Source organism: Saccharopolyspora halophila, assembly GCF_039531955.1.
Classification (GTDB): Bacteria; Actinomycetota; Actinomycetes; order Mycobacteriales; family Pseudonocardiaceae; genus Saccharopolyspora; species Saccharopolyspora halophila.
Window position 1 is genome coordinate 567336 of the sequence record NZ_BAAARA010000001.1, and the last position, 46616, is coordinate 613951.

General features: G+C 71.6%; 20 protein-coding genes and 1 tRNA gene (1 of these 21 only partly in view). 14 read left to right on the forward strand and 7 right to left on the reverse strand.

Translation table 11 applies throughout. The features are described from left to right. Positions 1–648 carry the 5' portion of a sodium:calcium antiporter gene (locus tag ABD289_RS02775; protein ID WP_344126097.1) on the reverse strand. It extends 420 nt beyond the left edge of the window, so the window shows 648 of its 1068 coding nt (coding positions 1–648); it begins with the start codon at positions 646–648; the stop codon falls past the left edge of the window. Between the two features lie 431 nt (positions 649–1079). Between ABD289_RS02775 and ABD289_RS02780 the strand changes: the two genes are divergently transcribed. From ABD289_RS02780 to ABD289_RS02790, 3 genes are all read left to right on the forward strand, one after another. Next, positions 1080–1520 carry a YkvA family protein gene (locus ABD289_RS02780; RefSeq protein ID WP_344126099.1) on the forward strand — a complete coding sequence of 147 codons (441 nt, stop codon included), beginning with the start codon at positions 1080–1082 and terminating at the stop codon, positions 1518–1520. Positions 1521–1724: 204 nt separating this feature from the next. Continuing rightward, entirely contained in the window at positions 1725–3812 is a 2088-nt protein-coding gene (locus ABD289_RS02785) for an AfsR/SARP family transcriptional regulator (protein ID WP_344126101.1), read from the forward strand. Between the two features lie 481 nt (positions 3813–4293). Further along, a complete protein-coding gene (locus ABD289_RS02790; protein ID WP_344126104.1) occupies positions 4294–5832 on the forward strand; it encodes a substrate-binding domain-containing protein in 1539 nt (512 codons plus the stop codon). Between the two features lie 83 nt (positions 5833–5915). Here ABD289_RS02790 and ABD289_RS02795 read toward each other — a convergent pair whose 3' ends face one another. Both ABD289_RS02795 and ABD289_RS02800 read right to left on the reverse strand, forming a co-directional pair. Further along, on the reverse strand, positions 5916–7862 hold the full coding sequence (locus ABD289_RS02795; protein ID WP_344126106.1) for a UvrD-helicase domain-containing protein: 1947 nt from the start codon (positions 7860–7862) through the stop codon (positions 5916–5918). Positions 7863–7948: 86 nt separating this feature from the next. After that, a complete protein-coding gene (locus tag ABD289_RS02800) occupies positions 7949–9604 on the reverse strand; it encodes a DUF885 domain-containing protein (RefSeq protein WP_344126108.1) in 1656 nt (551 codons plus the stop codon). Between the two features lie 249 nt (positions 9605–9853). On the opposite strand from ABD289_RS02800, the gene ABD289_RS02805 reads away from it, so the two are divergent. The 10 genes from ABD289_RS02805 (at position 9854) to htpG (ending at position 25402) form a co-directional block, all read left to right on the forward strand. Continuing rightward, the gene (locus ABD289_RS02805) at positions 9854–10684 is read left to right on the forward strand and encodes a GNAT family N-acetyltransferase (protein ID WP_344126110.1); all 831 of its coding nucleotides are present in this window, start codon (positions 9854–9856) and stop codon (positions 10682–10684) included. A gap of 228 nt (positions 10685–10912) precedes the next feature. Continuing rightward, complete coding sequence (locus ABD289_RS02810; RefSeq protein ID WP_344126112.1) at positions 10913–12142, forward strand: MFS transporter; 1230 nt, start codon at positions 10913–10915, stop codon at positions 12140–12142. Positions 12143–12228: 86 nt separating this feature from the next. After that, positions 12229–12465, forward strand: coding sequence for a DUF6158 family protein (locus tag ABD289_RS02815; protein WP_344126114.1), 237 nt, complete (start codon positions 12229–12231; stop codon positions 12463–12465). Further along, the gene (locus ABD289_RS02820; RefSeq protein ID WP_344126116.1) at positions 12458–13801 is read left to right on the forward strand and encodes an NAD(P)/FAD-dependent oxidoreductase; all 1344 of its coding nucleotides are present in this window, start codon (positions 12458–12460) and stop codon (positions 13799–13801) included. Before ABD289_RS02815 ends, ABD289_RS02820 begins: the two co-directional genes overlap by 8 nt. Positions 13802–13921: 120 nt before the next feature. Next, positions 13922–13994 (forward strand) — tRNA-Ala (locus ABD289_RS02825). Positions 13995–14261: 267 nt separating this feature from the next. Beyond that, positions 14262–15206, forward strand: coding sequence for a family 43 glycosylhydrolase (locus ABD289_RS02830; RefSeq protein WP_344126118.1), 945 nt, complete (start codon positions 14262–14264; stop codon positions 15204–15206). A 977-nt stretch (positions 15207–16183) separates the two neighbouring features. Beyond that, complete coding sequence (locus tag ABD289_RS02835) at positions 16184–16798, forward strand: LuxR C-terminal-related transcriptional regulator (protein WP_344126120.1); 615 nt, start codon at positions 16184–16186, stop codon at positions 16796–16798. A gap of 431 nt (positions 16799–17229) precedes the next feature. Next, complete coding sequence (locus ABD289_RS02840; protein WP_344126122.1) at positions 17230–20046, forward strand: AAA family ATPase; 2817 nt, start codon at positions 17230–17232, stop codon at positions 20044–20046. Between the two features lie 216 nt (positions 20047–20262). Further along, positions 20263–23040: an ATP-binding protein gene (locus ABD289_RS02845; RefSeq protein ID WP_344126125.1), complete on the forward strand. Its 2778-nt coding sequence runs from the start codon at positions 20263–20265 to the stop codon at positions 23038–23040. Between the two features lie 454 nt (positions 23041–23494). Further along, on the forward strand, positions 23495–25402 hold the full coding sequence (htpG, locus tag ABD289_RS02850; protein WP_344126127.1) for a molecular chaperone HtpG: 1908 nt from the start codon (positions 23495–23497) through the stop codon (positions 25400–25402). A gap of 48 nt (positions 25403–25450) precedes the next feature. Here htpG and ABD289_RS02855 read toward each other — a convergent pair whose 3' ends face one another. The 4 genes from ABD289_RS02855 to ABD289_RS02870 all read right to left on the reverse strand — a co-directional run bounded on the left by ABD289_RS02855 (position 25451) and on the right by ABD289_RS02870 (position 30708). Beyond that, the gene (locus ABD289_RS02855) at positions 25451–25864 is read right to left on the reverse strand and encodes a DoxX family protein (RefSeq protein ID WP_344126129.1); all 414 of its coding nucleotides are present in this window, start codon (positions 25862–25864) and stop codon (positions 25451–25453) included. Between the two features lie 128 nt (positions 25865–25992). After that, on the reverse strand, positions 25993–26775 hold the full coding sequence (locus tag ABD289_RS02860; RefSeq protein WP_344126131.1) for a thioesterase II family protein: 783 nt from the start codon (positions 26773–26775) through the stop codon (positions 25993–25995). A gap of 311 nt (positions 26776–27086) precedes the next feature. Further along, positions 27087–28943: an ABC transporter ATP-binding protein gene (locus tag ABD289_RS02865; protein WP_344126133.1), complete on the reverse strand. Its 1857-nt coding sequence runs from the start codon at positions 28941–28943 to the stop codon at positions 27087–27089. Then, a complete protein-coding gene (locus ABD289_RS02870; RefSeq protein WP_344126135.1) occupies positions 28927–30708 on the reverse strand; it encodes an ABC transporter ATP-binding protein in 1782 nt (593 codons plus the stop codon). The genes ABD289_RS02865 and ABD289_RS02870 overlap by 17 nt, the downstream gene beginning before the upstream one ends. A gap of 243 nt (positions 30709–30951) precedes the next feature. Between ABD289_RS02870 and ABD289_RS02875 the strand changes: the two genes are divergently transcribed. Next, the coding region (locus ABD289_RS02875; protein ID WP_344126137.1) for a type I polyketide synthase at positions 30952–46616 on the forward strand (15665 nt) is incomplete at its 3' end.

The window sequence follows — 46616 nt, forward strand, 5'->3', positions numbered from 1 at the left end:
GATGAGCCCGGTCAGGGCGAGCACGGCGAGTCCCAGCCCGGTCCAGCCGGAGAGGTTGCGGGCTTCGGCGAAGGGCATCCGCTCGGCGAACCCCGGCTCGTCCTGCGGGTCCTGCTGCATCGGGGGAGTCACCACGGTCGTCCCGCCGCCACCGGGCTCGCGTGCGGCCGCGAACGACTCGTAGAGCTCCGCGTCCCGGAAGACCGGCCGCTCGCCGCGGGATTCGCGCACCACCACGTAGGTCAGGAACGCCCCGAAGAGCGCGAGCAGCAGCACCCCGGAGGCCGCGTTCAGCGGTGCCAGCGCGGTGAACGCGACCATCACCAGCGGCGAGCACGCGAACAGCACCAGGTAGTCGCGCGGGATGTTCACCTTGGTCGGCACCAGCAGCGCGGCCAGCGCCAGCACCACGCCCGGCAGCGACAGCGCGGTGCCGAAGACGATGCCCAGCGCCACCCCGTCGAGGTCCTCGATGTTGAGCGCCACGCCCAGGAAGATGTCGTCGAACTCGATGCCGGTGAAGATGATCGCCAGCAGGAACAGCGAGATCCGCAGGCCACTGGCTATCCCGACGAGGTAGCCGACCAGCTTCTCGGCGCTGTAGATCAGCAGCGCCGCTCCGGCGAGAAACACGAAGATGGATTCCATAGCGGCGCCTCGAAACTCGTCGCGGGCGATTCGAACTCGCCGGATGCCGTGATTTTCTCCAGCACGATGCGGGCGCCGCAGCGCGCGGTGCAACGGAAGCGCAACCAGTGGCGGGTGTTGTGCAATGGGCGGGAGTGATCGACCGACGAGTGGTGGCCGGGGCGCGTCCCGCCGGATCGCCGGCACGGGGGCGGTGGGAGGCCGCGTGCGCTCTCGGGTGCGTCCTTCCTGGTCAGCCGCGCCGCAGCGACGTGCTCGAGTCGCGGGCCCCGGAGCCCGGCGGCGTCCGAGGTTCCGCCACCCGCACCGCCGCGCGAATCCCGGACCGAAACATCGACCAATATCATTCGCTCGCCGCAGTGACGAGTGCCGGGAGTGGTGTCGGCCACCGTCGTCCCAGGTGAGGTCGCCGCCTCGCTAGGTTGGAGGCCATGACTGCCGCGCTCGACACCCCGCTCGCGCAGCTGGTCCTGGGCATCGCCGCGGGCGTGCTGGTGGCCTGGCTCGCGCTGGTCGCGGTGCTGTTCGCCGTGCGCCCGCGTGGCGGGCTGCTGCGGGAGGCGCTGCGGCTGCTCCCGGACACGTTGCGCCTGATCAAGCGCCTCGCGGGTGATCCCGAGCTGCCGCGCGGTTCCCGGCTGCTGGTAGGCGGGCTGCTCGCCTATCTCGCGCTGCCGTTCGACCTTGTGCCGGACTTCGTCCCCGTGCTGGGCTACGCGGACGACGCGATCATCGTCGCCGCCGTGCTGCGCTCCGTGGTGCACCGCGCCGGGCACGACGCGGTCCGCAGGAACTGGCCCGGCACCGAGGACGGCTTCGCCGCGCTGCGCGAGCTGACCGGCCTTCCCGAGCCGGAACGCGTCATGGACTGAAGACCGTTTCCGCGATCGCGATGCGCGAGCGCCGGTGTTCCGCCGCAGAATCGATCGCCGGACTTCCGAGATCGCTTCGAACTCCGCGATCCGGGAAGGGCGCGAGTTTCTTGCGCCCACCGGCGCGCCGCGGGAAAAATCAGATCATCCGAATGGTGGTGAATCGGGGGTGGGCGGCAGGTGCGCTTCGAGGTGCTGGGGCCGATGCGGGTATGGCGCGGCACCGAGCGAGTGGAGGTGCCGGTTCCAGGCTTGCTGCGGCAGCGGCTGCTCGCGCTGCTGCTGGCGAACGCCAACACCGGGGTGAGCGCCGAGGTCCTGTCCACGGCGCTGTGGGGCGCCGAGCCGGACAAGCGCAGCGGCGGCAAGCTGCACCTGCTGGTGCACCGGCTGCGCAAGACCCTCGAGGAGCCCGGCCGCCTGATCTCCGACGAGCGCGGCTACTGGATGCACGTCGAGCCCGACGAGCTCGACGTGGAGCGCTTCGAAACCATCCTCGATCTCGCCGAGTCGACGCCCGATCCGCAGCGCCGGGTGGAGCTGCTGCGCCGGGCGCACCGGCTGTGGCGCGGTGCCCCGTACCAGGACCTCGACCTCGGGGAACTGGCCGGTGAGGTGCACCGCATCTCCGAGCGTCGGCTGGTCGCCCTGGAACAGCTGCACGCGGCCGAGCTGGAGTGCGGCAGGCACGCCCTGATCATCGCCGAACTCACCGAGCTGGTGCGCGCGAACCCGTTGCGGGAGCGCTTCCACGCCCTGCTGATGACCGCGCTCTACCGCGCGGGCAGGCAGGCCGACGCGCTCGCGGTCTACCGCGGGGCGCGCAGCACCCTCATCGAGGAGCTCGGCCTGGAACCCGGCCCCGCGCTGCGCGAGCTGGAGGCGCGCATCCTGGCGGGCGAGCACGACGAGGTCGAGTCGCCCGCCGCGCGCGCCACGCCGCGACCCGCGCAGCTGCCGCACGACCCGCCCGGTTTCGTGGGGCGCGAGGCCGAGCTCGCCGAGTTGGATCGCGCCAGCGAGTCGGTGCCCCTCGCGGTGCTCACCGGTACCGCCGGAGTCGGCAAGACCGCGCTGGCAACGCACTGGTCGCACGGCGCGCGAGAGCGCTTCCCCGACGGTCAGCTGCACGTCGACCTGCGCGGCTACGGACCGGATCACCCGCTGCCCACCCGAGACGCGCTGGCCGGGTTCCTGCGCTCGTTGGGGGTGCCGGGGGATGCGATCCCGGCCGAGGAGTTCGAGCGGGCCGCGCGGTTGCGCACCTTGCTGGACCAGCGGCGGATGCTGATCGTGCTGGACAACGCCGCCGCTCCCGAGCAGGTGCGGCCGCTGCTACCCGGCACGCCGAGCTGCTTCGTGCTGGTCACCAGCCGGGACGCGTTGACCGGGCTGAGCGCCCGGGACGGTGCTCACCGCGTGGTGGTGGAGCGGCTGCGGCTCGCCGAGGCGAAGGCGCTGCTGGCCGATCGGCTCCCCGCGGTGCCCGACGACGCGACCCTGGACCGGCTCGCCGAGCGGTGCGCGCGGCTGCCGCTGGCGCTGCGGGTGGCGGCCGAGCGCATCCGGCACGGTCACAGCGGCGAGGTCACCGGGTTGCTCGACGAACTCGCCGGCCGGGCGCGCGGCCTGGACGTGTTCGACACCGGGGACGACCAGACCTCCCCGCGCGCCGTGTTCTCCTGGTCCTACCGGCACCTGCCACCCGACGCGGCCAGGCTCTTCCGGCTCTACGGGTTCACCTGCAGGCACGCCGGACACCGCGTCGGGGTCTTCGCGATCACCGCGCTGCTCGGCGCGGACGACGTGCGGACCACCCGCAGGCTGCTGGACGTCCTGGTCCGGGCGCACCTGATCACCGAGGTCGCGAGCGGGCGCTTCGAGATGCACCCGCTGCTCGGCGAGTACGCGGCCGAGCTGGCCGCTCAGGAGCGGGACCACGCCGCGATCGTCAGCAGATTGCTCGGCTTCTACCTGCACACCGCGAACCTCGCGATGAGCCTGGTCGACCCGGAGCGCACGCGGGACCCGGACGCGCCCGAGCCCGCGGCGATGCCCGCGCTGGTCAATCGCGAAGCCGCGCTCAACTGGCTGGAGACCGAACGGTCGAACCTCATGTGCCTGGCCGAGAGCGCCGCGCAGGCCGGAATGTCCGGCTTCATCAGCGCGCTGTTCGGGCTGATCCACGACTATCTGGTGGGACGAGGACGCTTCCCGGACGAAGCGGAACGGCTGCGCGAGCTGGCCGGGCAGGTCGGAGCGGACCGGGTCTCGGAGCCCGACGGCGTCTGAGGTACGAATCGAAAACTCCTCCTTTGGGAGGTATTTCAGTGTGGGGCTTGCGGGGCGGTGCGGGTGGCCGAACCTGACGCGCCGTGTGGCTGCGGGATCCGCTCCTTGAGTAGCGGCCTACGCGGCGTCGCGGCTGTCCTCGCCACACGACGCGTCAGAACCCGCGGCGGCGCGGGTTGAGTCCCGCACCGCATGCGGCTCCGCCGCATACCGCAAGGACCCGTTGGGGACGTTTCAGGTCGGGGGTTTGCGTGGCGGTGCGGGTGGTGGAACCTCGGACGTCGTCGGAGAACCCGCCGCCGTGCGAGCTGAATCCCGGACCGCATGCGGCTCCGCCGCGTACTGCGAGGACCTGGCCCGTCCGGATGCGGCTTTCGCGAACCGGGGGTGAATTGCCGGGGAACACCGGGTCGAAGCGGTGCCGGTGAGGCGCGCGGCGCCAATACCTTTACCGGACGTACCCGTCAGTTCGGAGGCGGCCGTGTCCGATGTCCCCTGGGAACTGATCCTCGCCATCATCGGTGTGCTGGTGCCCATCGCCGCGTTCCTGTGGGAATTCGTGGTCGTCGGCCGAAAGCGGCTGGGGTACCGGGTGCAGATGGACACCACGCCGACCCGCATCGGGACCAACTACGCGGGCGCGTGGCAGCGGCTCGACCGCGAGGACGGGAAGCGGCTCACCGACCCGTCTTTCGCTCTGCTGCGCGTCGAGAACGTCGGCAGCGCGCCGATCGACGAATCCGACTACGCCTCCCCGGAAGGCGAGAAGGTCGGGCTGTGGGCGCGTTTTCCGGGGCGGAAGGTGGCCGGTGTGGTGGTCACCGAGCTCAGCGATTCCGCGCTGGAACCGTACTTCGTCGGAGCGGACTGCGGGCTCGGCACGCACGACGTCGAGAGCGAAACGGGCACCGTCGGCACGGTGAGCTTGCCGAAGGTCAAGCTCAACCCCCGCGCGCACTACAAGGTGCTGGTGGTGCTGGAGCGCGCGGGCGCGGGCGAGTTCGCCGAGCCGGACGTGGTCGGCACGGTGAGCGGTGGCGGTGACGGCAAGATCCTCCGGACCAAGGGGCAGACCGGTACCCCGCCGACCGGGACTCCGCGATGGGCGGGGGCCCTGATCGCCTTCCTGCTCATGGTCGGCCTCGCCGAACCGCTGATCTTCGAGCTCACCGAGGGCGAAGCGGTACCGCTGGAGTGCGCGGCCGGTGAGCTCACCGTCGTCGGTTCGACGGCGTTCGAGTCGGTGCTCGACGAAGCCGTGGTGACCTACGAGAACTCCTGTCCCGAGGCCGACATCGCGTTGCAGCTGGGGAACAGCCACGACGGCCTGCGCGATCTGAACGACCGGGCGAGCGCGGAACTGCTGGCCTTCTCGGACGGCGAGAAGGGCGAGCAGATGCCCGCTCTGGTGCCGCGCCCGATGGCGCTGCTCCTGTTCACCGTGGTGATCAACCCGAAAGCCGGGGTCCACGAGCTGTCGTCGCCGGACCTGCGACGGGTCTTCGATGGCCAGGTGCGCAACTGGCAGGAGTTGGGCGGACGGGACCTGCCGGTCCGCATCGTCGATCGGGAGGCCGACTCCGGTACCCGCGCGACCTTCGAGGAACGCGTCCTCGGCCGCAGGGAACCGGGCGAGAACACCGGGAACTGCGCCGCGGAGCCGCAGGGCGAGGTCGTCCGCTGTCGCCGGGAGGGCACCTCGGGCCTGCTCGACGCCGTCTCCAAGACACCGGGCGCGATCGGCTACAGCGAGGTGGAAGCCGCCAACGATCACCAGGGCGTGCGACCCGTCCTGATCGACGGTCAGGCCGCGACTCCGGACGCCGTGGAGGAGGGCGTGTACCCGTACTGGCAGACCGAATACGCCTACACCTACGGCGTTCCCGCCTCGGGCTCGCTGCCGATGAGCTTCATGCGCTACCTCACCGACCAGCGCGGCGCCGACATCATCCGCTCCCACGACAAGAGTCCCTGCCAGGACCTCCGGAACCACGTCAGCTGCAGGCCGGATCAGCGCTAGGAGCTGCGCTGCGCCGCGCACCTGATGCGGGCGGTTCCCGGTCGGCTCCCGAGAGCTGTTCCGGGCGCACCCCAGCCGTCGGGTCACCGGCGGTGCGGTGCTCCGATCCAGAGGTAGTCGCGGGCACGCGTCATGGCCACCAGGCGCCGCCGCAGCACCGCCTCGCGGTCCTCCCGGAAAGTCGCGCCGACCTCCACGTCACCGGGCAGGAAGACGTTGCGGAACTCGGTTCCCTTGGCCCGGAACAGCGTTCCGACCAGCACGGGTCCGGTCGTGCGGCCGTCCCAGCGGTCCAGCGGACGAGTCGCGACACCGGCCGCGCGCAGCACGTTCCACCAATGGTCGGCGGCGGCGTTGGTGCTGGTCAGAACGGCAGTGGCGGAATCGTCGTCCAGCCCTCGCAGCGCTTCGAGCAGCGCGTTCTCCTGGTCAGTGCCGTGCCATTCCACGACCCGGCCGCCGGGGAGCTCCGGAAGCACCGCGTCGAGCGGCACCGAGGGTCCGCCGTCGAGGTCGTCGAAGCGGTTGATCGCCTCCAGGCGCCCGGCCCGGTCCAGCACCGCGTTGCGATTGCGGTAGTTGTGGCGGAGGATCTCGCCGCGGCCGGCAAGCTCGATGCCCGCCTCGGACAACCGCCAACCGCCCGCGTAGACCTGCTGCTGCCCGTCGCCGACCAGCAGCAGCTGGTCCGGGCCGTCCCCGCTGATGGCGCGGGTCAGCCGCAAGCCGACCAGGGTCAGGTCCTGGACCTCGTCGACCACGACCGCCGCGTACTGGCGGGGCAGCGGCCTGCGCTCCAGCTCGGCCAGCGCGCGCATCAGCACGTCGTTGTGGTCGAAGACGCCGCGCTGGGAGAGCTCCCGCTCGTACTCGCAGTAGAACTGCCAGACGTGCGAGCGGAAATCCGGTGGCAGCGGCCTGCCGCGCCCTTTGCGGGGAACCGTGCGGTAGGCCTCGAACGACCCGATGGCCCGGCCCTTGATCACGCGGTCGACCTCGTCCTTCCAGTAGCCCCGCGAGTTCCGGAAACCGCGCAGCGGTGCGGAGAGCTCCGCGCGCTGCCACACGGACTCGAAGGCGAGCTCCACCTCGCGGTCGTCCACCTCGGCCAGCCGACCTCGCCCGGCGAGGAAGTCCCGCGCCCAGGCGTGCAGGTGGGTGAACTCGACGCGGTTGCCCAGGTGTGGGGCCAGCTGCCGGAACTGCTCGGCGGAGACCGCCGGGACGTTGGACAGGTGGGATGTGAACAGCAGCTTCCCGGTGGTGCGCCGCGCCAAGTAGGCCAGCCGGTGCAGCGCGATCACCGACTTGCCGGTTCCCGCGGGCCCGGTGATCCGGGCCGGTCCCGAGTAGCGGCGGCGCACCGCGCCCAGCTGACTGCCGTCCAGGAAGATCCGCCAGTCCCGGAACGGCTGCTGCAGGGCGTTGTGCAGCCGTTGCTCGCGAGGGTCGAAGAGCTCGGCGGGCTCGGCGTCGTCACCGCGTGGCACCGGGATGCGCTGCGCGTTCCACATGATCGGGGCGAGGTCGAACGTGCGGCTGTCCAGATGCTTGGCGACCCACCGGGTCTCATCGGCCGAGAGCAGCTGTTCGCCGTGCAGCAGCACGCGATCCAGCTTGTCCTCGGTGACGGCCGTGTGCTCCTCACCGGCCCCGAGCTGTCCGGTGTGCGCCTGCGGGTGGATCACGACCACGCTGACCACGGCTTCGGTGAGCATCGCCGGGCCGACCTCCGCGCCCGCCAGCAGTTCCGAGACCCACACGAACGCCGCCCGGGAATCCGCCCAGTCCGGCTCGTTCTCGCGCAGCAGCACCGCCAGCACGCCCTGCCTGCCGACCAGCACCATGTCCGGCCGCTGCGCGGGGGTGTGCGGGGCGAACCGGTTGAGCAGCGGAAACCAGCCGTTGCCCGCTTCCACCGCTAATCGCTGCAGCACCCGCTTCTGCCACGGTGGCAGCAGTCGGTCCTTCAGCTGCTCTTCGGCCGCACGTCGCAGTCGTTCCTGGCGATGGTGGGAAGTCCCGGTCACGATGCCCCCTGTCGGAAGCCGGAATGGACGCGCTCGGTATCGACATTAATCCGATCTGCGTCGATTTCGAGCGTCACCGGGACGCGTCACCTGGATGTAGCAGGCAGCTGATCACGCACCAGGAATTCCAAAGTGGACAACGGGAGCGCGCCGTGGCCGAGCACGACGTCGTGGAAGCGGCGGATGTCGAAGGCCGGGCCGAGCCGTTGCCGCGCCTCCTCCCGGAATCGCTCGATCTCCAACCGCCCCACCAAGTAGGAGAGGGCCTGACCGGGGAAGGCGATGTAGCGGTCGACCTCGGAGGTGGCCTCGAGATCGCTGAGCACGGTGCTGCTGCGCAGTTGTTCCAGCGCCTGCTGCCTGCTCCAGCCGAACTGGTGCAGCCCGGTGTCGACGACCAGGCGGGTGGCGCGCAGCAGGTCCTGGGCCAGGGCACCCAGCCGGGCGAGGTCGTCGGAGTACAGCCCCATCTCGTCGGCCAGCTTCTCGGTGTAGAGGCCCCAGCCCTCGGAATACGCGGTGATCATGCCCAGCCTGCGCAGCATCGGCAGGCCGGTGAGCCGCTGGGCGATGCCGAGCTGCAGGTGATGACCCGGGGTGACCTCGTGGAAGGCGATCACCTCGGAGGCGAAGCGCGGCCGCTTCTCCGGACTGGCGGTGTTGGCGAAGTACACGCCCGGCCGCGAGCCGTCCATCGCGGGCGGCAGGTAGAAGCCGATCGGGGTGCTCTCCGACGGGCTCGGCACCGCCCGAACCTCGCACGGTTGCTGCGCGAGTTCGCCGAACCAGTCCGGTGCCGCCGCATCCGCCCTGGCGAGCGCTTCGCGAGCCGAGGTCAGCATCTCCTCGGCGTCGTCGAAGAACAGCTCCGGATCCGTGCGCAGCCGGTGCAGCACCCGGTCGGGGTCCCGCTCGCCCCACAGCTCACCGCCCAGCTCGCCCGCCCGCGCACGCAGCTCGGCGATCCGGTCGAGCCCGAGCCGGTGCAGCTCGCGCGGGCTGCGGTCGGTGGTGGTGTGCGCGTGGACCAGGCGGTGGTAGATCTCCGCTCCGTCCGGTAGCCACCGCAGCCCGGGGCGCTGCTCGTCCCGGGCGTGCGGGCTGATCTCGTGGGCCAGCACCTCCCGGTAGTCCGCCAGCGCTGGCCGCACCACCTGCTCGAGGATCCGATCGCGTTCCCGCTGCAGCGCATCCGGCAGCTGCGGGGCCCGCAGCGGATCGGCGTCCGGCTTGGCCAGGTGATCGTCGAGGTGGCTGATCGCGTCCTCGAGAAGCGGCCGCACCGGGACACGTCCGAAGCGCAGCCCCTCCCGGTGGCGCTGCGCGGCGGCCGCGGTGAACTCCGGGATCGCGCTCAGCCGATGCAGGAACGCCTCACCCTGCTCCTGCTCGCCTGCCGGGACCTGGCCCAGGTGGAACAGCAGGCCCGCCACCGGTGCGAACAGGTTGCCCGTCACGGTGTACTCGGGCGACCTGGCATCGATCTTGTCGACCATCGCCTGCGCCTGCTGCACCACCACCGCGATGGTCAGCCGGTCCTCCAGCTCGGCGTGGTTGGTATCCACGGCCATCGCCCGCACCCTGATCTTCTCGGCGAGGCCGCGCTGGTGCTGTTCGGCGACGGCCGAGATGTCCGGTAGCAGGTGGTCGCGGCCCTCGACGCCCAGCAGCGTGGCACCGATCGGGTCCGCGTCCAGCTGCAGATCGAGCAGTTCCCGAGCGAGCTCATCCGGAGTGGTCACGCTCACAATCCTGCCTCGCCGCAGGCCCGGCCGACAGATCGGGCGGGATTTTTCCCGCTCCCGACCGACGGTGCGGACGGTCCGCCCGGAGCACGGCCGCGAAGCCGATCGCCGCTGCGGATCGCGCGAACGACCGGTTCCGTCTCCGGGGTCGGCGGCCGATCGTCGCTGACGGCCCGCGATCGGCGGATCGCAGCCGACGCCCGCTGCTCGGCGCCGGTTGGGGGTCGTCGTCCCGGCAAGAGGAGAATGCCCCGCGTGGACCCACTGCACGACCCCGACGACGAATCCCTCCTCGACCCCAGGCAGGCCCGCGATCTGGCCGGTCTGGTCGAGACCGCGCGCTTGGCGTCGGCCGTGGTCCGCTACGGGCTGCGCACCAAGGTGGGCGTGGCGACCGTGGTGCTCAACCAGGACAACCCGCTGCCCGCCGCCAACCACGCCTGCGCGCTGTGGGGAACCGGTGCGCAGGTGGCGAGCACCATGCTCGAGCTGGAGCAGGTGTTCGCCGAGGCCGGGCGCTCGGAGGCCGTGATCTTCGCCTCGCCGACCACCGTCGGCGACATCGAGGGAATCGCCGACGACACGCTCTGGCGCGCGGTCGAGGAGCAGGTCGTCCTGCTGCACCGAGTGCGCGACGACACCGACGGCCAAGCCCGGCCGGTGGAGGACGCGGACCTGCCCGGCGTCGTCGAGCTCTACGGCGACGAGACCGGGCTCGCCGACGAGGGCGAGCGGCTGCTCACCCGCAACCTCGGTCACCGCATCGACGAGGGGCGCTCGGTCCTGCTGGCCATCGACGACCCGGGCGCCGATCGGGTCGCGGGCTTCGTGCAGGCCTTCGTGGAGAAGGGCGTCGGCCTCATCGAGCAGGTCATCGTCCGCCCGGGCAGGCGCCGCCGCGGCATCGGCGAAGAACTCGTGGCCGCGGCCGTCGACGAACTGCGCAGCCGCGGTGCCATGCTCGTCGCCGCCCACGCGGAGGAGGGCGGCACCACCCAGCGGTTCTTCGAAGCCGCGGGCTTCGAGGTCGCCTACGGCGTCACCGCCTACGCCCGCCGGATCGACGAACTCCTCTGAGCGCCGGGCAGGAGCGCTCGACCAGAACCGGCTGGGTCGTGGGCTGGTTCACGAGGCACCGCCGGGGGATCGGGCTCGGTGGTGGAATTCTTCGAGGGATCGTGACGTTGGTGCGTTCTGCTTAGATTGTCTAAGGGGCCCATCGGCGTGCGCGGTGGCCGCGTGCGATGTGGACTTCGGACGTCGTCCGGCGACTGAAAACATCGCCCGAGAAGCGGGGAGGAAAGGGTGTCGACGACCTCGGTGCCGGGGGAGAACACCACCAGGGAACCGGGGCTTCGGGACTTCCCCCGCGAGATCTGGGTGCTGGTGGCCGGCGGCTTCATCGTCGCGATCGGCATGGGCATCGTCTCGCCCGCGCTGCCCGCCTTCGCCACCAGCTTCGGCGTCGGGGTCACCGCGGCGAGCTTCATCATCAGCGCCTTCGCGCTGATGCGGCTGCTCTTCGCGCCGGTCAGCGGACGGCTGGTCACGGCGCTGGGCGAGCGGCGGATCTACTCGCTGGGCATCACCATCGTCGGTGTCTCCAGCACCGCGTGCGCCTTCGCCGACTCCTATTCGCAGCTGCTGCTCTTCCGCGCGCTCGGCGGTATCGGCTCGACCATGTTCACCGTCTCCGGCGTCGGTCTGCTCATCCGCCTCGCGCCCGCGAACCTGCGCGGGCGCGCGTCCGGGCTGTGGGCGACGAGCTTCCTGCTCGGCAACATTTCCGGACCGATCGTCGGCGGCCTGGTCGTGGGCTACTCGCTGCGGCTGCCGTTCATCACCTACGGCGTCGCGCTGTTCGTCGCCGCCTTCCTCGGCTGGTTCCTGCTGCGCAAGTCGACCCTCGCCGCTCCGGCGCAGCACGACGACGAGCTGCCGAAGATGACCCTCGGCGAAGCACTGCGCGATCGCGCCTACGTCGCCGCGCTGCTGTCCAACTTCGGCAACGGCTGGGCGGTGCTCGGCGTGCGGCTCGCGCTGGTGCCGCTGTTCGTGGTGGAAGCGCTCAAGGCGCCGGAGTCGATGTCCGGGGTCGCGCTGTCGGTGTTCGCCGCGGCCAACGCCGGTGTGCTGCTGCTGTCCGGCCGGGTCGCCGACAAGCTGGGTCGCAAGCCGATGGTGCTCACCGGGCTGGTGGTGGCCGGTGCGGCCACCGCCGCGATGGGCCTGACGACCTCGGTGGCCGCGTTCCTGGTCCTGTCGGCCGTCGCGGGCATGGGCGCAGGCGTGCTCAACCCGGCGCAGAACGCGGCGGTGGCCGATGTCATCGGCTCCAAGCGCCGCGGCGGCCCGGTGCTGGCCACCTTCCAGCAGGCCGCCGACCTCGGTCAGATCGTCGGGCCGCTCGCGGCGGGCGCGCTGGCCGACATGGTGTCGTACCAGATGGCGTTCGCGGTCACCGGCTCGGCCATGCTGCTGGGGCTGCTGGCCTGGATCGGAGCCCCGGAGACCCGGCCGCGCGCGAACCGGTAGGTGTTCGACGCCCGCGATGTGGGTACCCCGTGCCAAGTCGCCGCCACGCGGCGCCACGGTTTGGCCTGCCCGCCGGGAGGAACGCCATGAACACAACCGGAATCCCCGGTCACGAGCTCACCGGGGAGCTGTTGCTGCGCGAGTTGAAGCACCTGCACCAGACCCGACACGAGACGTTCCTGCACGGCTCCCCCGATGCGCTGCGCGAGCACACCGCCCGCACCTTCGAGCTGGAGCAGGAGTACCTGCGGAGGCATCCGGAACGCCAGGTCGACCCGCGTCGCACCCGTTCCGGCGCACGAGGGGAGCCGCAGCATGCGTGAGCCCCGGGTAGTGATCATCGGTGGCGGGCACGTCGGGCTCACCCTGGCCCTGCGGTTGCAGAAGAAGCTGCGCGCGGGCGAAGCGCGGGTGACGGTCATCGATACCCAGCCGCACATGACCTATCAACCGTTCCTGCCCGAGGCCGCCGCCGGCTCGCTGGAACCCAGGCACGTGGTGGTGCCGCTGCGCACCGCGCTGCGCAAGTGCGAGGTGCTGACCGCGCAGGTCACCGGCATCGACCACGCTCGGCAGAAGATCACCGCCACGCTCGGGGACGGCCAGCACGGCGATCTGGACTACGACTACCTGGTCGTGGTGCCCGGTTCGATCTCCCGCGCCCTGCCCATCCCCGGCTTGGGCGATGAGGGCGTCGGCTTCAAGACCATCGGCGAGGCCATCTACCTGCGCAACCACGTGCTGTCCCGGCTGGACATCGCCGCCAGCACGAACGACCGGGAACTGCGCAGGCGGTTGCTGACGTTCCTGTTCGTCGGCGGCGGGTACGCGGGCATCGAGGCGATGGCCGAGCTGCAGCGGATGGCCTGCTACGCGCTGCACGCCTACCCGCAGCTGTCCGAGCGGGACATGCGCTGGGTGCTGGTGGAGGCGATGGACCGGATCATGCCCGAGGTCAGCGCGCCGATGGGGGAGTACACCAAGCGGCAGCTCGAGCAGATGGGCATCGAGGTCAAGCTAAGCACCACCGCCGAGACGCTGGTCGACGGGCACGCCGTGCTCTCCGACGGGTCCGAGTTCGACACCGACACCATCGTCTGGACCGCGGGCGTGAAGCCGCACCCGATGCTGGACAACAGCGACCTGCCCCGCGACGACAAGGGGCGGCTGGAGTGCTCCACCAAGCTGCAGGTCCGCGGTACCGAGACGGTCTTCTCCGCGGGTGACTGCTCCGCGGTGCCGGATCTGACCAGCTCCGACCCGAACGCGATGTGCAGCCCGTCGGCCCAGCACGCGGTCCGGCAGGCCAAGCTGCTGGCCGACAACATCGTCGCCAAGCTGCACGGTCGACCGCTGGCCGACTACAAGCACAAGCACGCCGGTTCGGTCGCCGGCCTGGGCCTGTTCCGCGGCGCGGCCGAGGTCTACGGGATCAAGCTCAAGGGCCTGCCCGCGTGGCTGCTGCACCGCGGCTACCACCTGGCGAAGATGCCCACGGCGTCCCGCAAGGCGCGCATCCTCGGCGACTGGCTGATGGAGCTGCCGTTCCGCCGGCAGGTCGTGGCTCTCGGCGAACTGCACGATCCGCGCGCCGAGTTCGTCAAGGCGGCCAACACCCGGGGACTGCCCAAGTCCCGGGGCAGCAGCGCTGCGGGCTAGCGTTTGCGCAGTTCAGGGCCGGTCCCGGAGTGATCCGGGACCCCCTGAACAACGCGCTCGGAGGCTGTTGTACTGTATTGGTGCAAGGGATGAGCGGTGCTCACCCGGCCAACAGAACACGGGGCTATGGCGCAGCTGGTAGCGCACTTGACTGGCAGTCAAGGGGTCAGGGGTTCGAATCCCCTTAGCTCCACCCGAAGAAGGCGAGTGCTCGTGATGAACACTCGCCTTCTTTGCATCCCACGTCCCGCCTAGGAGCGCGCGTGGCCGGTGACAGTTTTGCCTAAAACCGCAAGCCTCTTGCGCCCGAAATGCCCGTACAGTTTTAGGCAAAACTGTCGCCGCGCCGCTCCCGGTCGTCCGGTTCCTGGTGAATCACCCGATTCACGGATGCCGGTGGGTTCGATCAATCGGTATACCGAGGGGAAACGTCGGTTCGGGCTGGTGCGGCGGGGTGAGGATGATCAGTGCGTCCGGTTCGAGACCGCTCCGCTCGGTGATCGCGCTGTTCCTCGTGATCCACCTGGCCGTGGCCGTGGCCGGGGTCGCTTCGGCGTCGGAGGCGGGTTCGGTGTCGGCGGGGGAGTTCGTCCGCGTCTACGACCCGTCGGTCGGTGAGGACGAGCAGTGGTACTACAACGACCACACGATGATCCGGGACGCGGCAACCGGTCTCTGGCACGTGTACGCCATCACCCACGCCGAGCCGGCCGATCCGCTGGACGAGAAGCACTTCGGGCACGCCACCGCGCCTTCGCCGCGAGGTCCATGGACGAAGCGGCCGTTCGCGCTGAGCGCCGATCCTTCAGCAGGGGAGAGGCACATCTGGGCGCCGCACGTGGTCTTCGCCAACGGCGTCTACCACATGTTCTACGCGGCGGGCACCCGTGATCACACCGCGTACCGCATGCACCTCGCGACGTCCACCGACTTGCGGAACTGGACTCGCAGCGAGGCCAACCCGCTGTTCACCGACGGCTTCGACGCCAGGGACCCCATGGTCACCAGGGTCGGCCCGCTCTGGGTCATGTACTACACCGCGACCAGCACGCCGGAGGGCGGAAACCACCAGGTGGCCTACCGGGTCAGCATGGACCTGGTGCGCTGGAGCGGGAAGCGCGTCGCCTTCGAACACCCGGAGCGGGGCACCACCGGCGGGCCCACCGAATCCCCGTTCGTGGTGCGGCGCCCGGACGGGTGGTACCTGTTCATCTGTTGCGAGTCCGGCTACGAGGACACGCGCGTGTACCGCAGCGCGGACCCGTTTCGGTTCACAGTGGACAACCCGGCCGGCCGCATCAACGCCCACGCCTCGGAGGTCATCGCCGAACCGGACGGCACCGCCTCGATCACCGGCGCGGGCTGGGGGCGAGGTGGGCTCCACCTCGCACCCCTCCACTGGTAACCGACCCGGTCTCGCGCTCACTGCGGCAACCGGATGAAGGCCAGGCGACACCACGAACGCGCCCGCAGCTGAACCACTGCCCGGCGAGCGCGGCCGCGGCAGGCCCCTCGCGTAGCCGGTGACAGTCTTGCCCGAGGAGATTTCTCAGTGTGCCGCGTGCGCGGCGGTGCTGGTGGCGGGTTCTGACGCGCCGCGTGGCTGCGGGATCCGCTGCTCGAGTGGCCGTCCTGCGCGGCTGTCCTCGCCGCACGAGGCGGCAGAACCCGCGGCGACGCGAGTTGAGTCCCGCACCGCATGCTGTAAGGGCGTCTAAAACTGCGAGGGCCGCGTGTCCCGAACCGGGGATACCCGAGCTCGTTCAGCCGGGCGGGGCGCGATCAACGCGTATGCGGGCGTGCGCGCAGAGTTCGGTTCAGGTGAACAATTCCTGAATCATCCGATGCAATCATGCTCATATGAGCACCGGTCGGACGTCGGCTCATATGAGCAATTCCTGCGGATGCTCGGACTCGTCCGCGTTATCGGCTCGAAACGCCGTCGCCTAAAGACTCCAGAAGATGGATCGAATTGTGACCCGAGCGACCGGATTGCTCCGTTCGGGGGGTCGCCGAGGAGGGCCGAACGGGCCCCGGCGGAGGAGCCCGAACCTCCCACGAAAATGCTGTACTCGCTGGTCAGGAGGTTCTTCCGCGCCACATGTAGCGGCGAGTCCGAACCATCGGCGCCGGGACCCACAACATTAAGCTGCGGCCACCCCGCCGCGTTGACCTCATTAGAGCGCTCTCCATACGATCGGAGATGTCTCAGTGCGGAGGCAAACAAATTTCCCGGCTCTTTCGGGGCCGCATTCGGCCAAGCCGGGATTCCTCAGGATTCGCGGGAGAGATACATCGTCAATGCCCACCGTAGCCGCTGATCCTCGTCTCTTTAGCAACGCTTACGGCGAGGTATCGAGAAACGACACAGCTGATGTCGACGTGTTCCAGTCGCTCCTCGACCGCTCGGGCCTGCACCTGGCCAGTTTAGATCTGCAGATGCGGCTCACCCAAGCAAACGATGCTTTTGTCACCCAATTTGGCCAGTCCCACGACTCCGTGCTCGGTCGGAGCTTCTACGAGCTGGTGCACCCCGGGGTGCGCGAGCCGATGCGCCGCAACTTCGACCGGTTGACCGATGGGCGAAACCAGCGCTTCGTGGAATACTTCGTCGGCGTCGGCCCTGACCAGGCCGCGTTCACCGGTGAGATCACCGGAGTCGCCGTGCACGGATCGTCGTCCGGTCAGCTCACGCAATTCGTGGTCGTGCTCTCGCCGGAGAAGTCGAACCGGGCGAACGTGGCCGTGGCCGATCGAAAGAGGATTCTCTCCGAGCTCAACGCTCGGATTCTCGAGGGCATCGCGACCGGCGAGTCGACGGTTCGCCTGGCGTCCCGGCTCTTCCTGAGCAGGCAGGGCGTCGAGTACCACGTCGGCACGATGCTCAAGAAGCTCAAGGCGCCCAACCGCGCCGCGCTGGTGTCCCGCGCGTACAGCCTCGGTCTGCTGAGCGTCGGCAGCTGGCCTCCCCGGGTGCCGCGGGACTACGTGAAGTAGGTCGGCGGTGCGCAGCGCCGCCGGGAGCTCGGCGGCTCGGGGCCGCGGAGGGCGGGTGCTCCCGGTCGCGAGCCTCGGTGCCTGCGGTGCGTTCCGCGCGCTCGAACCCGTGCCGCTGGGGTGCGGTCCGCGTCACCGCCGGTCGGCTCGCACCGGATGTCGTCGCGATGAACTTCCGGCGGCGGTACCGGGAATCGCAGCGCGCGCACTGTTGAAAGAATTCGCCTACCGCAGCGGGACTGGGGAATTGGCCAGTTTCCGGTGCTGGTCAGAGCTTGCGCACCTGTGTTGACCGATGGTGGACTTTTGTCCAAGTTCCTTGGTGAGTGCATCCCTGGGCGTGGCCGGAGATCCCCGGTCGGATGCTGCGAGTCGGACGGTGAGTTGGATTGCGGGGTGACGAGACGCGCATCGCTGAGCGGGTCCGGCCGTTGGCCGGCAGGTCTCACGAGTGCGCCGTGCTCGCTCGCGGGCTCGCGAAGGCTCGTTCCGGCCGCGCGCAGTGCGTCGTCGTCCGCGGGGCGAGCGGGACGGGCAAGACCCGCCTGCTGACCGAGATCCGGCAGTACGATTGGGCGGGGAGCTTCACCGTCCTGCGCGTGACTTGCGCGGAAGTGCCGCCATCTCGCTACGGCGCGGTGCGAGCGCTCTTCCACCCGCTGGACCTCGCTGCCGACGCAGGCTCGGCGGTGCGCGCCGGTGCGGCGACGCGGGCGCTCCCGGTGCTGCGCCCGGACCTGCCGCACTCCCCGGACGACGAGTCCCCGGGCGACCAAGCGACGCTGCACGGGCTGTACAGGGCGGCGGCGAACCTGATGTCCACCGCTCCGCTGGTGATCGTCGTCGACGACGCGCACCGGTGCGACGAGGATTCGCTGCGCTGGCTGGACTTCCTGCTCCGCCGCGCCGAGGACCTGCCGCTGCTGCTCCTGCTCGCCTGCCGCGGTGATGAACTGGAAGATCCCGCGCAGACCGTGGTTTCCGACATCGTCGCGCAGCGAGCCAGCACGGTGCTCGAGTTGACACCGCTGGTGCAGGCCGATGTCGGTGAGGTCGTGGCGGAGGCGTTCGACGAACCGCCGCACAGCCGATTCGTCGCCACCTGCGCGCGGGTCTCCGGTGGAAATCCGCTGCTGCTCGACCGATTGCTGTCCGAGCTGAGCAGGGCCGGGGTCTCGCCGGACGCGGAGGGGGCCGCCGCCGTCGAGGACGTCGGCAGGGACGTGGTGGCCGACTCGGTGCTGAGCAGGTTGTCCGGTCAACCGGATCGAGTTCGCGGGGTGGCCGCCGCGGCGGCGGTCCTCGGCCCCGGCGCGGGTGCGGAATCGCTCGCCGCGCTGGCGGGCGTGACCAGGTGGCAGGTCGCGGAAGCGCTCGGCGTGCTGCGCGAGCACAACATCCTCGCGGCTTCGGGCGCGGACTTCGTGCACGACGTGGTTCGCACCGCGGTGCTCGAGGCCACGCGGGTGTCCGAATCGGAGCGCCTGCGAGCGGCGCGGATCCTCAACGACGCGGGCAGGCCTGCCGTCGAGGTCGCGAACCACCTGCTGGCGCTGTCCGAGCTGAACCAGACGTGGATGGCCGGTGTGCTGCACGACGCGGCGGTGCTGGAGGAGCGGCGGGGGGACCCCGAGGCGGCCGTGCGGTACCTGCGGCGGGTGCTCGACGTGGAGACTTCCGAGCCCCAGCGCATCCGGATCAGAGCCGACCTCGGCAGGGTGCTCGCGCAGATCGATCCCTACGCGGCGCTGCCGATCCTGCGGGAACTGCTGAACCAGGTCACCGATCCGGACGTGCACGTCTCGCTGGTGCTGAACTTCGCCACGACCGCGGCCACCGCGCAACGCCACCCGGAGGCGGTCCGGGTGCTCGGCGAGGTGCTGGCGATGCTCTCGGCCGGGCGCGACGCCTCGCCCGCCGATCACGAGCTGTGCCTGGCCGTGGAGTCGATGCTGCTGATCATCGGTGCGGGTGAGAAGTCGACCTTCGGCATCGTGCGGGCCCGCGTCCGGGAACGGGCGATCCCGGAGGGCAGCACATCGGCGGAGCGCCGGACGCTGGCCGCCATCGCCTACGTGGAAGCGCTGCGCGGCGCGCCGTCCGGGCGGGTCGTCGAGCACGCGCGCACGGCCCTGGGCTTCCAGGCCAACGACGCCGACGTCTGGACCGAGCGAGCCGCGCTGTTCGCCCTGCACCTGGCCGACGAGGCCGACGATCTGCTGCCCGCTGCCCAGCGCTCGGTGGAGAAGGTCAAGAACATGGGCGCGCGCTGGGACTACTCGTACTCGCTGTCCTGCTACGCGCGAGTTCTGCTGCACTTCGGCGATGTTCGCGAGGCCGCCGCCGAGGCGCGGACGGCCGCGGAGCTCTGCGAAGGGACCAGCGGCGCCGATTCGACCGCGGCTCAGTTCACCGCGTGGGCCAGCGCGCTCATCGAACAGGGGCGCATCGAGCAGGCGGAGCGGCTGCTCGACCGGATCGACCGGGCTTGGTTCGAGGAATCGATCCTGGAATGGCACTACTTCCTGCACGCCAAGGCACGGGCTCGCTACCTGCGGGGCGACGAGACCGCGGCGGTGCAGTTGCTGCTGCGCTGCGGGGACAGCATGAACGACGCGGGCGTCGGCAATCCGATCTTCGCGCCGTGGCGGGTGGACGCGGCCCGTCTGCTGGCCGGTCTCGGCAGGCGCTCGGAGGCGGTGGACCTGATCGAGGCCGGCGACGAAGCGGTGCAGCGATGGGGCACCGCCAGAGCGATCGGGCGTCAACTGATGGCGCGCGGCGCGGTCGCCGATGACCCCTCGCAGGCGGTGGCGTCGCTCACCGACGCCGTTGAGGTGCTGTCCGGCTCGCCCGCGTGGCTGGAGGAGGCCCGCGCGCACCACTGCCTCGGCGCCGCCCTGCTGCGCACCGAGGACGTCCGGAGCGCTCGCAAGCACCTGCGCCGGGCCATCGACCTGGCCACGCTCTGCGGCTCGCGGCCCATCGCGGAGAACGCGCGGGCGCTGGCCGTGACCGCGGGCGGCCGGGTGGGGCAGCCGTTGCGCTCGCCGGTCGATCTGCTCACCGGAAGCGAGCGGCGGGTCGCGACGATGGCCGCCTCCGGCACGAGCAACCGGGAGATCGCCGAAGCGTTGTTCGTCACGCTGCGCACCGTCGAAACGCATCTCACCAGCGCATACCGCAAGCTACGAGTGTCCAGGAGGGCGGATCTGGCCATCGCGATCGGCGGTGCTCGAACCGATTGACGTACCACGAACGTGAGGTAGAAGCGGCACCTTTTGCCGAAAAGGGATGACGACGGCCCAGTGGGTGGTGGCTATGCAGATGGCCGAGGCAGAGCTCGCGGTGCGTGGGTTGTTCGACCGGTTCTTCGCCACCGGATCAACGGGCGGGGATCGCGGATCGGGTAGCCACCACCGCGATGTGCTGTCCCGGACCGTCGGATGCGAGGTCTGAGCTCGATGTTGCTGGAACGGGAAGATGAGCTCGACGTGGTCGACGAGGCGGTGGTCGACACCTGCGCCGGTGCCGGATCGCTGCTGGTCATCACGGGACCGCTGGGAATCGGGAAGTCGGAGCTGCTGGACGCCTGCGCGCAGCGCGGTCGCGGGAACGGGCTGCGCGTGCTGCGGGCCGACTGCGCGTCGCACGAGCGCGAGTTCGAGTTCGCCGTCGTGCGGCAGCTGCTGGAGCCGCCGTTCGGGGCCGAGCCCTCGGCGGTCCAGCGGCCGCGGAAGGACCACCGGGCGTCCGCCGAGGACGGTTTGCGGTCCCGGCAGCGCGATCCGCACCGCCTGATCGCCGAGATGAGCGGCGAGCAGCCACTGCTGATCCTGGTCGACGACCTGCAATGGGCCGATGCCGCGTCGTTGACGTTCCTGGGCCGGCTGGCGCGGGAGGTGGCCGGCCTGCCGGTCACGATCGCGGTGACCGTGCTGGACGGTGATCCGGGGGCCGAGCTCGCGCCGGTCCGGGAGATCGCCGATGCGGCGACCCGGGTGCTGCGGCCCGCCCACCTGTCGGCCGCCGCGGTTCGCACCCTGGTGCGCGGCGAACTCGGCGAGCGGGCGGACGAGGCGTTCGTGACCGCGTGCCGGGGCAGCTCGGCGGGCAACCCGCTGTTCCTGATGTCGATGTTGTTCGAGCTGAAGGGCGCGGGCAGGAGACCGATCGGGAGCGAGGCCGAGGCGGTGTGGTCGTTGCGGCCCTCCGGATTGCGCGAGCGGTTGTTCTCCTGCCTGAGCGTCCAGTCCCCCGCGGTGCGCGGGCTGGTGCGGACGGCGGCGGTCCTGGGCGAGAGCGCCGATGCCGAGCTGGTGGGCAGGGTCGCCGGGCTCGACGAGAGCCAGCACGCGGAGGCCGTGCGGTCGCTCTGCGGGCTCGGGTTGCACACCTCCGAGTCACGCCTCGGGCCCGCGCGCTCCGCCGTGCACGCCGCGGTCGCGGAGCTGACGACGGCCGGGGAGCTGGAGGGCATCCACCTGCGCGCCGCGCGGGCGCTCTACGGCCAGGGTCACCCGGCGCGAGACGTGGCGCGATACCTGGTCGAGGTGCCCGCGCCCTTGGACGCCTGGGCCATCCGCGTGCTCCGGTCCGGGGCCGAAGCGGAGCTGGCCCGCGGCGCTCCGGAGACGGCGGCGTCCTACCTGCGCCGCGCGCTGCTGGACAGCTCGCCGGACGGACCCGACCGCGCCGGCCTGCTGGTCGAACTGGCCGCGGCCGAGCGGGCTTTCGATTCCCCGGCTTCGGTCCGGCACGTCTCGCAGGCGGTTCCGATGCTCGCGACGACCAGGGAGCGCGCGGCCGCGATGGCGCGGCTCTCCCCGATGATGCTGGCCACCTCCCCCGCGCCGGTCACCGACCTGATCAGAGGGGTGGTCCGGGAGTTCGGTCCGCCGCAGGAGCTTTCCTGGACGGACCGGGAACTGGTGCTGCGCATGGAGGCGCGCAGGCGCTACCTCACGATCGAGGACCCGATGGGCCTGGCGGACAGCGTCCGCCGGTTGCACGCGCTGGGGCCGAACCCGCCGATGGACAGCCCGGCCGAGCGCGAACTGCTGGCCGTGCTGCTGTACGCGGCCACCATCACCGCGGAGGTGGGTGCCTCGGAGGTGGCTCGCCTGGCCAACCGCGTGCTGGAACGGGAACCCGCTCGCAGCAATCACGTGCACACCGGGCTCCCGCTGCTGGTGAACGTCCTCGTCGGCGCCGATTCGCCGGAGAACCCGGCCGCGTGGCTCGAGCGCGTCCGGGGACATCAGCAGCATCAGGGGGACGTCGTGGCGCGCACCCTGCTGTGCACCGAGACGGGCCTGGTGCGGATGTCCACCGGAAAGCTCGACCAGGCGCTGTCGGTCACCCGCGAGGCGATCGGTCTGGGCGGACTGGGCTGGGAGCACGGCAACTCGGCGACACTGCTCGCGGTCGCCTTCCTGGCCCTGGAAACCGAGGACCGCGAGCTGACGGAGCGGGTGCTGGAACGCGGCGCGGCGACCGGGAACAACATGTGCGTCACGGCGGCGCTGCGGTTGCTGAAGGGCTCGGCCGTCAGCGATCGCAGCGAGCTCGGTCCGGCGCTGCAGCGCATCCTCGATCTCGGCCAGCAGCTGGACCGCTGGGGAGTGCGAAACCCCGCGCTGTGCCCGTGGCGAGGCAGGGCCGCGATGCTGCAGCACCGGCTCGGCCACGCCGCCGAGGCGCAGCAGCTGATCGAGCAGGAGTACGAGCTGGCGACCAGCTGGGGCGCCCCGGCCGCGATCGGGCGCGCCCTGCGCACCTACGCCGCGCTCAGCGAGGAGGGCGAGGACTTCTCGCTGCTGAAGGAGGCGATCAAGGTGCTGAACGGTTCCGCCAACCGGATCGAACTGGCCAGGGCGCACCTGCTCTTCGGGCGACGACTGCGCGCCGCGGGCAAGCCGGGCGCGGAGACGCACCTGCGGGAGGCTCGCGGGATCGCGGGCGAGTGCGGGGTCCAGCAGCTGGTCGATCGGGTGGACGGCGAGCTCGGCCGGCATCCCTCCGCGGCCTCGGCGCGGGGTGCGCTGCTGACGCCCTCGGAGTACCAGGTCGCGCTGCTGGCCCGCAGCGGTTCCACGAACCAGGAGATCGCCTGGCAGGCGCAGGTCACCTCGCGCATGGTCGAGAAGCACCTGACGAAGATCTACCGCAAGCTCGGCATCCGCGGCAGGGCGGAGCTGGCAGACGCGCTCCGGCTTCCGCAGGACCAGGCTTCGGCCTGATGACAACGTTGTTCTCCGCCCGTGGTGTCGTGGTCCGTCGAAAACCATGGTGCTGCACCGGTGCTGCGGGAAGTCACTAGTGTTGTGGGAGGAACTCCTGCAGAAAACCGGGATTTCACTCAGGGGTTCTGACGGTGTGCGGCGGTAGCAGCGCGTGGTGTCGGACCCAGTTCGCACCGTGGCGGGTTTCTCGGACGTCGTCGGGCGAGGACAGCCGCAGCGCCGCGCATTGGCATACTCGGGTCGCGGATCCCGCAGCCCGGTGGCGTCCGGGGTTCCACTACCCGCACCGCCGCGCGAGCCGCGAACCGAAGCATCTCCTCAGCGGCTCGTGGCGGCCGTGGGGAATGCCCTAGGGGGAACGCGCGACAATTCGCTGCGGCTGCGCACAGGTGAAGCCGATGACGAGACGTCGCCGCACCCAGCGCGGTGCGGCCTTTCCGAGAGGAGTCCAGTGAGCGAACAGGTGGAAACCTTCGAGTTCCAGGCCGAAGCGCAGCAGTTGTTGCAGTTGATGGTGCATTCGATCTACTCGAACAAGGACGTCTTCCTGCGGGAACTGATCTCCAACGCCTCGGACGCCCTGGACAAGCTGCGGTTGGAATCGTTCACCGACAAGGACCTGCAGGTGGACACCTCCGACCTGCACATCGAGATCGAGGTGGATCGCGAGCAGCGGTCGCTGACGGTGCGGGACAACGGCATCGGGATGTCGCGGTCGGAGGTCGTCCAGCTGATCGGCACCATCGCGAAGTCGGGCACGGCAGAGCTGCTCGCGAAGGTGCGCGAGGCCCAGGAGTCCAACGCGGCGGAGCTCATCGGGCAGTTCGGCGTCGGCTTCTACTCCAGCTTCATGGTGGCCGACCGGGTGAGCCTGCTCACCCGGCGCGCGGGTGAGGACGAGGCCACCCGCTGGGAGTCGGACGGCAGCGGCACCTACACGGTGGAGACCGTGCAGGAGGCGCCGCAGGGCACCGCGGTCACGCTGTGGCTGAAGCCGGAGGAAGCCGAGGACAACCTCTTCGACTACGCCTCCGAGGCGAAGATCCGCGAGCTCGTGCAGCGCTACTCCGACTTCATCACGTGGCCGGTCCGGATGGAGGTGGAGCGCACCGCGGCCGAGGGCGGCACCGAGCGCCAGGTCGAGACCCTCAACTCGATGAAGGCGCTGTGGGCGCGTTCCAAGGACGAGGTCTCCGACGAGGAGTACGCGGAGTTCTACAAGCGGGTGAGCCGGGACTGGCAGGACCCGCTGCAGACCATCGCGGTTCAGGCCGAGGGCACCTTCGAGTACCAGGGCCTGCTGTTCCTGCCCGCGCACGCTCCGGCCGACCTGTTCGCCGAGGATCACCGGCAGGGCGTGCAGCTGTACGTCAAGCGGGTGTTCGTGATGGACGACTGCGAGGCGCTGGTCCCCACCTACCTGCGGTTCGTCCGCGGCGTGGTGGACGCGCAGGACCTGTCGCTGAACGTCTCGCGGGAGATCCTGCAGCAGGACCGGCAGATCACCCTGATGCGCCGCAGGCTGACCAAGAAGGTGCTGTCCACCATCAAGAACCTGATGGCCGAGGACACCGAGCGCTACACCACGTTCTGGCGCGAGTTCGGCGCGGCGCTCAAGGAGGGCATCCTCAGCGACCCGGACAACCGCGACACGATCCTGGAGATCGCGTCGTTCGCCTCCACGCACGACGCCGAGCAGCTGACCACGCTGCAGCAGTACGTGGAGCGCATGGGCGAGGACCAGCGGGACATCTACTACATGACGGGCTCGTCGCGCTCGGTCATCGAGAGCTCGCCGCACATCGAGGCGTTCCGGGCCAAGGGCTACGAGGTGCTGCTGCTCACCGACCCGATCGACGAGGTGTGGGTCGACTCCGTGCCGGAGTTCGACGGCAAGCCGCTGCGCTCGATCGCCAAGGGCGAGGTGGACCTGGACAGCGAGGAGGACAAGGCCGCCGAACCCGAGCGGGAGCAGCGGCAGGAGGAGTTCTCCGAGCTGCTGTCCTGGATGACCACGCTGCTGGGCGAGCAGGTCAAGGAGGTGCGGTTGTCCTCGCGCCTGACCACCTCGCCCGCGTGCCTGGTCAGCGGTGCGGACGAGATGACTCCCACGATGGAGAAGCTCTACCGCGCCATGGGCCAGGACCTGCCGTCCACCAAGCGGATCCTCGAGCTCAACCCGGACCACCCGCTGGTGACCGGGCTGCGGAAGGCGCACGACGAGCGCGCGGACTCCCCGGAGCTGGCGGAGACCGTCGAGCTGCTGCACGGCACGGCGCTGCTCGCCGAGGGCGGTGAGCTCAGCGACCCGGCGCGCTTCACGCGCCTGCTCTCCGACCACCTCGCCCGGGACCTGTGACCGGCCCGGCCGCGCACCTCGCCGAGAACGGGGTGCGCGACCGGCAGTTCAGCGCTTCAGCCGCGCGGAGAGAGTCCGGAGGCCGGACCGGCAGCTCCACGCGACCAGGCCCAGCAGCACCCCGAGGAGCACGGTGACCACCGCGACCGGGGGCTGGAACGCGAGGTTGGCCACCGTCGCACCGGCCATGACACCGACGAGCCCGAGCGCGGCCGCCGCGGTCAGCCCGGGGATCAGCAGGCCGATCGCGCCCGCGAGCTCGCAGACACCGGTGAAGTGCCGGAGCCACTGCCCGAAGCCGACGGCTTCGAAGGTGGCCACCATGGCGGGGTCGCCGAGGAACTTGGGCACGGCCGCCATCGCGAAGATCGCGGCCAGCCCGATCCGGGCCACCCACAACAGGACGTTTCCCGCCCGTGCGCGCCGGGGCGGGGACGCGGTCGAGGTTTCGCCGTTCGTCATACCGATCAACTTCCTTCTCGTGGGTGTGGCATCGGCGCCTGCCGGCCGAACCCGCTGCGCGCTGAGATCGCGATCAGCCGGTCGGCGAGCGCGATCGCGACGCGGTGGGGCTCGGCGGCACGCGGCGCTTAGGAGCCGACGTGCGCTCCGGCCGACTTCGCGGCGCGGAGCTCGGCCTCGATCTCGCCGTTGACCTCGGCCTGGTGGTCGGTGAGGAAGAAGTGCCCTCCGGAGAACTCCCGGAGGCGGAACCGCCCGTCGGTGTGCTGCTGCCAGGCGGCCGCTTCCTCGGCCGTGGTCTTCGGGTCCCGATCCCCGGTCAGCACGACGATGGGGGAGCGCACCTTCCGGTCCGGCTCGCAGGAGTAGGCCTCGATGGCGCGGTAGTCGTTGCGGATGGCGGGCATGGCCATGCGCAGCAGCTCCTCGTCGCCGAAGACCGCCGTGTCGGTGCCGTTGAGCTTCTTGAGCTCGGAGATGATGCCGTCGTCATCGCGCTTGTGCACCTCTTCGTCGCGCCGGGTGGCGGGTCCGCGCCTGCCGGAGGCGATCACCGCGTGCGGTGCGCGGGATCCGCGCTGCTCGAGCCGGTAGGCGGTCTCGAAGGCCAGCACCGCGCCCATGCTGTGTCCGAAGAAGACGGTCGGTTTGTCGCTGAGCGCGTCGATCTCCTCGGTCAGCAGGTCGGCGAGGGTGGCGATGTTCTCGACGCAGGGTTCGTGGCGCCGGTCCTGGCGCCCCGGGTACTGCAGCGAGACGACGTCGGTGTCCGGGGAGAAGCGCGCTGCCAGCGGGTGGAAGAAGCTGGCCGAACCGCCCGCGTGCGGAAAGCAGACGAGCCGCGTCGCGCTCGCCTCGGACGGCCGGTACCGGCGGATCCATGCCGTGGTGACATCATCCTTGGTGCTCAATTCGTTCGCCGATCCTTTCCGATCGCCTGCCATGTTGCTGCCATGTCCCCCGCCGAGTGAAGACGACGACGCCCTCGTGAATCCCTAGTCTTCGCCGCCGAGCGGGGTCCGGCGCGCATGGGTGGCGGACACGGCGCGGGCGTGGTGGATCCGGGCCTTCGTTCGCTCGAGGTGCCGGACCTTTCCGCGCTGCACGCCTTTTCGCCGACTCGACGCGCTGCTCGGTCGTTGAACGGCGGATTCGGCGGTCTCGATCCGAAACCCGGACCGGTGCGCGGCCGGCGGCCTTCCAGCGGGCTCGCCGCACCGGGTCAGGAGGCGTAGAGCCGGGCGTAGGCGCCCTCGGCTGCGATGAGTTCGCTGTGGGTGCCGCGCTCGACCACCCGGCCCGATTCCATGACCAGGATCAGGTCGGCGTGGCGGATGGTGGACAGCCGGTGCGCGATGACGAAGCTCGTGCGCCCCGACCGCAACGAGGTCATCGCCTGCTGGATGAGCACCTCGGTGCGCGAGTCCACCGAGCTGGTCGCCTCGTCCAGCAGCAGGATCGACGGTTCCGCCAGGAACGCCCTGGCGAGCGTGATGAGCTGCCGCTCCCCGGCGCTCACGGTCGAGGAGTCGTCGTCGAGCACGGTGTCGTAGCCGTCCGGCAGGGAGCGGACGAACCGGTCGACGCACATCGCGCGGGCTGCCTCCACCACGTCCCGCTGCGTCGCACCGGGACGGCCGTAGGCGATGTTCTCCGCGATGGTGCCCGCGAACAGCCAGGGCTCCTGGGATACCAGGCCGACGCGCGAGCGGAGGTCCTCGCGGGTCATCTCGGTGATGTCGATGCCGTCCAAGAGGATCCGGCCCGCGTCGACCTCGTAGAACCGCAGCAGCAGGTTGCCCAGCGTCGACTTGCCGGCCCCTGTGGGGCCGACGATCGCGATGAGCTGGCCCGGTTCGGCCGTCAGCGAGAGGTCCTCGATCAGCGGGGCGTCCGGCTCGTAGCGGAACGACACCCGCTGGAAGTCCACCCGCCCGCGCACTCGCGCCGGGCGCACGGGTCGCGCGGGCGCCGGCCGCTGTTCGGGTTCGTCCAGCACTTCGAAAATCCGCTTCGCGGAGGCAGTTCCGGACTGGAGCTGGGCGGAGAAGTTGGCCATGTCGATGATCGGCTGGGTGAACATGCCGGAGTACTGCATGAACGACTGCACGCTGCCGATCGACATGGTGCCGGTCGCCACCTTCAGCGCGCCGACCACGGCGACCAGCACGTAGTTCAGATCGGTCACGAACCGGGTGACCGGGCTGATCAGTCCGGAGAGCGTCTGAGCCCGGGTCGTCGCCCGGTACAGGGTCTCGTTGTGCTCGTCGAAGGTGCGCTCGGCGACCGCCCGCCTGCCGTAGGTCCGCACCACCGCGTGCCCGGTGTACATCTCCTCCACGTAGCCGTTCAGCGAGCCGGTGCTCTTCCACTGCTCGGCGAACCGCGGCCGCGCCCGCCTGCTGATCGAGAGCGCACCCGCCGCGGCGACCAGCACGCTCACCAGCACCAGGCCCGCGAGCATCGGCGAGAGCATCAGCATCACCGCCATGACGCCGCACACCGCGAACAGCGAGTTGACCATGTGGCCGAGGGTTTGCTGGAGCGTGCGCTGGAGGTTGTCCACGTCGTTGGTGACCCGGCTGAGGATCTCGCCGCGCGAGCTGCGGTCGAAGTAGCCCAGCGGCAACCGGGTCAGCTTCTCGGCGACCCGCTCCCGGAGGCGGTACATGGTGTGCTGCGCGATGTACGCGACGAGACGGCCCTGCACCAGCATGCACAGCCCGCCTGCGAGGTAGAGCAGCAGGGTGAACAGCAGCAGCTGGCCCAGCGCCTGGAAGTTCACGCCCTGGCCGGGAACGACGTCGGCGGTGCTGAGCACGTTCGCCAGCGTGTGGTCGCCCTCGGCGCGGAGGTCGGCGATCACCTCCTGCTTCGAGGCCCCCGGGGGCAGCCCTCGGCTGACCACGCCCGCGAAAGCCATGTCGGTCGCGTTGCCGATCAGCTTGGGCCCGGCGAGGTTGAAGGCCGTCGCCCCGGTGCCCAGCAGGACCACCAGCGCCATCCGCAGCCGGTACGGGCGCAGCAGCTCGAGCAGCCGCCGGACCGTGCCCGGCCGCCGCTCAGCCGCGTTGGCCATGGAGAACTCCTCGGGGATTCCGGCGGGCGTGCTGCGAGGGTTCCTGCGGAATCGCCTGGGAGTGCGCGATCTCCTGGTAGGTCCTGTTGTAGTACATCAGCTGCGCGTGCGTGCCTGCGCCTGCGACGCGGCCCTGGTCGAGGACCACGATGCGGTCGGCGTGCCGCACGGCGCTGATCCGCTGCGCCACGATGATCAGGGTGGCGTACGGGATCTCCCTGGCGAGCGCTGCCCGCAGGCGCGCCTCGGTGTTGCGGTCGAGAGCCGAGAAGCTGTCGTCGAGCAGGTAGATCTCCGGGCGCAGCAGCAGGGTTCGGGCGATCGCGAGGCGTTGCCGCTGCCCGCCGGAGAGGTTCGAGCCGCCCTGGGCCACCGGCGCGTCCAGCCGCTCGGGGAGCCGTTCGACGAACTCCCGCGCCTGGGCGATGTCCAGGGCGTGCCACAGCTCGGCGTTGCCGGCCTCGGGAGCGCCGTAGCGGAGGTTCGTCGCGATGGTGCCACTGAACATGTACGGGTTCTGCGGCACGCAGCCGACGACGCGGTGCAGCGCATCGGGATCGAACTCGCGGACGTCGATGTCGTTGACGTGCACGCTGCCGCCGGTCGTGTCGTAGAGGCGCAGCGCGAGGTTGAGCAAGGTCGTCTTGCCGCTGCCGGTGCTGCCGACGATCGCCACGGTCTGGCCCGCGCCCGCGACGATGTCGATGTCGCGCAGCACCGGTTTCGCCGCACCGGGGTAGCCGAACTCGGCCGCCCGCATCCGCAGGTGCCCGCGGCGCCGCCACCTGCGGGCCGGGTGCGGGGACGTGGGCACGCTCGTCTCGGTGTCCAGCACCTCCTGGACGCGCCGGGCCGAGACGGTCGCGCGCGGCAGGTCGGAGAAGACGACGGTGACCATGATGATCGCGACGATGATGAGCGTCACGTAGCCCAGCAGGGCCGACAGCGAGCCGAGCTGGGCCTGGCCGGAGTCGATGCGGCGGGTGGCGAACCAGATGATCGGCAGCGTCGCGGTGTTCATGACCAGCATGACCACCACCGGAATGGTCGCCATCATCCGGCCGACCCGGATCGAGAGGCCGAAGAGCTGCGCGTTCGCCTCGCCGAACCGGGACTGCTCGTGCCGGTCGCGGACGAACGCGCGGATGACCCGGATGCCGGTGATCTGCTCGCGCAGCAGGCGGTTGATGTTCTCGATGGCCTGCTGCATCCGCCGGTAGGTCGGGCTGAGCCGGACCAGGATCGCCGCCATCCCGGCCGACAGCGCGATGACCAGCCCCACGATGATCAGCGACAGCGAGACGTCCTGCAGCAGCGCCATCACCACGCCGCCGACGCAGGTGATGATCGCGGTGACGGCCACGTTGAACGTGGTGGTGACCAGCGCCTGCACGTGCTGCACGTCGTTGATGGTGCGGGTGATCAGCGACGGCGCGCCGAATCGGCCGACCTCGCGCGCGGAGACGCTCATGACGCGGCGGAACACCAGCGAGCGCAGATCGCGGCCGACCGATGCGGACACCCTGGCGCTGACGGCCGTCGCGCCGCCCGCGGCGAGGATCTGCAGCACCGCCACGACGACCATCGCGGCGCCGATGCCCCGGATGTAGTCGATGTCGCCCCGCACGACGCCTCGATCCACGATGACCGCGTAGAAGGTGGGCTGCAGCAACGTGGCCATCGTCTGAACCACCTGCAGCACGAGGAGCAGCAGGAGAACCCGTCGGTACGGCCGGAGATGGGTGTTCAAGAACGCGATGAGCAAACAGCACACTCCGGGGGCGGTCAGCGGTCCGTGCACCAGTCGACCGCACCGCAATCTCGGCGATCCCTAGATTTCGCGCGATCCGCCCGCTGCCGTTGCAGGACTCGCGCCGCACGGCGGCCGTCTCGCCCGCGCCGCTCCGCGAACTCGGCTCAGACTCTAGGGGTTTCTGAGCCGGTGTTGCAGAAGACTTCCCGCCGGGTCGTTCCTCCTGCGTGATCACGTCCAGGCCGGTTGGCCGCTGTGACGGACGTCGTCGAGATGGGTTTGGTGGAGATGGACAACGAGCAGAAGCTCCGGGATTACCTGCGGCGGGCCAGCGCGGACCTCCAACGGACCCGGCGGCGCTTGCGGGACGTGGAGGCCGCGGCGCAGGAGCCCATCGCCGTCGTCGGCATCGGCTGCCACTTCCCAGGCGGCGTGACCGGCCCCGAGGAACTGTGGGAGATGGTCGCCTCCGGTGAGCACGGAATCGCCGAGTTCCCGGACGATCGCGGCTGGGACCCGGAGATGCTGGCGATGTCGTCCACCGACCGAGGTGGATTCCTGCGGGGCGCAGGCGACTTCGACGCCGACTTCTTCGGCATCTCGCCCCGCGAGGCGCTGGGGATGAACCCGCAGCAGCGCGTGGCGCTGGAGGTGTCCTGGGAGGCGCTCGAACGCGCCGGGATCGACCCGCACTCCACCAAGGGCACCGAGACCGGTGTCTTCATCGGCGCGATGAACCAGGACTACCAGGTCGCGCCCGGTGAGGCCGAGGGAACGGCGCTGCTCGGCAGCTCGCAGAGCGTCATCTCCGGGCGGATCTCCTACGCGCTGGGCCTGGTGGGTCCCGCCGTCACGCTGGACACCGCCTGCTCCTCCTCGCTGGTGGCCATGCACATGGCCACGCAGGCGCTGCGCAACGGGGAGTGCTCGCTGGCGCTCGCGGGCGGTGTCACCGTGATGGCGAACCCGGCGACCTTCATCGAGTTCAGCCGCCAGGGCGGCCTGTCGCCGGACGGTCGCTGCCGCTCGTTCTCCGACGACGCGAACGGGACGGGCTGGGCCGAGGGCGCCGGTGTGCTGGCCCTGGAGCGGTTGTCCGACGCGCAGCGCAACGGGCACGAGGTGCTGGCGGTGCTGCGCGGTTCGGCGGTCAACCAGGACGGCGCGTCCAACGGCTTGACCGCGCCGAACGGTCCGTCGCAGCAGCGGGTCATCCAGCAGGCGCTGGTCAACGCCCGGCTGACCGGCGATCAGATCGACGCCGTGGACGCGCACGGCACCGGCACCACGCTGGGCGATCCCGTCGAGGCGCAGGCGCTGCTGACCACCTACGGGCGCAATCACGACGAGAACCGGCCGCTGCTGCTCGGCTCGGTCAAGTCGAACATCAGCCACGCGCAGGCCGCCGCCGGTGCCGCCGGCGTGATCAAGATGATCATGGCGATGCGGCACGGCGTGCTGCCGAGGACGCTGCTGGCCGACGAGCCGTCCGCGCACGTCGACTGGTCGGCGGGTGCGGTGCGGCTGCTCACCGAGCACACGCCGTGGCCGGAGACCGGCGAACCGCGCCGGGCCGCGGTGTCCTCCTTCGGGCTCAGCGGCACGAACGCGCACACCATCATCGAGCAGGCCCCCGCCGCCGAACCGGTGGTCGAGGAGGACCCCGTTCCGGTCGGCGTGGTGCCGGTGGTGGTCTCCGGTCGCAGTCGCGCTGCGCTGCAGGCGCAGGCCGAGCGGCTGTCCACCGCGGAGGGAAGCCCGCTCGACCTCGGGTACTCGCTGGCCACCACCCGGTCCAGCTTCGAGCAGCGCGCCGTCGTGCTCGCCGAGGACGGCTCCGCGATGCGCGCCGCGCTCGACGAGCTCGCGCGCGCCGAACCGGGGCCGCGGGTCGTGCAGGGCGTCGCGCAGGGACGCGGCAAGCTCGCGCACCTGTTCACCGGGCAGGGCGCGCAGCGCCTGGGCATGGGCCGCGAGCTGCACGAGCGGTTCCCCGTCTTCGCCGAGGCGCTGGACGCCGCGCTCGAACACCTCGACCCGGCGCTGCGCGAGGTGATGTGGGGCGCGGACGCAGAGGCGCTGGAGCAGACCGAGTTCGCCCAACCCGCGCTGTTCGCCGTCGAGGTGGCGTTGTACCGGCTCGTGGAGTCGTGGGGCCTCAAGCCCGACTTCGTCGCCGGGCACTCGATCGGCGAGATCGCCGCCGCGCACGTCGCGGGCGTCCTCTCGCTGCCGGACGCCGCGAAGCTCGTCACCGCGCGGGGCAGGCTCATCCAGGCGCTGCCGCCGGGTGGCGCGATGCTGTCGGTCACCGCGACCGAAGCCGAAGTGCTGCCGCAGCTCACCGACCAGGTCTCGATCGCGGCGATCAACGGTCCGAACGCGGTCGTCGTGTCGGGCGCCGAGGACGCCGTGGCCGCCCTCGAGAGCTCCTTCGCCGCCGAGGGGCGCAAGACCAAGCGGTTGAGCGTCTCGCACGCCTTCCACTCACCGCTGATGGAGCCGGTTCTCGAGGACTTCCGCGCGGTGGTCGCGGCACTGTCGCTGGCAGCCCCGCAGATCCCGCTGGTGTCGACGGTGACCGGCGAGCAGGTGCGGCTGGAGCGGGTCACCTCCGCCGACTACTGGGTCGAGCACGTCCGCCGGACGGTTCGCTTCGCCGACAGCGCGCGGTGGATGCACGAGCACGGCGTCACCACGTTCCTCGAACTGGGCCCGGACGGCGTGCTCTCGGCCATGACGCAGGAGTGCGTGGACGCGATCGCGCTGCCCGCCACGCGTTCCGGCCGTCCCGAGGTCGAGGCGATCACCACCGCGCTGGCGCACGCGCACGTTCGCGGCGCGAACGTGAACTGGGCGGAGTACTTCGCCAGCACGGGTGCCCGTCGCGTCGACCTGCCCACCTACGCCTTTCAGCGAAAGCGGTTCTGGCCCAAGGGCGGCGGGTTCGGCCTCAACGACCCGCGCGCCGCCGGGCTCGGCACCGCGCACCACCCGCTGCTGTCCGCCGCGGTGTCGCTCGCCGATTCCGACGGCGTGCTGTTCACCGGGCGGCTGGCGCGGCAGTCGCACCCGTGGCTGGTGGACCACGCGATCAACGGCGCGGTGCTGCTGCCGGGAACCGCCTTCGTCGAGCTCGCGATCCGCGCGGGCGACGAGGTCGGGTGCGACCGCGTCGAGGAACTCACGCTGACCGCACCGCTGGTGCTGCCCGAGCGCGGCGGCGTGCAGGTGCAGCTGTGGATCGGCAAGCCGGACGAAGCCGGGCAGCGCGCGGTCACGATCTACTCGCGGCCGGAATCCGAGGACGAGCTGCCGTGGACGCAGCACGCGAGCGGCACGCTCGCGGCGGGCGAGGCGATCACCTCGTACGACGCCGCGTGGCCGCCCGCCGGTGCCGAGGCCGTGGACGTCGAGGGTTGCTACGAGCGCTTCGCGGAGCAGGGCTTCGAGTACGGCCCGGCGTTCCGGGGGCTGCGCGCCGCGTGGCGCGGCACCGACGACGCGGTCTACGCCGAGGTCGAGCTGCCGGAGGACGTCGAGCCGGCCGGGTTCGGCCTGCACCCGGCCCTGCTGGACTCCGCGCTGCACGCCGCGCTGCTGGCCGGGCTGGGCGAGCCGGGTGTGCCGTTCTCCTGGGAAGGCGTGTCGCTGCACGCCACCGGCGCCTCCGCGCTGCGCGTGCGGCTGACGCGCGGCAGCGGCGGTGCCTTGACCATCGCCGCCGCCGACGGCGCGGGCGAGCCGGTGGCCTCGGTGGAATCGCTGGTCGTGCGGGCCGCGGGTACCGGTGCGGACGCCGCGACCACTCGGTCCGGTGTGGACCGGGACTCGCTGTTCCGCATCGACTGGGCTCCGGTCGGGGTCGCCGCGGAAGCCGCCGACTTCCAGGTGCTCGGCGAGGACGTGCTCGGCCTGGGCGGCGTGGCGGGGTCCGACGTCCTCGTCGTGCCGGTGCCGGGCGCCGACCCGGATGACGTGGTCGCCTCGGTGCACGAGCGGGCCGAGTGGGCGCTGGAACTGCTCCAGGACCACCGGGCCGAGAAGATGGTGTTCGTCACGCGCGCCGGCGACCTCGCGGCGTCCGCGGTGCGGGGCCTGGTGCGCTCCGCGCAGTCCGAGCACCCCTACCGCTTCGGCCTGGTGGAGATCGACTCCGCCGAGGCCTCGCGCGCGGTGCTGCCGCAGGTGCTCACTTCCGAGGAACCGCAGTTGGTGCTGCGCGACGGCGAGGCCTGCGCCCCGCGGCTGGCCCGCGCCGAGGTGCCGGACTCCGCCGCCGCGTGGCGGGGCAAGGTCCTGATCACCGGCGGCACCGGTGGCCTGGGCGCGCTCCTCGCGCGGCACCTGGTCACCGAGCACGGCGTTCGCGACCTGCTGCTGGTGAGCCGTCGAGGGCACGCGGGCGAGCTGGTCGGCGAGCTGACCGAGCTGGGCGCCCGGGTGGAGGTCGCGGCCTGCGACGTCGCCGATCGGGCCGCGCTCGCGGAGCTGCTCGCGCAGCACGAGGTGGGCGCCGTGGTGCACGCCGCCGGTGTGCTCGACGACGGCGTGATCGACGCGCTCACCCCGGAGCGGCTGCACGGCGTGCTGCGGGCGAAGGTCGACGCCGCGTGGAACCTGCACGAGCTGACCGGAGACCTCTCCGCGTTCGTCCTGTTCTCCTCGGCCGCAGGCGTTTTCGGCAACGCGGGACAGGGCAACTACGCCTCCGGCAACGTCTTCCTCGATGCGCTGGCCGAGCACCGGCTCGCCGAGGGCCTGCCCGCGGTCTCGCTGGCCTGGGGCGCGTGGGCGCAGGAGGGCATGCTCTCCCCGGCCGAGTCCGAACGCATGACCCGCGTGGGCATGCCGCCGCTGCCGGTGGCCGAGGGCCTGCGGCTCTTCGACGCCGCGATCACCGGTGACCAGCCGGTCTTGGTCCCGGCCAAGCTGGATCTGGCCACGATGCGCACGCGCGGCGAGGTTCCCGCGCTGCTGCGCGGGCTCGTGCGCACCCGGACGCGTCGAACCGCCGCCGGGTCGCAGACCGCGGACACGCTCATCCAGCGCCTGACCGGTCTGGCCGAGGAGGACCGCCAGGCCGCCGTGCTGGACCTGGTGCGCGGCCGGATCGCGGCGGTGCTCGGCCACGCGGGCGGCGACGAGATCGACCCGGCTCGCCAGTTCCAGGACCTGGGGTTCGATTCGCTGACCGCGGTGGAGCTGCGCAACCAGCTCGGCGCGGTCACCGGGCTGCGGCTGCCCGCGACGATGGTGTTCGACTACCCGACGCCGGCCGCGCTCACCGCGCACCTGGTCGACGAGCTCGTCGGCGAGGTGGCCGCGGCCCCGAGCACGGCCGGGACGCGCGCGGCCGACGCGGACGACCCGATCGTCATCGTCGGCATGGGTTGCCGCTATCCGGGTGATGTCGGTTCGCCGGACGAGTTCTGGCGGTTGATCGACGAGGGCGGTGACGCGGTCTCCGGGTTGCCCACCGACCGCGGCTGGGACCTGGAGAGGCTGTACCACCCCGACCCGGACAACGCCGGGACCTCCTACTCCCGCTTCGGCGGGTTCCTGCACGACGCGGGCGAGTTCGACGCCGGGTTCTTCGGCATGTCCCCGCGCGAGGCGCTGGCGACCGACGCGCAGCAGCGCCTGCTGCTGGAGGTCGCCTGGGAGACCATCGAGCACGCTGGCATCGACCCGAACTCGTTGCGCGGCAGCCCGACCGGTGTGTTCGCCGGTGTCATGTACAGCGACTACGGCGCGGGCGGGGGCGGCTCCGAGGGCTTCCAGGGCAGCGGCACCTCGCCGAGCGTGGTCTCCGGACGCGTGTCCTACGCGCTGGGCCTGGAAGGTCCCGCGGTCACGGTCGACACCGCGTGCTCGTCGTCGCTGGTCGCGATGCACTGGGCGATGCAGGCGCTGCGAGCCGGTGAGTGCTCGCTCGCGCTCGCGGGCGGCGTCACGGTGATGTCCACGCCCACCGCGCTCATCGAGTTCTCCCGGCAGCGAGGGCTGTCCCCGGACGGACGCTGCAAGGCCTTCTCGGACTCCGCCGACGGCGTCGGCTGGGCCGAGGGCGTCGGCGTCGTCGCGCTGGAGCGGTTGTCCGACGCGCGCCGCAACGGCCACCGGGTGCTCTCGGTGGTGCGGGGTTCCGCGGTCAACCAGGACGGCGCGTCCAACGGCCTGATGGCGCCGAACGGCCCGGCGCAGCAGCGCGTGATCCGCTCCGCGCTCGCCAGCGCGAACCTGGAACCGTCCGATGTGGACGCCGTGGAGGCGCACGGGACCGGTACCGCGCTCGGCGACCCGATCGAGGCGCAGGCGCTGCTGGCGACCTACGGCCAGGACCGCGAGGACGCGCTGCTGCTCGGCTCGGTGAAGTCGAACATGGGCCACACGCAGGCCGCCGCCGGTATCGCCGGGGTCATCAAGATGGTGCAGGCGATGCGGCACGGCGTGCTGCCGAAGACGCTGCACGTCGACGACCCGTCCTCGCGGGTGGACTGGTCCGAGGGCGACGTCGAGATCCTCACCGAGCGCACCGGTTGGCCGCGGCGGGAACGGCCCTGGCGCGCCGGTGTCTCGTCCTTCGGCATCAGCGGGACCAACGCGCACGTCATCGTCGAGCAGCCGGCCGAGGAGCCCGCTTCCTCCGGCGCGACCGACGCGGGCGCGGTGCCCGTCCTGTTGTCCGGGCGGACGCGCCCCGCCGTTCGCGCCCAGGCGGCGCGGCTGCGCGCCCACCTGGACGCGGACGCGAGCACGAGCGTCACCGATCTCGCGCACTCGCTGGCGACCTCGCGCACGGCGTTCGAGCGACGGGCCGCGATCGTCGCCGAAGACCGCGACGCGCTGAAACGGGCGCTCGACGCGCTGGCCACCGACCGCGCCGACCCCGCGGTGGTGACGGGTGAGGCCGACGCGAGCCGGGTGGCGTTCCTGTTCGCCGGTCAGGGTTCGCAGCGGATCGGCATGGGACGCGGGTTGCACGCCCGGTACCCGGTCTTCGCCGAGGCGCTCGACGAGGTGCTGACGCATCTCGACCCGGGACTGCGCGAGCTGATGTGGGGCGAGGACCAGGAGCGGCTGAACGAGACCGGCAACGCGCAGCTCGCGCTGTTCGCGGTCGAGGTGGCGCTGTTCCGGCTGGTGCGCTCGTGGAACGTCAAACCGCAGGCGTTGGCCGGGCACTCGGTCGGTGAGATCGCCGCCGCGCACGTGGCGGGCGTGCTGTCGCTGGCGGACGCCTGCCGGTTGGTCTCGGCGCGCGCCTCGCTGATGCAGGCGCTGCCCGCCGGTGGCGCCATGGTCTCGGTGCGGGCGGGCGAGGACGAGGTCGCGGCGCAGCTGACCGACGGCGTGTCGATCGCGGCGGTGAACGGCCCCGAGTCGGTCGTGCTGGCCGGTGCCGAGGAGGAGGTCCTCGCGCTCGCCGAGCGGTGGAAGTCCCGGCGCCTGGAGGTCTCGCACGCCTTCCACTCGCACCTGATGGACCCGATGCTCGACGACTTCCGGGCCGCGATCGAGGGACTGTCGTTCCGGGCGCCGGAGATCCCGGTGATGGCCTCGGGCGATGTCACCTCGCCGGAGCACTGGGTGCGGCACGTCCGCGACGCGGTGCGGTTCGGCGACGACGTGGCGGCGCTGCGCGAGTCCGGCGTCGCCACGTTCGTGGAGATCGGCCCGGGCGGATCCCTCTCGGCCCTGGTGGATGAGAGCGTTCCGCTGCTGCGCGACGACCGCGACGAAGCCGACGCGGTGGCCGCCGCGCTCGCGCGGCTGCACGTGCGCGGGGTGCGGGTGGACTGGCCCGCGTACTTCGCGGGCACCGGCGCGCAGCGCGTCGACCTGCCCACCTACGCCTTCCAGCACGAGCACTACTGGCCGGTCGCCGCGGCGGGCTCCACCGCCGGAGACGAGCCCGACGGGCGGACCGATCCGGCGGACACGCGGCTGTGGGCGGCGGTCGAGCGCGGTGACGCGGCCGAGCTGGCGGCGATGCTGCGGCTGGACACCGACGAGCAATCCCGGCTGGACTCGTTGATCCCGGCGCTTTCCTCCTGGCGCAAGGGAAATCAGGACAAGGCCCGGCTCGACGCCCGGCGCTACCGGGTGCTCTGGTCACCGCTGCGCGCTGCGGGAACCCCCGCGCTGGACGGCACCTGGCTGCTGATCGCTTCCGAGAGCGCCGACGACGCCCTCGTGGAACCGGTGCGCGCGGCGCTGGGCGCGGCGGGTGCGGACGTGTCGGTGGTGCGGCTCGACGAGTCGTGCCTCGACCCGGCGGTGCTGGCCGAGCGGCTGCCGGAGTGCACCGGTGCGGTCTCGCTGGTCGGTTTCGACGAGCGGCCGTGCGCGGAGCACGTTGCGCTGCCGATCGGTCTCGGTCTGACCGTGGCGCTGGCCCGGACGCTGGACGACGTCCCGCTGTGGACCATCACCCGCGGTGCGGTGAGCACCGGGCCCGCCGACGAGGTCCGGTCCCTCGAGCAGGCCGCGATCTGGGGCTTCGGACGCGTGGCGGCGCTGGAGCACCCGCAGCGCTGGGGCGGTCTGATCGACCTGCCCGAGGAGCTGGACGAGCGCGCCGCGCAGCGCCTCGCCGCGGTGCTCGCCGGGGTCGGCCGGGAACGGACCGAGGACCAGGTCGCCGTGCGCTCGACCGGCCTGCTCGGCAGGCGACTGGTGCGTCGGACCGTCGACGCGCTGCCGCCGGACGACGCGTTCTCCGCCCGCGGCACGGTCCTGATCACCGGCGGCACCGGGGCGCTCGGCGCCGAGACCGCCCGCTGGCTGGCGAAGTGCGGCGTGCGGGGCCTGGTGCTCACCAGCCGTCGCGGCATGGACGCGCCCGGAGCGGCCGAGCTGCGCGCGGAGCTGCAGGCGCTGGGCCCGCGCGTCGAGATCGCCGCCTGCGATGTCGCCGATCGCGACGCCGTCGGCGCGCTGCTCGACGGCATCCCGGACCTGACCGGTGTGGTGCACGCCGCGGGTCTCGGCCAGTCGGCGCTGCTGACGCAGACCTCGCGCGCCGAGTTCGCGGACGTGCTGTCGGCCAAGGTGCGCGGCGCGGTAAACCTGCACGAACTGCTCGGCGATCGCGAGCTCGACCTGTTCGTGCTCTTCGGGTCCATCGCCGGCGTGTGGGGCAGCGGTGGGCAGAGCGCCTACGCCGCGGGCAACGCGCTGCTGGATGCCCTGGCCGAGCAGCGCCGGGCCAGTGGGCTGGTCGCGACCTCGGTGGCCTGGGGACCGTGGGCCGAGGCCGGCATGGCCACGCACGAGGCGATCGCGGACGAACTCTCGCGTCGCGGCCTGACTCCGCTGCCCTCGGAACTGGCCATCACCGAGCTGAACCGGGCGGTGGCGCAGGGCGACACGAACGTCGTGGTCGCCGACGTCGATTGGGCGGACTTCCACCCGGTCTTCACCTCCGCGCGCCCGAGCGCGCTGCTTGCCGATCTGCCGGAGGTGCGCGCGCTGGCCGAGACCGCCGCGGGCGCCACCGAGGACTCGGACTTCGCGCGGCGGCTGCACGACCTGTCGGAGGCGGACCGGGCGCGCCGGGTTCTCGAGCTGGTGCGCGCCGAGGCCGCCGCGGTCCTCGGGCACAGCTCCGCCGAGGAGGTGGGCGAGCAGCGGGCGTTCCGCGACATCGGATTCGACTCGCTGACCGCCGTGGAGCTGCGCAAGCGGCTCGCCACGGCCACCGGCCTGTCGCTGCCCGCCACGCTGGTCTTCGACCACCCGACGCCGAAGGTGCTCGCCGAGCACCTGCTGGGCGAACTGCTCGGCGCCGCCGAGGACGACCTCGCGCGGCGCCCGCAGCTCGACGGTTCCGCCGACGAACCGATCGCGATCGTCGGCATGAGCTGCCGGTTCCCCGGCGGCGCCACGACGCCCGAGGAGTTCTGGGAGCTGATCGCGGGCGGCACCGACGCGATCACGGAGTTCCCCGGCGATCGCGGCTTCGACGTGGCCGCGCTGCACGACCCCGACCCCGACCGCCCCGGCACCGCCTACACCACCGCCGGTGGCTACCTGGACGAGGCCGCCGAGTTCGACCCGGCGTTCTTCGGGATCTCGCCGCGCGAGGCGCTCGGCATGGACCCGCAGCAGCGGTTGCTGCTGGAGACCACCTGGGAGGTCATCGAACGGGCCGGCATCGACCCGCACGCGCTGCGCGGCACCAGCACCGGCGCCTTCATCGGATCCAGCTACATCGAGTACGGCGGCGGTGACGGCGGCTCCGAGGGCTACCAGGTCACCGGCAGCAGCCCGAGCGTGCTGTCCGGGCGCGTGGCCTACACGTTCGGCCTCGAAGGACCCGCGGTCACCGTGGACACCGCGTGCTCCTCGTCGCTGGTGGCGCTGCACCTGGCGTGCCAGTCGCTGCGCAGCGGGGAGAGCACCTGCGCCGTCGCCGGTGGCGCCACGGTGATGCCGAACCCGAAGCCGCTCATCGCGTTCAGCCGCCAGCGCGCGCTCGCCGAGGACGGTCGCTGCAAGCCGTTCGCCGACTCCGCCGACGGCATGATCCTCTCCGAGGGCATCGGGATGCTGATGCTCGAACGGCTCTCCGACGCCGAGCGCAACGGGCACCAGGTGCTCGCCGTGGTGCGCGGTTCGGCGGTCAACCAGGACGGCGCCTCCAACGGCCTGTCCGCGCCGAACGGTCCCGCGCAGCGGCGGGTCATCATGCAGGCGCTCGCCAACGCGGACCTACAGCCGTCCGAAGTGGACGCTCTCGACGCGCACGGCACCGGTACCGCGCTCGGCGACCCGATCGAGGCGCAGGCGCTGCTGGCCACCTACGGCCGGGAGCGCGACGCGGACCGCCCGCTGCTGGTGGGATCGGTGAAGTCCAACATCGGGCACACCCAGTCCGCCGCGGGCGTGGCCAGCGTGATCAAGATGGTGATGACGCTGCGGCACGGCGCGTTGCCGGAGACGCTGCACTGCGACACGCCGTCCACGCACGTGGACTGGAGCTCCGGCGCGCTCTCCCTGCTGGACGAGCCGCAGGACTGGCCGGAGACCGGACGGGCCCGCCGGTGCGCGGTGTCGTCGTTCGGCATCAGCGGCACCAACGCGCACGTCATCCTGGAAGGAGCCGCGAGCGAGCAGCCGCGCTCCGGTGGTGCGCCGCAGCCGGGTCCCGTCCCGTGGCCGATCTCGGCCAGGTCGGAGCAGGCCCTCGACGCCCAGATCGAGCGGGTGCGGGAGGTGCCGGCCGACCCGGCCGACATCGGTTACTCGCTGACGCTGCGCTCGCTGCTGGAGCACCGCGCGGTGCTGCTGGACGGCGTCGAAATCGCGCGCGGCGTGGCCGATCTGGAGCCCGGCGTCACCTTCGTCTTCCCCGGGCAGGGGGCGCAGTGGGTCGGCATGGGCGCCCAGCTGCTGGACGAGTCGCCGGTGTTCGCCGAGCGCATCCACGAGTGCGCCGCCGCGCTGGCGCCGTTCGTCGACTTCTCGCTCGTCGACGTGCTTCGCGGCGCGCAACCGCTGGATCGGGTGGACGTCGTGCAGCCGGCCACCTGGGCGGTCATGGTGTCGCTGGCCCAGGTCTGGCGCGCCCACGGCATCGAGCCGGGCGCCGTGATCGGGCACTCCCAGGGCGAGATCGCCGCCGCCTGCGTGTCCGGTGCGCTTTCGCTGGAAGACGCGGCCAGGGTGGTCGCGCTGCGCAGCAGGGCGATCGCCGGAACGCTGGCCGGGCGCGGGAGCATCGCCTCCGTCGCGCTGCCCGCCGAGGAGGTCGAACCGCGCCTCGCCGAGTGGGACGGCCGCCTCTCGCTGGCCGCCGCGAACGGTCCGCGCTCGGTGGCCGTCTCCGGTGACCTGGAGGCGCTGGACGTGCTGTGCGGGGCGCTGGCCGAGGAGGGCGTGCGGGTGCGCCGCATCGAGGTGGACTACGCCTCGCACTCCGAGCAGGTCGAAGACCTGCACGACCAGCTGCTGCGCGAGCTGGCCCCGATCCGGCCGCAGCGCCCCGAGGTGCCGTTCTGGTCCACCGTCACCGGCGAGCGGATCGACGGTGCCGACACCGACGCGGAGTACTGGTACCGCAACCTCCGCCGCACGGTGCGCTTCGCCGAGACCGTCGACGCCCTGCTCGCCGCGGGGCAGCAGGCCTTCGTCGAGGTCAGCGCGCACCCGGTGCTCACGCCTGGCGTGCAGGACGCGATCGACGACGCGCAAATCCGCGCGGTCGCCTGCGGCACGCTGCGGCGCGACGACGGTGGCGCGGATCGGGTGCTCACCTCGCTCGCGGAGGTGTTCGTCCGCGGCGTTCCGGTGGACTGGACCGAGCGGTTCCCCGAAGCCAGGCGCGTGGATCTGCCGACCTACGCCTTCCAGCGGGACCGGTTCTGGATCGAGCCCGCGGCGGCGCCCGTCGAGGCCGACCCGGCCGACGCCGCCTTCTGGAGCGCCGTCGAGCAGTCCGACCTCGCCGCGCTCAGCTCCAGCCTGCACGTCGACGAGGAGTCGCTGGCCGCCGTGCTGCCCGCGCTGAACTCCTGGCGCGAGCGGCACCGCGAGAAGTCCACGACGGACTCGTGGCGCTACCGCGTCACTTGGAAGCCGTTGCGCGGGCTGTCCGAGCGCAGGCTCACCGGCACCTGGTTGCTGGTCACCGCCGACGGCATCGCCGACGACGACGTGGCCGCGGCGCTCGCCGACCGCGGCGCCGACGTGCGCCGCGTCGTCCTGGACGAGACCTGCGCGGACCGCGCGGTGCTCGCCCAGCACCTCGACGGCACCGACGCGACCGGCGTGGTCTCGGTGCTGCCGTCGGCCGAACAGGTCACCGAGGTCAGCGCCGAGCTGCCGATCGGCCTGGTGCTCACCGTCGCGCTCGTCCAGGCGCTCGGCGACGCGGGAATCGACGCTCCGCTGTGGAACATCACGCGCGACGCCGTGTCCACCGGCCGCTCCGACGACGTGCAGCACCCGGAGCAGGCGCTGGCGCTCGGCCTCGGCTGGTCGGCCGCGCTGGAGCACCCGCAGCGCTGGGGCGGCTCGATCGACCTGCCCGCGCGGCTGGACCAGCGCGGCGCTCGCCGCTTCGCCGCTGTGCTGGCGCAGCCCGGAGACGAGGACCAGTTCGCCGTGCGCGCCAACGGTGCGCTCGCACGACGGGTCGTGCACGCCCCGGCCCGAGGCGACCGGCCCGCCGAGTGGACGCCGCGCGGCACCACGGTCATCACCGGTGGCACGGGCACGCTCGGGCCGCACGTCGCCCGCTGGTTGGCGCACCAGGGCGCCGAGCACCTGGTGCTCACCAGCCGCAGCGGGCCGGACGCGCCCGGAACCGCCGAGCTCGTCCGCGAGCTCGCCGAGATCGGTACCCCGGCCACGGTCGTGGCCTGCGACATCACCGACCGCGACGCGGTCGCCGAACTGCTGGACGGGTTGCGCGCCGATGGTCACGAGATCCGCGGGCTGGTGCACGCGGCCGCGGTCATCGGGCTGCACTCGATCGACGAGGCCACCGTCGACGGTCTCGCGGAGGTGCTGCGCGCCAAGGTCCGCGGTGCGCGGAACCTGGACGCGCTGCTGGAGGAGGATCTCGACGCGTTCGTGATGTTCTCCTCGGTCTCGGGCATGTGGGGCAGCGGCGACCACGCCGCCTACGTGGCGGGCAACGCCTACCTCAACTCGCTGGCGGCGCACCGGCGCGCTCGCGGCCTGCGGGCCACCGCGATCTCCTGGGGCATCTGGTCCGACGACCTCGGACTGGGCCGCGTCGATCCCGACCAGATCCGCCGCAGCGGACTGGAATTCATGGACGCGCGCTTGGCCCTGAGCTCGCTGCAGCGGGCGATCGAGGACGACGAGACCGAGCTCGCCATCGCCAACGTCGCCTGGGATCGCTACCACCCGGTGTTCACCGCGGCGCGGCCGACGACGCTGTTCGACGAGATCCCCGCCGTGCGCGGGCTGGCCGCTGCGGCCGAGCAGACCGCGGCCTCCGACGGCGGTGCGATGGCGCGGCTGCGCGCGCTACCTGCCGTCGAGCGCAAGCAGGCCGTGCTGGAACTGGTGCGCACCGAGGCCGCCAAGGTGCTCGGCCACGCGAGCCCGGACGCGCTGCCGGAGGACCGGGCGTTCCGCGAGGTCGGCTTCGACTCGATCACGGCGGTGGACCTGCGCAACCGCCTCGCGGCCGCGACCGGGCTGCGGCTGGCGACGACCATGGTGTTCGACCACCCGAGCGCGCTGGCGCTGACCGACTTCCTGCTCTCCGAGATCGGTGGCGCGGACGCGGAAACCCGCCGCGACGCACCGGCGGTCGCGGCGGTCCGGGAGGACGAGCCGATCGCGATCGTCGGCATGGCCTGCCGCTACCCCGGCGGGGTGAGCTCGCCGGAAGACCTTTGGCGGCTGGTCGCCGACGGCGTCGACGCCATCTCCGGCTTCCCGACCGATCGCGGGTGGGACGCCGACCTGCTGCACCACTCGGACCCGGACCGGCCCGGCAGCACCTACTCGGTGCAGGGCGGATTCCTGCACGACGCGGCCGATTTCGATCCTGCGTTCTTCGGCATCAGCCCGCGCGAGGCGCTGTCGATGGACCCGCAGCAGCGGTTGCTCCTGGAGACCTCCTGGGAGGCGATCGAGCGGGCGGGCATCGACCCGCGCGCGTTGCGCCGCAGCCTCACCGGTGCGTTCATCGGCGCGAGCTACCAGGACTACTCGGCCAGTCGCGGCGACTCGGCCCCGGACGAGGGCCACATGATCACCGGAGCGCTCTCCAGCGTCCTGTCCGGGCGCCTCAGCTACCTGTTCGGGCTGGAAGGGCCCGCGGTAACCCTGGACACGGCGTGCTCCTCGTCGCTGATGGCCATGCACCTCGCGTGCCAGTCGCTGCGCGGCGGGGAGAGCTCGCTCGCGCTCGCGGGCGGGGTCAGCATCATGTCGACGCCCGGTGCGTTCGTCGGGTTCAGCCGGCAGCGGGCGCTCGCCGAAGACGGGCGCTGCAAGGCCTACTCCGACGCGGCGGACGGCATGACGCTCGCCGAGGGCGTCGGTCTCGTCCTGCTGGAGCGGCTTTCCGACGCGCAGCGCAACGGTCGCAACATCCTCGCGGTGGTGCGCGGCAGCGCGGTCAACCAGGACGGCGAGTCGAACGGGCTCACCGCGCCGAACGGACTCGCGCAGCAGCGGGTCATCCGGCAGGCGCTGGCGAACTCGCGGCTGGAGGCGTCCGGTGTGGACGCCGTCGAGGGCCACGGGACCGGGACGGCGCTGGGCGACCCGATCGAGGCGGACGCGCTGCTGGCCACCTACGGCCAGGACCGGCGACGTCCGCTGCTGCTCGGCTCCGTCAAGTCCAACATCGGGCACACCCAGATGGCCTCCGGCGTCGCCAGCGTGATCAAGATGGTGCTGGCGCTGCAGCGGGGCGTGCTGCCCCGGACCCTGCACGTCGATCAGCCGTCCACGAAGGTGGAGTGGATTCCCGGCGCGATCGACCTCCTGGCGGAGGAGACCGCGTGGCCCGAGGTGGACCGGCCGCGCCGGGCGGGCGTGTCCTCGTTCGGGCTCAGCGGGACGAACGCGCACGCGATCCTGGAACAGGCTCCGCCGGTCGAGCAGCCCGCGGACGAGCCGATCGCCGGAACCGTTCCGGCACTGGTCTCCGCCCGCACCGACGCGGCGCTGCGCCAGCAGGCCGCGCGGCTGCTGGAACTGCTGAGCGAGGGCCCGGAGCTGCACCCGACCGATCTCGCGGGCACGCTCGCAGCCGCGCGCTCGACGTTCGAGCACCGCGCAGCCGTGATCGCCGGCGACCGCGACGAGCTCGTGCGCGGCTTGACCGCGCTGCGCGACGACCGGCCCGACGCCGCTCTCGTGCGCGGCACCGCGACGCGCGGCCGCACGGCGTTCCTGTTCTCGGGTCAGGGTTCGCAGCG

Excerpts from the sequence above, each read along its gene's own strand:
- ABD289_RS02780 (WP_344126099.1), top strand. The coding sequence starts at position 1,080 with ATGACTGCCGCGCTCGACACCCCGCTCGCGCAGCTGGTCCTGGGCATC.
- ABD289_RS02785 (WP_344126101.1), top strand. The coding sequence starts at position 1,725 with ATGCGGGTATGGCGCGGCACCGAGCGAGTGGAGGTGCCGGTTCCAGGC.
- ABD289_RS02805 (WP_344126110.1), top strand. The coding sequence starts at position 9,854 with ATGCCCCGCGTGGACCCACTGCACGACCCCGACGACGAATCCCTCCTC.
- ABD289_RS02815 (WP_344126114.1), top strand. The coding sequence starts at position 12,229 with ATGAACACAACCGGAATCCCCGGTCACGAGCTCACCGGGGAGCTGTTG.
- ABD289_RS02820 (WP_344126116.1), top strand. The coding sequence starts at position 12,458 with ATGCGTGAGCCCCGGGTAGTGATCATCGGTGGCGGGCACGTCGGGCTC.
- ABD289_RS02830 (WP_344126118.1), top strand. The coding sequence starts at position 14,262 with ATGATCAGTGCGTCCGGTTCGAGACCGCTCCGCTCGGTGATCGCGCTG.
- ABD289_RS02845 (WP_344126125.1), top strand. The coding sequence starts at position 20,263 with ATGTTGCTGGAACGGGAAGATGAGCTCGACGTGGTCGACGAGGCGGTG.
- ABD289_RS02855 (WP_344126129.1), bottom strand. The coding sequence starts at position 25,864 with ATGACGAACGGCGAAACCTCGACCGCGTCCCCGCCCCGGCGCGCACGG.
- ABD289_RS02865 (WP_344126133.1), bottom strand. The coding sequence starts at position 28,943 with ATGGCCAACGCGGCTGAGCGGCGGCCGGGCACGGTCCGGCGGCTGCTC.